General features: G+C 40.3%; 54 protein-coding genes. 29 read left to right on the forward strand and 25 right to left on the reverse strand.

The annotated features are described in order from the left end of the window. Positions 1-310 precede the first annotated feature (310 nt). Positions 311-850: a gamma carbonic anhydrase family protein gene (locus tag AAEY55_RS13320; protein WP_011326765.1), complete on the forward strand. Its 540-nt coding sequence runs from the start codon at positions 311-313 to the stop codon at positions 848-850. Positions 851-854: 4 nt separating this feature from the next. Here the strand turns inward: AAEY55_RS13320 and AAEY55_RS13325 are convergent, their stop codons facing one another. Both AAEY55_RS13325 and aroE read right to left on the reverse strand, forming a co-directional pair. Beyond that, positions 855-1,109 (reverse strand): DUF1488 domain-containing protein, encoded by a 255-nt coding sequence (locus tag AAEY55_RS13325; protein WP_011326764.1) that lies wholly within the window; start codon positions 1,107-1,109, stop codon positions 855-857. Further along, on the reverse strand, positions 1,106-1,930 hold the full coding sequence (gene aroE, locus AAEY55_RS13330; protein ID WP_011326763.1) for a shikimate dehydrogenase: 825 nt from the start codon (positions 1,928-1,930) through the stop codon (positions 1,106-1,108). Before aroE ends, AAEY55_RS13325 begins: the two co-directional genes overlap by 4 nt. A 54-nt stretch (positions 1,931-1,984) precedes the next feature. On the opposite strand from aroE, the gene AAEY55_RS13335 reads away from it, so the two are divergent. Further along, positions 1,985-2,422, forward strand: a complete 438-nt coding sequence (locus AAEY55_RS13335) for a group II truncated hemoglobin (protein WP_011326762.1) — start codon at positions 1,985-1,987, stop codon at positions 2,420-2,422. Positions 2,423-2,482: 60 nt separating this feature from the next. On the opposite strand, the gene hemF is transcribed toward AAEY55_RS13335, so the two are convergent. From hemF to AAEY55_RS13365, 6 genes are all read right to left on the reverse strand, one after another. After that, positions 2,483-3,433, reverse strand: coding sequence for an oxygen-dependent coproporphyrinogen oxidase (gene hemF, locus AAEY55_RS13340; protein ID WP_089368917.1), 951 nt, complete (start codon positions 3,431-3,433; stop codon positions 2,483-2,485). 1 nt (position 3,434) lies between these two features. Then, positions 3,435-3,995, reverse strand: coding sequence for an L-threonylcarbamoyladenylate synthase (locus tag AAEY55_RS13345; protein WP_089367528.1), 561 nt, complete (start codon positions 3,993-3,995; stop codon positions 3,435-3,437). Between the two features lie 24 nt (positions 3,996-4,019). After that, positions 4,020-4,595: a type I DNA topoisomerase gene (locus AAEY55_RS13350; RefSeq protein WP_011326759.1), complete on the reverse strand. Its 576-nt coding sequence runs from the start codon at positions 4,593-4,595 to the stop codon at positions 4,020-4,022. Positions 4,596-4,843: 248 nt separating this feature from the next. Beyond that, on the reverse strand, positions 4,844-5,317 hold the full coding sequence (locus tag AAEY55_RS13355; protein ID WP_011326758.1) for a DUF494 family protein: 474 nt from the start codon (positions 5,315-5,317) through the stop codon (positions 4,844-4,846). A 332-nt stretch (positions 5,318-5,649) separates the two neighbouring features. Further along, the gene (dprA, locus tag AAEY55_RS13360) at positions 5,650-6,738 is read right to left on the reverse strand and encodes a DNA-processing protein DprA (RefSeq protein WP_179807561.1); all 1,089 of its coding nucleotides are present in this window, start codon (positions 6,736-6,738) and stop codon (positions 5,650-5,652) included. Positions 6,739-6,766: 28 nt separating this feature from the next. Beyond that, positions 6,767-7,888, reverse strand: a complete 1,122-nt coding sequence (locus AAEY55_RS13365) for a LysM peptidoglycan-binding domain-containing protein (RefSeq protein ID WP_011326756.1) — start codon at positions 7,886-7,888, stop codon at positions 6,767-6,769. A 118-nt stretch (positions 7,889-8,006) separates the two neighbouring features. Here AAEY55_RS13365 and def point away from each other — a divergent pair, with 118 nt between their 5' ends. From def to trkA, 4 genes are all read left to right on the forward strand, one after another. Continuing rightward, positions 8,007-8,510 (forward strand): peptide deformylase, encoded by a 504-nt coding sequence (gene def / locus AAEY55_RS13370; protein ID WP_011326755.1) that lies wholly within the window; start codon positions 8,007-8,009, stop codon positions 8,508-8,510. 24 nt (positions 8,511-8,534) lie between these two features. Beyond that, positions 8,535-9,500, forward strand: a complete 966-nt coding sequence (fmt, locus tag AAEY55_RS13375; RefSeq protein WP_179807562.1) for a methionyl-tRNA formyltransferase — start codon at positions 8,535-8,537, stop codon at positions 9,498-9,500. Further along, positions 9,493-10,788 carry a 16S rRNA (cytosine(967)-C(5))-methyltransferase RsmB gene (gene rsmB, locus AAEY55_RS13380; RefSeq protein WP_350551761.1) on the forward strand — a complete coding sequence of 432 codons (1,296 nt, stop codon included), beginning with the start codon at positions 9,493-9,495 and terminating at the stop codon, positions 10,786-10,788. Before fmt ends, rsmB begins: the two co-directional genes overlap by 8 nt. Before the next feature lie 87 nt (positions 10,789-10,875). Further along, a complete protein-coding gene (trkA, locus tag AAEY55_RS13385; protein WP_011326752.1) occupies positions 10,876-12,252 on the forward strand; it encodes a Trk system potassium transporter TrkA in 1,377 nt (458 codons plus the stop codon). 75 nt (positions 12,253-12,327) lie between these two features. On the opposite strand, the gene AAEY55_RS13390 is transcribed toward trkA, so the two are convergent. The 8 genes from AAEY55_RS13390 to AAEY55_RS13425 all read right to left on the reverse strand — a co-directional run bounded on the left by AAEY55_RS13390 (position 12,328) and on the right by AAEY55_RS13425 (position 19,885). Beyond that, positions 12,328-12,543, reverse strand: a complete 216-nt coding sequence (locus tag AAEY55_RS13390) for an EF-hand domain-containing protein (protein ID WP_086996434.1) — start codon at positions 12,541-12,543, stop codon at positions 12,328-12,330. Between the two features lie 67 nt (positions 12,544-12,610). After that, positions 12,611-12,823 (reverse strand): calmodulin, encoded by a 213-nt coding sequence (locus AAEY55_RS13395; protein WP_011326750.1) that lies wholly within the window; start codon positions 12,821-12,823, stop codon positions 12,611-12,613. Positions 12,824-12,972: 149 nt separating this feature from the next. Then, a complete protein-coding gene (locus AAEY55_RS13400; RefSeq protein WP_058372236.1) occupies positions 12,973-13,185 on the reverse strand; it encodes an EF-hand domain-containing protein in 213 nt (70 codons plus the stop codon). Between the two features lie 467 nt (positions 13,186-13,652). Continuing rightward, positions 13,653-14,324 (reverse strand): flagellar brake protein, encoded by a 672-nt coding sequence (locus AAEY55_RS13405; protein WP_011326748.1) that lies wholly within the window; start codon positions 14,322-14,324, stop codon positions 13,653-13,655. Positions 14,325-14,363: 39 nt separating this feature from the next. Beyond that, positions 14,364-15,815 carry a TrkH family potassium uptake protein gene (locus AAEY55_RS13410; protein ID WP_011326747.1) on the reverse strand — a complete coding sequence of 484 codons (1,452 nt, stop codon included), beginning with the start codon at positions 15,813-15,815 and terminating at the stop codon, positions 14,364-14,366. Positions 15,816-15,864: 49 nt separating this feature from the next. Beyond that, the gene (locus AAEY55_RS13415) at positions 15,865-16,479 is read right to left on the reverse strand and encodes a YigZ family protein (RefSeq protein ID WP_179807564.1); all 615 of its coding nucleotides are present in this window, start codon (positions 16,477-16,479) and stop codon (positions 15,865-15,867) included. A gap of 78 nt (positions 16,480-16,557) precedes the next feature. Then, positions 16,558-17,880 (reverse strand): Xaa-Pro dipeptidase, encoded by a 1,323-nt coding sequence (pepQ, locus tag AAEY55_RS13420; RefSeq protein ID WP_011326745.1) that lies wholly within the window; start codon positions 17,878-17,880, stop codon positions 16,558-16,560. A gap of 118 nt (positions 17,881-17,998) precedes the next feature. Further along, a complete protein-coding gene (locus tag AAEY55_RS13425) occupies positions 17,999-19,885 on the reverse strand; it encodes a transglycosylase SLT domain-containing protein (protein WP_011326744.1) in 1,887 nt (628 codons plus the stop codon). 192 nt (positions 19,886-20,077) lie between these two features. Here AAEY55_RS13425 and fadB point away from each other — a divergent pair, with 192 nt between their 5' ends. The 3 genes from fadB (at position 20,078) to tusA (ending at position 23,958) form a co-directional block, all read left to right on the forward strand. Further along, positions 20,078-22,237, forward strand: coding sequence for a fatty acid oxidation complex subunit alpha FadB (fadB, locus tag AAEY55_RS13430; RefSeq protein WP_193038878.1), 2,160 nt, complete (start codon positions 20,078-20,080; stop codon positions 22,235-22,237). Between the two features lie 4 nt (positions 22,238-22,241). Next, a complete protein-coding gene (gene fadA, locus AAEY55_RS13435; protein ID WP_011326742.1) occupies positions 22,242-23,411 on the forward strand; it encodes an acetyl-CoA C-acyltransferase FadA in 1,170 nt (389 codons plus the stop codon). Between the two features lie 307 nt (positions 23,412-23,718). After that, positions 23,719-23,958 carry a sulfurtransferase TusA gene (gene tusA / locus AAEY55_RS13440; RefSeq protein ID WP_011326741.1) on the forward strand — a complete coding sequence of 80 codons (240 nt, stop codon included), beginning with the start codon at positions 23,719-23,721 and terminating at the stop codon, positions 23,956-23,958. Between the two features lie 12 nt (positions 23,959-23,970). Here tusA and AAEY55_RS13445 read toward each other — a convergent pair whose 3' ends face one another. The 9 genes from AAEY55_RS13445 to dnaA form a co-directional block, all read right to left on the reverse strand. Next, positions 23,971-24,459 carry a hypothetical protein gene (locus AAEY55_RS13445; RefSeq protein ID WP_350551768.1) on the reverse strand — a complete coding sequence of 163 codons (489 nt, stop codon included), beginning with the start codon at positions 24,457-24,459 and terminating at the stop codon, positions 23,971-23,973. Positions 24,460-24,525: 66 nt separating this feature from the next. Continuing rightward, positions 24,526-24,924 carry a hypothetical protein gene (locus AAEY55_RS13450; RefSeq protein ID WP_350551771.1) on the reverse strand — a complete coding sequence of 133 codons (399 nt, stop codon included), beginning with the start codon at positions 24,922-24,924 and terminating at the stop codon, positions 24,526-24,528. An 89-nt stretch (positions 24,925-25,013) separates the two neighbouring features. Then, the gene (locus AAEY55_RS13455; RefSeq protein ID WP_011326739.1) at positions 25,014-25,466 is read right to left on the reverse strand and encodes a hypothetical protein; all 453 of its coding nucleotides are present in this window, start codon (positions 25,464-25,466) and stop codon (positions 25,014-25,016) included. Positions 25,467-25,561: 95 nt separating this feature from the next. Further along, complete coding sequence (glyS, locus tag AAEY55_RS13460) at positions 25,562-27,631, reverse strand: glycine--tRNA ligase subunit beta (RefSeq protein WP_011326738.1); 2,070 nt, start codon at positions 27,629-27,631, stop codon at positions 25,562-25,564. A 2-nt stretch (positions 27,632-27,633) separates the two neighbouring features. Further along, on the reverse strand, positions 27,634-28,536 hold the full coding sequence (gene glyQ / locus AAEY55_RS13465) for a glycine--tRNA ligase subunit alpha (RefSeq protein WP_011326737.1): 903 nt from the start codon (positions 28,534-28,536) through the stop codon (positions 27,634-27,636). A 140-nt stretch (positions 28,537-28,676) separates the two neighbouring features. Continuing rightward, positions 28,677-31,103 carry a DNA topoisomerase (ATP-hydrolyzing) subunit B gene (gyrB, locus tag AAEY55_RS13470; RefSeq protein ID WP_011326736.1) on the reverse strand — a complete coding sequence of 809 codons (2,427 nt, stop codon included), beginning with the start codon at positions 31,101-31,103 and terminating at the stop codon, positions 28,677-28,679. Positions 31,104-31,115: 12 nt separating this feature from the next. Beyond that, a complete protein-coding gene (recF, locus tag AAEY55_RS13475) occupies positions 31,116-32,210 on the reverse strand; it encodes a DNA replication/repair protein RecF (RefSeq protein ID WP_011326735.1) in 1,095 nt (364 codons plus the stop codon). Between the two features lie 15 nt (positions 32,211-32,225). Next, complete coding sequence (dnaN, locus tag AAEY55_RS13480) at positions 32,226-33,329, reverse strand: DNA polymerase III subunit beta (protein WP_011326734.1); 1,104 nt, start codon at positions 33,327-33,329, stop codon at positions 32,226-32,228. A 13-nt stretch (positions 33,330-33,342) separates the two neighbouring features. After that, positions 33,343-34,725 carry a chromosomal replication initiator protein DnaA gene (dnaA, locus tag AAEY55_RS13485; RefSeq protein WP_041454303.1) on the reverse strand — a complete coding sequence of 461 codons (1,383 nt, stop codon included), beginning with the start codon at positions 34,723-34,725 and terminating at the stop codon, positions 33,343-33,345. A 517-nt stretch (positions 34,726-35,242) separates the two neighbouring features. Here dnaA and rpmH point away from each other — a divergent pair. From rpmH to glmU, 20 genes are all read left to right on the forward strand, one after another. After that, positions 35,243-35,377 (forward strand): 50S ribosomal protein L34, encoded by a 135-nt coding sequence (gene rpmH, locus AAEY55_RS13490; RefSeq protein WP_004335215.1) that lies wholly within the window; start codon positions 35,243-35,245, stop codon positions 35,375-35,377. Between the two features lie 7 nt (positions 35,378-35,384). Beyond that, positions 35,385-35,807, forward strand: coding sequence for a ribonuclease P protein component (gene rnpA / locus AAEY55_RS13495; protein WP_011329643.1), 423 nt, complete (start codon positions 35,385-35,387; stop codon positions 35,805-35,807). A 128-nt stretch (positions 35,808-35,935) separates the two neighbouring features. Further along, positions 35,936-36,211 carry a membrane protein insertion efficiency factor YidD gene (yidD, locus tag AAEY55_RS13500; RefSeq protein ID WP_350551774.1) on the forward strand — a complete coding sequence of 92 codons (276 nt, stop codon included), beginning with the start codon at positions 35,936-35,938 and terminating at the stop codon, positions 36,209-36,211. 8 nt (positions 36,212-36,219) lie between these two features. Continuing rightward, on the forward strand, positions 36,220-37,854 hold the full coding sequence (gene yidC / locus AAEY55_RS13505; protein ID WP_011329640.1) for a membrane protein insertase YidC: 1,635 nt from the start codon (positions 36,220-36,222) through the stop codon (positions 37,852-37,854). A 135-nt stretch (positions 37,855-37,989) separates the two neighbouring features. Beyond that, on the forward strand, positions 37,990-39,354 hold the full coding sequence (gene mnmE / locus AAEY55_RS13510; protein WP_086996465.1) for a tRNA uridine-5-carboxymethylaminomethyl(34) synthesis GTPase MnmE: 1,365 nt from the start codon (positions 37,990-37,992) through the stop codon (positions 39,352-39,354). A gap of 1,034 nt (positions 39,355-40,388) precedes the next feature. Further along, on the forward strand, positions 40,389-40,838 hold the full coding sequence (gene mioC / locus AAEY55_RS13515; protein WP_011329638.1) for an FMN-binding protein MioC: 450 nt from the start codon (positions 40,389-40,391) through the stop codon (positions 40,836-40,838). Between the two features lie 426 nt (positions 40,839-41,264). Next, positions 41,265-43,154, forward strand: a complete 1,890-nt coding sequence (gene mnmG, locus AAEY55_RS13520; protein ID WP_011329637.1) for a tRNA uridine-5-carboxymethylaminomethyl(34) synthesis enzyme MnmG — start codon at positions 41,265-41,267, stop codon at positions 43,152-43,154. 15 nt (positions 43,155-43,169) lie between these two features. After that, entirely contained in the window at positions 43,170-43,790 is a 621-nt protein-coding gene (gene rsmG / locus AAEY55_RS13525; RefSeq protein WP_011329636.1) for a 16S rRNA (guanine(527)-N(7))-methyltransferase RsmG, read from the forward strand. 14 nt (positions 43,791-43,804) lie between these two features. Further along, positions 43,805-44,590: a ParA family protein gene (locus AAEY55_RS13530; protein WP_011329635.1), complete on the forward strand. Its 786-nt coding sequence runs from the start codon at positions 43,805-43,807 to the stop codon at positions 44,588-44,590. 20 nt (positions 44,591-44,610) lie between these two features. Next, positions 44,611-45,537, forward strand: a complete 927-nt coding sequence (locus tag AAEY55_RS13535) for a ParB/RepB/Spo0J family partition protein (RefSeq protein WP_086996472.1) — start codon at positions 44,611-44,613, stop codon at positions 45,535-45,537. A gap of 142 nt (positions 45,538-45,679) precedes the next feature. Further along, on the forward strand, positions 45,680-46,060 hold the full coding sequence (locus AAEY55_RS13540; RefSeq protein ID WP_011329633.1) for an ATP synthase subunit I: 381 nt from the start codon (positions 45,680-45,682) through the stop codon (positions 46,058-46,060). A 14-nt stretch (positions 46,061-46,074) separates the two neighbouring features. After that, on the forward strand, positions 46,075-46,932 hold the full coding sequence (gene atpB, locus AAEY55_RS13545; protein WP_011329632.1) for a F0F1 ATP synthase subunit A: 858 nt from the start codon (positions 46,075-46,077) through the stop codon (positions 46,930-46,932). Positions 46,933-46,991: 59 nt separating this feature from the next. Then, positions 46,992-47,225, forward strand: a complete 234-nt coding sequence (atpE, locus tag AAEY55_RS13550) for a F0F1 ATP synthase subunit C (RefSeq protein WP_011329631.1) — start codon at positions 46,992-46,994, stop codon at positions 47,223-47,225. Positions 47,226-47,266: 41 nt separating this feature from the next. Next, positions 47,267-47,737 (forward strand): F0F1 ATP synthase subunit B, encoded by a 471-nt coding sequence (gene atpF / locus AAEY55_RS13555; protein WP_011329630.1) that lies wholly within the window; start codon positions 47,267-47,269, stop codon positions 47,735-47,737. 16 nt (positions 47,738-47,753) lie between these two features. Next, positions 47,754-48,287, forward strand: a complete 534-nt coding sequence (gene atpH, locus AAEY55_RS13560) for a F0F1 ATP synthase subunit delta (protein WP_011329629.1) — start codon at positions 47,754-47,756, stop codon at positions 48,285-48,287. A gap of 14 nt (positions 48,288-48,301) precedes the next feature. Continuing rightward, positions 48,302-49,843, forward strand: coding sequence for a F0F1 ATP synthase subunit alpha (gene atpA, locus AAEY55_RS13565; protein ID WP_011329628.1), 1,542 nt, complete (start codon positions 48,302-48,304; stop codon positions 49,841-49,843). A gap of 60 nt (positions 49,844-49,903) precedes the next feature. After that, complete coding sequence (gene atpG / locus AAEY55_RS13570; RefSeq protein ID WP_011329627.1) at positions 49,904-50,764, forward strand: F0F1 ATP synthase subunit gamma; 861 nt, start codon at positions 49,904-49,906, stop codon at positions 50,762-50,764. Between the two features lie 33 nt (positions 50,765-50,797). Continuing rightward, a complete protein-coding gene (atpD, locus tag AAEY55_RS13575) occupies positions 50,798-52,183 on the forward strand; it encodes a F0F1 ATP synthase subunit beta (protein ID WP_011329626.1) in 1,386 nt (461 codons plus the stop codon). A gap of 14 nt (positions 52,184-52,197) precedes the next feature. Continuing rightward, positions 52,198-52,620 (forward strand): F0F1 ATP synthase subunit epsilon, encoded by a 423-nt coding sequence (locus tag AAEY55_RS13580; protein ID WP_011329625.1) that lies wholly within the window; start codon positions 52,198-52,200, stop codon positions 52,618-52,620. A gap of 297 nt (positions 52,621-52,917) precedes the next feature. Beyond that, on the forward strand, positions 52,918-54,276 hold the full coding sequence (gene glmU / locus AAEY55_RS13585) for a bifunctional UDP-N-acetylglucosamine diphosphorylase/glucosamine-1-phosphate N-acetyltransferase GlmU (protein WP_089368914.1): 1,359 nt from the start codon (positions 52,918-52,920) through the stop codon (positions 54,274-54,276). Positions 54,277-54,864: the final 588 nt, after the last annotated feature.

The following is a 54,864-nucleotide window of genomic DNA, read 5'->3' on the forward strand; positions in this document are numbered from 1 at the left end:
TTCGAGTCAATACTTTGTTTTAAACTTTCTTTCGACAATTTAAAACCGAAGTTTTATTTAACTCTCTGAGTAGTTCGTGTCTCGCTAGGCGTTGACGTTTCCCGTCTCAGTGGGGTCGCATTATAGGGAGATCCGAAAACAGATCAAGCATTTTTTACTGAAAAACTAAAAAAAAACGACGTTCGCTCAGTAACTGAGCTAAAGCGCCTAAAACTGATAGTTTTATAAACAATTACTGCTTTTGTGGCACTTAAATAAGCTCTGCTGTTACACTCTTAATTTAATATAACTGTTAGTTAAAGGTGCAGATATGACAATCCGTTCTTATAAAGGTGTTATCCCTTCATTTAATGCGTCTGTTTATATAGATGAATCATCGGTATTGGTTGGCGATATTACTTTGGGTGATGATAGCAGCGTGTGGCCGTTAGTTGCTGCCCGTGGTGATGTAAACTATATACGCATTGGTGAGCGTACTAATATACAAGATGGTAGCGTGCTGCATTTATCGCGAGCAACCAAAAGTAACCCCGAAGGTTATCCGCTTATAATTGGTGATGATGTAACGGTTGGGCACAAAGTTATGTTACATGGTTGTCAGTTAGGTAATCGTATATTGGTGGGAATGGGCGCAATTATTATGGACAATGCCATTGTTGAAGATAATGTGATTATTGGCGGGGGTTCATTGGTGCCACCAAATAAGCGTTTGGAGTCTGGTTACTTATATGTAGGCAGTCCAGTTAAGCAAGCTCGAGCGCTTACCGAGCAAGAGCTTACATTTTTAAAAGTATCTGCGGATAACTATGTACTGCTTAAAAATGAGTACTTAAGTGACGACGTTATATAAGCACTTAGCTAATTAAGCTGACTTCTATTTGGCCTGCCGAGTTGTAACTTTCATCTTCGATAAGTTGCTCGGCGCGCTCTTCGTAATCAAAACGATTTTTTTCAAAATAACTTGTTGCATGACTTTCATCGGTCAAACCTAAACTACTTACCGCAATAACACATTCCACCAGCATGCCATTTACTTGTGCAAAAAAGACTAATTGGTGCGCTGGCTCTCTAAATTCTAACCTATCTATAAATTGTATTGCTTGGTTCATGTAAGTGCTCCCTGTTTTAGTGCATTAACGACAGGTAGTATTGCAGGCATTTTATTACGCCATACATAATATGCCTGGGCAGCCTGACCAACTAGCATGCCGCTGCCATCCAACAATTTAGTCTTACTATTATACTGCGCTACCCAATTCATAAAAATGGTATTTTGCAGTGAATAAAACATGTCATACGCTACTTCACAGTTAGTAATATGTTTTTGATCAAGTGCTGGAAGCTCGTCATTCATACTGCTAGAGGTAGAGTTTATGATAAGCGCATAATCGTTTTCTGGTAGATTGTTAAAACCATAACCCGATACATTCCCATGTTGAGCAAACAACTTTGCTAAATTTTGTGCTTTTTCGGCGGTACGATTAACAATAACAACTTCCTGTGGCTGATGATCCAGCAAGGGTAAAACAACCCCCCTTGCAGCCCCGCCTGCGCCTATTATTAAAATACGTTTACCGGTAATACTGACATTATTAGCCAGCAGATCGCTTACAAAGCCGATGCCGTCGGTGTTATCGCCTAGTAACGTGCCGTCTGCTTGCTTTTTTAAGGTATTTACTGCACCGACAATTTTAGCTAATGGTGTGAGCTCATCTGCCATTGCAAAAGCCTGCTCTTTAAAGGGCATAGTTACATTAGCTCCCTTACCGCCTTGAGCAAAAAAATTCGATACTGTTTTTTCAAAGTTATCGATAGGTGCTAAGATTGCGCGATAGTCGATTTGCTCACCTAAAGAGATAGCAAATTGTTTATGTATCGCGGGGGATTTTGAATGTTTTATTGGATTTCCAAAAACCGCATATTTGTCCATTTTAAAGCAACCTCTTTGCAGTAGTAATACTGCCTATTAACGATGATAAATAATATGATTAAACGACTTTTTTCAAAATCTAAGCCCGCCACAATAGAGCAAACACCCACACCTGAAAAAACACCTTATGAAATACTAGGTGGAGAAGCAGGCGCACTTGCTATTGCAAATAGATTCTACGATATTATGGCTACAGATGAATACGCTAAACCATTATATGATATGCATCCTCTGCCATTAGATAGAATTCGCCAAGTGTTTTTTGAATTTTTATCTGGCTGGTTAGGCGGCCCAGACCTATTTGTAGCAAAACATGGCCATCCTATGCTGCGTAAACGCCATATGCCTTTTACCATTGATCAAGACTTGCGCGACCAATGGATGTACTGCATGAATAAAACATTAGACCTTGAAGTAGATAATCCATTACTACGAGAAGGCCTTAAGCAATCGTTTGGACAGCTAGCGAGCCATATGATTAACCAGCATTAACGCATAACGCTAAATACAAAAAGGCGCTATGTAGCGCCTTTTATATTTACACGAGAAGCCTTAAAGCTGGCACTCTCTAGCAATTAAATCATTTGGTTGTGTACTCAACCATTGCTGAGGGCGTAAGTAATACTGGTATAACTTAGCCTCAGCACTCTCTGCGTCTGGAGTGTAGTTATACTCCCAACGCGCTAACGGTGGCATAGACATTAATATAGATTCGGTGCGACCACCCGTTTGCAAACCAAACAGAGTGCCTCTATCCCAGACTAAATTAAACTCTACGTAGCGGCCACGACGATAAAGCTGGAAGTCGCGTTGCTGCGCTGTGTATTCATCTTTTTTACGACGCTCTATAATAGGTAAGTAAGCCTCTAAAAAGCCATTACCTACTGCTTGCGTAAAGGCAAAGCTTTGCTCAAAACCCAGTTCATTTAGGTCGTCAAAAAATAACCCACCTACACCGCGTGTTTCATCGCGATGCTTTAAATAAAAATATTCATCGCACCAGGTTTTGTACTTTGGATACAACTCATCGCCAAATGGTGCACATAAGTCATGTGCTACTTGATGCCAATGTACTACATCATCAAGTACAGGATAAAAAGGGGTTAAGTCAAAGCCACCACCAAACCACCATATTGGTTGTTCGCCTTCTTTTTCGGCAATAAAAAAACGCACATTGGCATGACTGGTTGGTATATGTGGATTTTTTGGATGAATAACCAATGACACACCGCAAGCATGAAAGCTTCGCCCTGCAAGTTCGGGTCTGTGTGCGGTTGCAGATGCGGGCATAGAGGCACCAAATACATGCGAGTAGTTAACACCGCCTTGCTCAATAATATTACCATTAGTGATAACGCGTGTACGTCCGCCGCCGCCTTCGCTACGCTGCCAGTTATCTTCTATAAACTTAGCTTTACCATCGGCTGCTTCAAGGCCTTGGCTAATAGTGTCTTGCAAAGCCATAAAGTAGGCTTTTACTTGCTCTAATAATTCACTTTGCATATTAACCTCTAAATACTTTGCCATTCATGGCATCTTTAATTGTACTTGGTTGCGTATTACCACCGAGTGGCTCATCAACATAATAACCTACCTGCTCAGTAAACTGGCTTTTAGCCTCGGCAATGCTTAATACTGTATTTTGACCGCTTAAATTAGCGCTAGTTGATACCAGTGGCTTACCAAACTCTTGGCATAAGCGCTTTACGGTTGGATGGTTAGTCACCCTAACTGCAATAGTGTCATACTGCCCAGTTAACCACTTTGGGGTGTTTTTAGCTGCGGGCATAACCCAAGTAATCGCATTTGGCCAACTTGAAAAAATGTCGGCGCGTTTATCCATTGGGATTTTGGCATCATCTACATATTTTAATAACTGCCCGTAGTTATCGGCAATTAAAATAAGGCCTTTTTCGACCGGGCGCTGTTTAATAGCCAGTAGTCGCTCAACTGCTTGTTGATTATCTGGATCGCAACCTAAGCCATATACAGCTTCTGTAGGGTATAAAATCACTTCGCCTTGCGCTAAACATGTTATAGCAGCTATAGTAGATTGATCTGACAAAATCGTCTCCAGGAGTTTTAAACGTTATTCAGTGGCTGCAAGTTTATGCATACAACTTTTTTGCGGGCATTGTAACACAGTGCTATTAGCCATTTTTCTCTCAATCAACAGTGGCCAGTTACATTCTGGGCACGATTGCTCAACCGGTTTATTATTCAGCGTATATTTACAGCTTGGGTAGCAATCGCATGAATAAAATATTTTACCAAATTTATTACTACGTGAAACTAAACGGCCTTTTTTACATTTAGGGCAACTAGGTAATGGCTCTTCATTTTGCTTTGCCTCGTTTTCATTGGCAATGTAATGACACTCTGGATACCCTGTACAACCAATAAACATACCGTAGCGGCCATTTTTTACCACCAGCTGCTTACTACATTGTGGACATGCGGAATCTTCTAGCACTTTTATTTCACTGCTATCGTGATGCGCCAACGGGCGAATAAAATCGCACTTGGGGTAGCTGGCACAACCTAAAAATGGGCCTGATTTACTATTGCGGATCACTAACTCTGAACCACATTGTGGGCATATCTCATATTCTTTTTCTAGGGCGTGCTTATTCGCCGAGAAAAGCGAATGGTCGATTTTACTCATGGTGATCCTAAAGGTTGGTGAATTTTCGCCTAATATACCCAAAACACTTAAAGATACAATAGCTATACCCATTACATTAAATTAGCGGCCAATTATAGCGTAAAAAGTACGGTGCAATAATAAGGCAAAGATTATGGCATATACTTGCTATATAAATTACTTTTTCGAAAGTACTTAAGCAATTTAATTTACTCGTATGCTCATATTTTGTATTAAATAGGTATTAATAGGTATCTTGAATTTAGGTATTAGTGAAGTAAGTCGCCGGGCTGGTCAAATATAAGATCTTCCATTTGCTCACAAGCCACTTCTGCTCCGGGTATATTAAATAGCACCATTAACACCACCCACTTTAAATCGTCTAACCCTATAAAAGATTTATCTAGCGCTGCTAAGCGGTCCATTACCATTTCACGGGTAATACCATTAGTAACGCCAATGCGTTCAACAAACATTAAAAAATTACGGCACTGCACATCCAGCATTTTGCATTCGTGGTCGGTAAATATTCTCATTGTTTGTGGCGAGTCAGTGATTAAATATGGTGATGTGTCACTATGCTGTAATTCGGCTAGCTGCTCTAGCCAATCTAGTGCTTTAAATATTTCGGCTTGATTAAAACCAGCTCGTAATAATTCATCGGTCAATTCGTTAGGTTCAATGAAGAGCCCAGCGTCGTTGTGAATATAGTTTTCAAAAAGATACATAAGCACTTCAAACATATCACCACCTCGCATTTAGCTTAAGTACTTAGTTTAGGGTCTGTTAATCTTTCAAGGTTAAATTTGCAGCAGCCTGTTTGGTATTTAGGCAAGGCAGAGCCTATGTGGTGTATTCCCCATAAATTGGCGATAACGCAGCATTAATGCCACACAGGCGCTACCCGAAGGGTTCTGCCTAGGGGCAATTAACTCTTTGTTGCCTACATGGATGTAGGTAAGGGGCGTGAGCAGGACGCGGAAGCTTTGCTCGGTTTTTACTTAGCCCACTAGGTTACAAACCTCGCGCCGCGATTAAATTGCCTCTAGTTTGAACAAATATTAACCCGCAAAGGTCAACAGACCCTGATGTAACCATCTAAAACTCGCTCTATTTGATCATCTAGCTCCAAGTCCAGCAATCTGGCTTGCACTTTATCAATTGGCCACTGAGCACGGCGAACAATGTCATCAACACTGGTTACCTCAAAGCCAATACTATTTAACACCTCACACTGGGAGTCTTTATTGGTTTGGGTTGACTGCTCTGGAGTTAAAAAACCACTTTGATAAGCAAAGCTCACCTCATCAAGAATATCACTTACATTCTCCACGAGCTTAGCACCTTGCTTAATTAAAAAATGACTCGCTTGGGCAAGTGGGTTTTTAATCGATCCGGGAACAGCAAATACTTCTTTATTTTGCTCCAGCGCATAGCGTACAGTAATAAGCGAACCGCTTTTAATTTCAGCTTCAACAATAAGTACCCCCAGCGACAACCCCGATATAATACGATTACGACGCGGAAAATTATGCGCATTCGCGGCAGTACCAGGTAAAAACTCACTTACAAGCAAGCCCTGCTCTAATACTTGATTTGTAAGTAGCTTATGCTGCTTAGGGTAGTAAATATCAACACCGGTACCCAGCACGGCAATGGTTTTTCCGCTGCCAGCTAAGGCCCCTTTATGCGCAGCTCCGTCTATACCGCGGGCCATGCCTGAAGTAATAGTGATTCCAGCTAAGGTAAGTTGATATGCAAACTCAGCAGCTATTTCCAGCCCGGTGGGAGTGGCGTTACGGCTCCCAACTATGGCTATTTGTGGGCTAGTTAATAACGACACATCGCCTTTGCAAAAAAGCAATAAAGGCGCACTGGCTATTTGTTTTAAATCTTCGGGGTAAGCGGCATCAAAAATACTAATAACCGTTATATTATTGTGTAGGATTAACTGTTCATAATGCGTAATTTGCTGCCAATTAGTGTGCAACAAATTAGTAGCTTGATTAGCACTTAGTCCTAATTGCAGTAATTGCTGATGAGATAAGCCAAACAATGACTCAAGGGAATGGTTTTTAGATAGTGCTAAAAGGGTTTTAATACCCAACCCTTTACATATATAAAAGGCAAGCCAGTGGGCTAGCTTGCCAGATGACTGATCCATGCTCTCTCCTAGAGCACCGACTCGCTACTTAATGAATAACTGCAATATCTCCAACGCGAATTGGGTGCTGATTTTTAGTTATTAGCGCATAACTTACGTTGTCATACACCTTAAATACAATTAACTCACCTACTTTTTCTTTCGGCATTTTCCAAACCGTACTTCCATCATCGGGTTCAGCACCAAAAAACTCGTTAGCATTTGAAATTAACTTCTCAAAGCGACTTGAGTCCTCGGTGTAGCGAGGACCACGAGGACCATCTATAACGCTTGGTGATTGGCGTTCAATATCAAGTACATGACCCACTTCTACTTGCTGCTCTGACCCTAAGTTTAGCACCACTACATCCATAGTGCTAAATTCTCTAGAATCGCTTGGCGAAGCAATAACATAACCCAATACAGCCTGGGTAGGACGATGCATATTAAAATACGCTGGTAGCATTTGCCCTTCCATTGCTGGAAGTAAAAAGTCGCCTTGTTTTATTTCGCGCTTCACCGACTCAACTCTGACCGATGCAGGCTCGCCATTAGCGGCATCGCCTTTTCTAAAGGCGCGAGCCATACCAACATAAGCAGCACGATTAGCAAGTACCCTTCCAGTTTCTGGGTCTAAATATGGCTTACCTTTATGATAAATTGCATAAGCTTGGTGTAACTTTAAATCGCCTTTAACGTATAAAATATGCCCTAACGTTTGTGTTTTCGTGTTCTCGTTTGCCCCTAAAATATAAGGTTTAGCTTTTATATCGTCGCTATTTATAGCTTGCTCATAAGTTATATAAGGTCTGATCATTTCTAGTGGCAAGGTGGTAATTGCATTTTTGCCTTTAGGGGTAATTCGCCCCTGAGGAGACAGCTTTCGGTACGCTTTATTTATCACTAAACGTGGATTTCCCTGCGCATCGTAGATTAATGCTAAGGCATCGCCGGGATAAATAAGGTGAGGGTTATTAATTTGCGGGTTCAATTGCCACAACTCAGGCCATAGCCAAGGTTCGTTTAAATAAACCCCAGAAATATCCCAAAGTGTATCGCCTTTTTTCACAACATACTGTTTAGGTGCATCTTTTTTTATTTTTAGCACATCAGCATAAGTAGAAAATGCAGCACCTAATGCAACGATAATTGCAATTAATGGAGATTTCATTGGGCTTCCTTGTATTGTTTTTTCATTATTATTGACCAAAACCTGTTAAAGGGGAACGCGAATGGCTAAAATAAGAGCATACAATACCCTAAATTAAGCATAAGTGTAAAAGGTAACTATGGCTACGTTAGAAGTTTTAAGATTCCCAGATGAACGTTTACGTACAATAGCACAAGAAGTTGCACATGTTGACGACCAAGTCCGTGTGATTATAAAAGACATGCTAGAAACTATGTATGATGAAAATGGCATTGGTCTTGCTGCCACACAAGTTAATATTCATCAACGCATTGTAGTGATTGACGTATCAGAAGAGCGCAACGAACCACTGGTATTAATTAATCCACAAATCATTAAAAAAGACGGTACAACCGTAAGCGAAGAAGGCTGCCTTTCTGTGCCTAACTCTTACGCAAAAGTTGATCGCGCAGAAACGGTTACTGTTGCCGCGCTTAACGAGCAAGGCGAAGAATTTGTACTAGATGCAGATGAACTACTAGCTATTTGTATTCAACACGAACTAGATCACCTTCAAGGTAAGCTTTTCATTGATTACTTATCGCCATTAAAGCGCCAACGTATTCGTAAAAAGCTTGAAAAAGAAGCCAAATTTGCAGAATAGTAATAAGCACCTTAGGAAAACTCAGTGACTCAACCATTACGCATTATATTTGCCGGTACGCCGGACTTTGCCGCACGTCATTTACAAGCGCTGATACAAAGCGAACACCAAATATTGGGTGTGTATAGCCAGCCAGACCGCCCGGCAGGTCGTGGTAAAAAATTAAAAGCCAGTGAAGTCAAAGAGCTCGCACTTGAGCACAACTTACCGGTTTTTCAGCCACAATCACTAAAAACAGAAGACGCCTTAAATGAGCTTACTAGCCTTAATGCCGACATCATGATTGTAGTGGCTTATGGCTTAATTTTACCTAAAGCCATTTTAGATGCGCCGCGATTAGGCTGTTTAAATGTGCATGGTTCTATTTTACCACGCTGGCGTGGTGCTGCCCCGATTCAACGTGCTATTTGGGCAGGTGATGAACAAACCGGCGTCACCATAATGCAAATGGATGAAGGGCTAGATACTGGCGACATGTTACATATAAGCCGCTGCCCTATTAGTGCCACCGAAACCAGTGCCAGTTTATATACTAAATTAGCTGATCTTGGCCCTGGTGCACTTATTGACACTATTAACAACTTAGCGAATGGTAAAATAACCCCTGAGCCACAAAATGATGCCGCGGCTAATTACGCTAAAAAGCTCTCAAAAGACGAAGCCAATATTGACTGGTCTATGAGCGCGGCGCAAATTGAGCGCAACATTCGCGCGTTTAATCCGTGGCCGGTATGCTTCACCCAAATGGGAGGGCAGCCAGTAAAAATTTATCAAGCACATGTTGTAGAGCAATCAAGCAACCAGCCTGATAATAACGGGCGCGTTTTGTCGAGCGACAAACATGGCGTTATTGTAGGTTGTGGCGAACATGCTTTATGTATTACGCAATTACAACCGCAAGGTAAAAAACCAATGGCAATTAACGACTTTTTAAATGGTCGTAGTGACTGGGTTACTCCTGGCACAATATTAGGCGAAAATAATGAGTAATGTTCCAAACGTACGAGCGCTTGCCGCTGAAACTTTATATAACGTAGTTGATAAAGGCGCTTCGCTTAATCAAGAACTACCATTTGCCAGCCAAGGCTTGCCACCTAAAGATAAAGCCCTGCTACAGCAAATTTGCTATGGCGTTTTACGCTATTTACCAAGCCTTGAAAACTACTGCCAACATTTAGTTGAGGAGCCGTTAAAAGGTAAGCGTAGAATATTTCAGTTTTTATTGTATGTGGGCATTTACCAACTACAACACATGCGTGTTCCGCCACATGCGGCAATTTCAGAAACTGTAAATGCACTACAACAATTGCGTGCTTTGGGTTTAAAAGGACTTATTAACGCTATTCTACGTAGTTTTCAGCGCCAACAACTTGAGCTTGAAGAAAAAGCCAAACTTATTCCGGTGTGTTTATACAATCATCCAAACTGGTTTATCAAACAAGTTAAAGAAGCTTATCCTGATAGTTGGGAAGATCTGCTTGCAGAAAACCAACAGCAAGCGCCTATGTGGCTGCGTGTAAATCAAGCGCAATACAGCACGCAAGAATACAGCGATATACTAACAGCTAACGATATTGAGCATACACTTAACCCTGATTTTATAGATGGGATAAAGTTAGCTAAACCACGAGATGTATTTTCATTACCTGAGTTTGATACCGGTGCTTGTTCTGTACAAGATGCTGCTGCACAGTTAGCTGCGCGCTTTTTAGAGCCTAAAGATGACGACACTATTTTAGATGCCTGCGCCGCGCCGGGTGGCAAAACCTGTCATATTTTAGAGTTGGCCGATGCTGAGGTACTTGCCCTTGATAGCGATGCAACTCGCCTAGAGCGTGTTAAGCAAAACTTAACTCGTATAGGCTTAGGTGCCGACCTACAATGTGGTGATGCATCACAACCACACACTTGGTGGGATGAAAAACAGTTTGATCGTATTTTACTCGACGTACCTTGCTCGGCTACCGGTGTTATTCGCCGCCACCCCGATATAAAGTGGTTGCGTCGTGCATCAGACATTGCCGATTTAGCAGCATTACAAGGCGATATACTCGATAGTATTTGGCCGCTTCTAAAGCCAGGTGGCACCTTGGTATACGCTACTTGTTCAGTACTCCCTCAAGAAAACCAACAACAAGTTGCTAAGTTTTTAGCTAATAACAATGATGTTGAGCATATTCCTCTACATGATAAAGACACGCCCACCACACCTGGTTTACAGTTACTTCCTGGTGAAAGCGATGGCTTTTATTACGCTAAACTAGTTAAAAAAATATAACCTATACAGCACACAACAATTAGCTATCTATCTTATTTTAGATAGCTAATACTTCATAGCAATAGGTACTTATAACACTGGTAAATAATGAAAATAATCATACTCGGAGCTGGCCAAGTAGGCGGCACACTAGCTGAAAATTTAGTTGGTGAACAAAACGAAATAACGGTCGTTGATATTGACGGCAACCGCTTACGCGAGCTTCAAGATAAGTATGACCTACAAGGCGTTGCTGGTCACGGCGCTCACCCAGATGTACTTCGCAGAGCCGGTGCGGAAGACGCCGATATGATTATCGCGGTAACCAGTTCAGATGAAGTAAACATGGTTGCCTGCCAAGTTGCGTATAGTATTTTTAATACCCCGACTAAAATAGCCCGAATTCGTTCTGAGCAATATTTAAAGTATCGTGAAAAGCTGTTTCATAACGATGACTTGCCGGTCGATCACTATATTGCTCCTGAGGCATTAGTAACTAAGTACATTCGCCGCTTAATAGACTACCCAGGCGCGTTGCAAGTGCTGCAGTTTGCCGATGGCATGCTCTCTTTGGTTGCTGTAAAAGCTTACTATGGCGGTTTATTAGTAGGTTATGCGCTATCTACGCTTAAACAGCATATTCCCAATGTGGAAACTCGTGTAGCCGCTATTTATCGCCAAGGAAAAGCGATAAAACCTCTAGGCACAACAATTATTGAAGCCGATGATGAAGTGTTTTTTATAGCAGCCACTAAACACATCCGCGCCGTTATGAACGAACTCCAAAGGTTAGAGCGTTCATATAAAAACATTATGATTGCTGGTGGCGGTAATATAGGCGCAGGCCTAGCGCGCTCACTGGAAAAAAATCACAGTGTAAAATTAATTGAGCGCAGCAAAGAGCGCGCCGAGCAACTCTCTGAAATGCTCGACAACACGATTGTTTTTTGCGGAGATGCGTCAGACCAAGAGCTATTGTCAGAAGAGCATATAGATCAGGTTGATGTGTTTATTGCGGTAACCAACGATGATGAAGTAAATATAATGTCGGCCATGCTAGCAAAACGTATGGGCGCACAAAAAACCATGGTACTTATTCAACGCAGTGCATACGTTGACTTAGTACAAGGCGGCGATATTGATATTGCAATTTCACCACAAGAAGCCACTATTTCGGCATTACTTACTCATGTTCGCCGCGGCGATATTGTTAACGTATATTCACTACGCAAAGGTGCAGCTGAAGCTATTGAAGCTGTTGCCCATGGTGATGAAAATACATCTAAAGTAGTTGGCCGAACTGTAAGGGATATAAAACTCCCAGCAGGTACTACTATTGGTGCTGTAGTACGTAACGACGACGTGCTTATTGCCCACGACGATACCATTATTATGTCGGGCGACCATGTCATCATGTTCTTAATTGATAAAAAGCACATTAATATTGTAGAAAAACTATTTCAGGTGAGCGCTATATTTTTATAGCAGTACATTGTTGGTACTTTAAACACAAAAAAGCAGCTTAGTTAAGCTGCTTTTTTAATATAGGGTACTAAAGCTTTATTGTACTTTGGCAAACTCTTCTTTAGAAAGTTCGCCATTACCGTCAGTATCTAGCTGATCAAATATTTTTACTAACTGTGTATTTGCCGCAGCTTCTTGCTGAGAAATAACACCATCGCCGTTGGTATCAAAAGAGGCAAAATCCACTGCTGCATAGGCTGCTGCTGAAGACGCTAAAACTAAAATCGCAAGTGATGTATTTAATACTTTCATAATAATCTCCTAAAATGAGAGGTCCTTCTCAGAAATCCCTGGCTGTGAAAAATAACCGAAAAAGTAATTAGTAGTTAGCAAACTCTGCTTTAGAAAGCTCACCGTTACCATCTGTATCTAACTCTGCAAATTGTGCGATTAAATCGGAATCTACCGACGCTTCACTTTGGCTAATTGCGCCATTACCATCTACATCAAGGGTATCAAAATCACTTGCTGCAAAAGCGGCTGATGACGATGCTAGAGCGATAAGTGCGAGTGCTTTATTTAACTGTTTCATAATTTAATCCTTTACTATGTTATTCAATGCTTTATCAAAAAATTAGATATACTAAGGTTTATACTTTCCTTGTTATTCTTTTTCATAAGCTCCCTTGCTTACTTAGGTTGTCTTTGGCAACACAGAATTTTATCAACCTTGCATTTTGCTTATGCTTTAGAAAATTCTTCTTTTGATAACTCACCGTTTTGGTCAGTATCAAGCTCTGAGAAAATACTCATTAACTCTGCATCAACAGCAGCTTCGCTTTGACTAATTGCGCCATTACCATCTACATCAAGGGTATCAAAATCACTTGCTGCAAAAGCGGCTGATGACGATGCTAGAGCGATAAGTGCTAACGTTTTATTTAATGTTTTCATAATCAATCTTCCTTCAAAGTTTATGTTAACTGCGATTAAGTGCTTCACTTTAAATCACGTTTAATGCAATACAGCTTAACTATTACAACTTCGATGCCAACATTTAAAACATCAATAACTTCAATTAGTTAAAGGTAACATACACTTAAAGGTGATAATTAACTGTCTATTTTTGTTGCCTTTTTGCAACACACTTTAAGCCCAAAAAATAAGTTCGAACAAATTCAATGCCTTACAAAAAGCAAAAAACGCCACAGATTATAAATACACACTGTAAGGAGACTGTTTAGCTGGGGTATTCAACTCGGTTACAGCTGAATAATTTTTGAAATGAAAATAACCAATAGCTTTTACTTTTATAAATTATTGTTTTTATAGATTATTTTATTTTTATCAATGCAGGTATGCGTTATTTAAAATTAAATTTAATAAATCGCTATTTTGTTGCAAAATAGCGAAATGTACAGTTACTCGGTTTCTGATTGGAGTATTGAAGGGTCAATAAAGTGATCCCCCATAAAGCTTTTCATTTCTTCTTCGCTGGCTAATAGCTTTATTCCACAGTAAGCACCTTGAACGTGTTCTTTCACGCTACAAATTTCTCCCTGAAAGTCTTTAACTTGCTTATTACTACTATCGAGGATGATTGAGCATTGCATCCCTTTAATATTTTCAGCCTGGGTTTTGTCTTTAAGATCAAACTTTACGCCCGTTAGCGAAATATCTTTAATTACCCCGTCGAGTATCCTGTCATCACTAAGTTTTAGCTTGGCCGATAATAAGGTAGGTATACGAGTTTGCGAGCGTAAATCGAATAACTGCACTTGCTTTGGGTAATTAATAAAAAGTAAGCGTGCGGGATGAGATGCAACTGACATTATTTGCTGACGAAAAGCGATAACCTGCCCACCACTTCCCTCTATTAGTGCTCTTACTACCACCATTACCCCATCGTGCAGGTAGTCGCTTGCTGTAGGCAGGCGCTTTGAGCTCGGATAGTTTAAAATAATAAATCGATTTTCGAGCAAACCTATAAACTCTGTTTTTACACGCTTGCTGGCTGTTGGTGTTAAAATTTCAAGATCAACCATGGCACCAGACATTATTTGGTGTAACTTTTCTAGGTTAGTTGTTGGCATATCCTTTTCCCTAATACTCTTTATAAACTAACAATTAAATTATCCGCGCCAAAATGTAGGCGTAAACAGCACTAATAAAGTAAATATTTCTAAACGGCCAAATACCATAGCAATAGTAAGCAACCATTTAGCACCATCACTAATAGACCCATAGTGCGATGCAACATCTCCTAAGCCCGGGCCAAGGTTATTTAAACACGCTGCAGTAGCAGAAAATGCTGTAATGTTATCCATACCGGTTCCCATCAGCGCTAGCATAATAATTATAAACACCAATGCGTACGCTGAGAAAAACCCCCATACAGCTTCTACTACTTTGTCTGGCAACGCTTTGCTGCCTAACTTGATAGAATATATAGCCCGAGGATGCACTAGCCTATTAAGCTCTCGCACGCCTTGTAAGTATAGTAAGAATACGCGCACCACTTTCATACCGCCACCGGTAGAGCCCGCACAGCCACCTATAAAGCTCGAAAATATAAGCAGTATTGGTAAAAATAATGGCCAAGCCGAAAAGTTATCGGTGGCAAATCCTGCCGTACTGCTAATTGAAACAGCATGAAATAGCGCTTGGTCGAGTGTTTCATCGCCATTGGCATACACTTCATGAGACGAAAGCACGGTAAAGCAAATCACCACCAGCGCTAACTGAATACATAAAAACACTTTAAACTCAGGGTCGCGAATATAAACACTGATATTTCTACTTGCTACCGCAGCGTAATGCAGTGAAAAGTTAATGGCTGCAATAATTAAAAAGAACACACAAATAAAGTTAATTACTGGGCTATCAAAATGCCCCATAGAGGCATCATAAGTAGAAAACCCACCAATGGCGACCGTTGAGAACGCATGGCTTATTGCGTCAAACCAATCCATGCCTGCAATCCAATATGCCAAGGTACACGCAAGTGTAATTGACACATATATATACCAAAGGTGCTTTGCGGTGTCGGCAATTCGCGGGGTCATTTTAGAGTCTTTTACTGGCCCTGGTATTTCGGCGCGATATAGCTGCATACCACCAACCCCTAGCATAGGTAAAATAGCAACCGCCAATACAATGATCCCCATACCGCCAAACCACTGTAGTTGTTGGCGATAAAATAATACCGATTTAGGCAAGTACTCTATACCGGTTAGTACCGTTGCTCCGGTGGTGGTTAACCCCGAAAACGCTTCAAATACCGCATCAGCCAGTGATAGGTTTGGCTCTTGTAAAAATATCAGCGGTAAGGATGCAAACGCGCCAAGTACCAACCAAAATAACACAACAATTAAAAACCCTTCCCGCGCTTTTAAATCTCCATCTTCGTGGCGGTTAGGGTAATAAGCCATTAAGCCAATAGTGACACTAAAAATAAAAGCCAAAACAAAAGGAACACCACCACCGTCTTTATAAATTAAAGACACGATTGCCGGAGGCACCATGGTAATACTAAACAGTGCAACAAGTTGCCCAAGGATTTTTATAATGGTACGAAATTGCATTTAGCGTATCGCTTTTATTATTAGTAAGTTTAACGAGTAAGATATTGTCTTACTCTTTAATGGTTAACTCAACCGCGCCGTGGCTTAAATCAAAAATATCTTGAATTGCTTGCGTCGCTTGGCGGCTATCAATAGTAATAACCCATTCAATATTAGCAGTAAATTGCTTATCGATGTTAAGCACTTGATACTTCGTTTTTAATAGTTGCTCAATAACGCCTTGCATACTGTATTCACTACTACCAATTAGCTCAATACTTGGCACTTTATTTATCGTTGATAAGTTAGCTAATGCATTATTTAATGTGCCTCCATAAGCACGTACTAAACCGCCTGTACCTAGCTTTATACCACCAAAATAACGCGTAACCACAGCGGTAACTTCACCAAGCCCTGAGCCCATAAGCACATTTAACATGGGTTTACCGGCGGTGCCATTTGGCTCACCATCATCTGAAAACCCATACACATGGCTTCCTCCTGGTTTACCCGCTACGTGAGCCCAGCAATTATGCCGTGCATCGGCATACTTAGTTTCAATACTTTTTATAAACGCTTTAGCTGAACTTAAATCTGGGGTATGTGCAATATGCACAATAAAGGTGCTTTTTTTAATCTCTTCTTGATGAAAAACATCTGCTGCTGGGTATTTATATTCTGACATTCGTTGATGAACCAAGTTATAAACCAAAAAATGGGGCCAACAGGCCCCTCTTTATAATACAGCTAGTCTAACGCGTGATTAATCTAGCGCTAAATTTCGTGTCATATTCTCAAGGCTATCTTCGTGTACTATGATGTTATCTTCAATACGAATACCACCATAAGGCTTAAACGACTCTACCTTTTGCCAATTAATAAACTGTTTATTATCGGTTTGTGCTAAATCGCCTAGCAAAGAGTCGATAAAGTATAGCCCAGGCTCAATAGTAAACACTTGGTTTTTTTCAATTATGCGAGTACAACGCAAAAATGGATGTCCCTCTGGAGCTGCTTGTTGTGCGCCCATTTCATCAGCCATAAAACCACCCATGTCGTGCACTTGTAAACCTAGGTGATGCCCTAAACCATGTGGGAAGAAGGTAGAGGTAATTTTACGTTCAACTATTTCCTCAGCCGGTAGCTTAACAATATCAAAGTCGCTAAGTATTTGTGCAACTCTATTGTGACACTCAACATGTAAATCACCATAAAGCATGCCGGGTTTTAACCCCGTACCTAACTCTATTTGCGCTGCAGTCATTGCTTGCACTAGCTCTGCAAATTCGCCTTGTTTTTTAAAGTCATACGTACGGGTAATATCTGCCGCATAGCCATTAAAATTAGCGCCTGCATCTATTAAAAATGAGTTGTGTTGCTGCGGTGCTTTTGCCTCAAAGTGCGTGTAGTGCAAAATGGCGCAGTTTTCGTTTAGCGCCACAATGTTGCCATAAGGCATTTCGTTTTCACTTTGGCGAGTTGCCATTAAGTAAGCTTGCTGAATATCAAACTCACTGCCACCATTAAAAAAGGTATCGCGGGCAGCTTTGTGGCCATCTACTGCAATACGGTTGGCGTTACGTAAACATTCAAGCTCATATTGGGTTTTATAAGCGCGGTGGTAATGAAAGTAATTTAGTACCGGCTCAGGATTCATAACACTAAAGCCTAGTGCTTGTGCTACTTCTAAGTATTCGCCCACATAAGCGTAGTTAGCTTTGTCGTAGGGCAATAGCTTTTCAACCTGATCGGGCTGTAATAACAATTCAATGTCAAAATACTCAGCCCAAAAATCGCGCGGCTCATCTGGCACTTTATGCCAAAAATCAACCGGACGATAAAAAATAAGTTTAGGCTTGTCGCTACCATTTACCACAATCCAGCAATGTGGATTGTCTAGTACTGGTAACCAAGCTTTAAAGTGTGGATTAACTTTAAATGGATAATACATATCATCTAAAAACTGACGCTTAGCTTGGCCCGAGTGAATAACTAATCCCTCTAACCCTTCACGTTCACAAATTGTACGAGTACGTTGTTGCAGTGTTGCAATATGTTCGGCGTATAAAACGGCTAATTTATCCATAATAAACCCATCTGTTGTATTTAACTTGCTTTGAGTCTACCACACACATAATCCATACCCAAAGCGCTCAAAATAAGGGGAACATCTAACCTTATTAGCATCCCCTTACCTTTATTAATTATCCGCCCATTTTCATTTCGAGTAGCGGCGCCAGTATATTTCCCTCGCGGTGTAAACGCGTATGATAAACCTGCCTGTAGGCAAATACGTTTTTAACATAATCGCGAGTTTCTCTATACGGGATCAATTCAATCCATAGCTCTGCTGGAATAGCTTCATCTGGTAACCAGCGTTTAATACGATGATACCCTGCGTTATATGAAGCCGTTGCCAATATTTCATTGCCGTGGTTTTTCTTTTTTAAATACTGCAAATAGCGCGTACCTAATCTTATATTTGTTTGTGGTTGATATAAGCGGCGGCTCGACACACTGCCTTTATTTACGTAATCGGCAGTACTGGGCAATAACTGCATTAACCCTCGCGCATTTGCTGATGAACGTGCATCGGGGGCAAATGAGCTTTCACGGCGCGCAATGGCAATACTCCACGCCACGTCTATTTTACTGCGCTTACTGTAGCGCTCAAATACATCTTGAAACGCAAACGGAAAACGCTGCTCTACGTTATCCCACGCTTTTATTTTTGCCAGTGTAAAAATAGTGCTGTCATGCCAACCCAGCTCTGTGGAGAGTATTGAAGCAGCTAACTTTTCTTCGTCACTCGAGGTGTTTGTTAGGTAATTCCATTCGCGACGTGCCGAGGTAAAGCGCTCAAGCTCATAAAAAGCTTTTGCACGCTTGTAGCCCGGGGCATTTTTTACTTTATTAACAAGCGCCTGATCAACAACTAAAGGTTGGTTATTTAAATCAACCGGTAACCCTAATCGTGCCGCGGCTAAAAAACCATAATAATCGCGATTAGCTGCTACTGTTTTCCAAATAGCGTCTGCTTTTTGTTGCTCACCACGTTTTGCGTAGCTGTACGCTAACCAGTATTGCTGGCCAAGACTTAAGTTATCTTTACCAGTAAAAAAGGCTGCAATACCCTCCCAGTCTTGGGTTTTAAGCATATTACCGAGTTGCCACTGAATTAGTTTGCTGTCTTGGCGATCTTTTGGCACTTTGTTTAGCCAAAAGCTTGCTTGTTTATGTCCGCTGGAAGCAAGCGACAGTGCAAAGGTATAATACACATCTGCTTTAGCTGCATCGCTGTAAGTAAATATTTGCTCTAGCTTTTCCCATGCTTTTAAAGCAAGCTCTTTATCGCGCCAAATTAAACGCTTTACACCATAAAGAGCAATTTGCCCTTCTTTAACCGACTTATTTTTGTATCTGTATAATCCGGCTGCAGCACTTGGATCGCGGCGTACTTTTAAGTATAAATCAGCTAAGTAACCTTCATTACTGGGTAGTAATGTTTTTAAATAAGGTAATAGGCTTTGAGTACCGCCTTCTGCCGCCATAGTCACCCGCTGCCAAACAGCCTCTTTACTCATATAGCCTTTTTTACGCCATAACGAAAAAAGCCCATCGCACGCTTTAGGTTGCGACTTGCCTACCGTCCATAAATCAGTTACTTGGTTAAATATCGCTTTTTCTGGCGCACCTAAATCAAGTTGATAATCTAAATATGTACAAGTCAGTTCAGTATCAGAGGTTTTACGGTAATTGCGAATATACGCTGCTTTTTTATTATGCTTTTCTAAATAGCTTAACCATGCTTTACGCACTGGCCACTCTAGCGGCGTATGCTGATAAATAGTGAGGTAATCCTCTATTTCTGCTTGGTGTTTTATATCTGGATGTCGTTGCCAATATACTTTTTCAACATAAGGCTTTAATGGATGATCAAGATTACTTATAGCCATTTTAAAGTCTTGGTAATCACCATAGCGAACTTTTTTTTCAGCGTCTAAAAATGCATCGTTATCGATGTTTGCCTCAACGCAGTGAAGAGGGAAAATAAAAACCGCTGCCATAGCATTTAATAAATATTTTTTCATAATGCCTTCATAATAAAATTAAAATAATAAGCAAAAACTTTTGTTCCACCATAGCACCAAACAAGCTATATTTTAACCAACTGTTTTGTAACCAAGTTAAATTTTTCGTTGCATTTTTAATTCAAAGCAAGCACACTGATTAAATCGCAACTCATCGTACCAGTCTTAGTTCGTCAACTAGGGAGAATAATAATGTTATATAAAAGCGATTCCTTTGAAGTTAGCTTCATAAAGGAAAACATCGCCGAGTTTAAGTTTTGTGCTACAGGTTCTGTAAACACACTATCTCAGCAAACCCTTTCAGATTGCGCAACAGCATTAAAACAATTAGCTGCAAATACTGATATAAAAGGCATGATTTTTACCAGTGATAAAGAACACTTTATTATTGGTGCCGACGTATTCGAATTTTTACCTATATTTACTAGATCTGAAGCAGAACTAGTAACTTGGATAAAAGAAGCCACTGACGTTTTTGACGCTATCGAAGACTTACCATTCCCAACTCTAAGCGCTGTAAATGGCTTAGCACTTGGCGGTGGCTGTGAGTGGGTACTTGCTACCGATTATCGTGTAGCAAGCGAAACTGCACAAATGGGTCTTCCAGAAGTAACCCTTGGCATAATGCCTGGTTTTGGTGGCACAGTACGCTTACCGCGCATTATTGGTGCCGATAACGCCATGATGTGGATTACCTCAGGTTCTACTAACCGCGCAGCAGATGCCCTTAAAGTAGGTGCTTTTGACGCAGTAGTTAGTGCTGACAAACTTATAGAGTCAAGTGTATCAACACTTGAATTAGCAATTGCTGGCAAGCTCGATTGGCAAGCAAAACGCAATGTAAAGCTACAACCACTTAAATTAAACCGTGTTGAGCAAGGCATGAGCTTTGCAATGGCTGAAGGCATGGTAATGGCTAAAACTAAAGGCCACTATCCTGCACCTGTAATGGCTGTAAAAACCATTAAAGCAGCTGCTAACTGTACTCGTGATGAAGCAATGGCAATCGAAAATGCCAACTTTGCTAAATTAGCAGGCACGCCAGAAGTTGCCGCGCAAATTGGTATATTTCTAGCCGACCAGTACATTAAAGGTAAATCACGTAAACTTGCTAAACAAAGCGATGTAGAAATTAAACAAGCTGCAGTGTTAGGTGCTGGCATTATGGGCGGCGGTATTGCATACCAGTCTGCTTATAAAGGTACACCTATTATAATGAAAGATATCCAACAGGATGCACTTGACTTAGGTATGGGCGAAGCCTCTAAGTTACTTGGCCAAAAAGTTAAACGTGGCCATATGTCGATGGAAAAAATGCTTGGTACGCTAAGCAAAATTAAACCGACCCTTAATGATTCTGATCTACAAAGTGCCGATATTATTGTTGAAGCCGTAGTAGAGAACCCTAAAGTTAAGCAAGCAGTACTTGCAGAGCTTGAGAAAACCATGCCAGAGGGCACGGTACTTACCTCAAACACTTCAACTATTTGTATTGATTTACTTGCAGAAGCGTTAGATAAACCAGAAAACTTCTGTGGTATGCACTTTTTTAACCCAGTACCGAAAATGCCGTTAGTAGAAATTATCCGTGGTGCAAAAACCTCTGATAAAACCATTAACGCCGTAGTTGATTACGCGCTTAAATTAGGCAAGTCTCCTATTGTTGTTAACGATTGCCCTGGCTTTTTTGTAAACCGTGTTTTATTCCCTTACTTTGCAGGTTTTAGCAAATTAGTAGTTGAAGGTGCTAACTTTGCAAAAGTAGATAAAGTAATGGAAAACGTATTTGGCTGGCCTATGGGTCCGGCTTACTTACTTGATGTTGTAGGTATTGATACCGCTTTTCATTGTACTGGCGTAATGGCCGATGGCTTCCCTGAGCGCATGGCGCGTGCAGATAAAGACCCAGTGACTATTTTTGCTAACGAAAAGCGTTTTGGCCAAAAGAACAAAGCTGGTTTTTATAAGTACGAAACAGATCGTCGCGGTCGTCTTAAAAAATCGCATGACGAAACTGCAATTGAGCTACTTAAGCCAATTACTGAAGCAGAAAAAGCATTCGATAAACAAGAAATCATTGACCGTTGTATGATCCCAATGCTTAACGAAGTGCTACTTTGTTTACAAGAAGGCATTGTTGCATCACCACAAGAAGCTGATATGGCACTTGTTTACGGTGTTGGTTTCCCTCCATTTAGAGGCGGCGCGTTCCGTTACTTAGATCAAACCGGTTTAGCTAACTTTGTGGCAACTGCCGACAAATATGCTCACTTAGGTGCGATTTATCAAGTATCAGAGCAAACTCGTCAATGGGCCGAAGAAGGTCGTGTTTTCTATAAGGTGGAAGGTTAATATCATGAATAATCCAGTAATTGTAGATTGTATCCGCACACCTATGGGTCGTTCTAAAGGTGGCGTATTCAAAAATAAACGTGCCGAAGACTTAAGCGCACATTTAATGAAAGGCTTACTCGATCGCAACCCAGCAGTTGATCCAGCATCAATTGACGATATTTATTGGGGTTGTGTACAGCAAACATTAGAGCAAGGCTTTAACGTTGCACGTAACGCTGCATTACTTGCCGGTATTCCACATAGCGTACCAGCAGTAACAGTTAACCGTTTATGTGGCTCGTCAATGCAAGCATTGCATGACGCAGCACGCGCAATAATGACTGGCGCTGGCGACACTTACCTAATTGGTGGTGTTGAGCACATGGGCCACGTACCTATGACTCACGGTAACGACTTTCACCCAGGTTTAGCAACAAGCATTGCGCAAGCTGCTGGCTCTATGGGCTTAACAGCTGAATACCTAGCAACACTGCATGGTATTAGCCGTGAGCAGCAAGATGAATTTGCGTACCGCTCACATCAACGTGCTCAAGCTGCAACTGTTGAGGGACGTTTTCGCCGCGAAATTTTAGCAATGGAAGGTCACGCAGCAGATGGTTCTCTTATCTTAGTTGAAGACGACGAAGTAATTCGTCCAGAAACAACGGTAGAAGGCCTGTCAAAGCTGCGCCCAGTGTTTAATCCTGCATCGGGTACGGTAACAGCCGGAACTTCTTCTGCACTTTCTGACGGCGCATCTGCAATGTTAGTAATGAGCGAAGCAAAAGCAAAAGAACTTGGCTTACCAATTCGCGCACGCATTAAAGCAATGGCAGTAGCGGGTTGCGATCCATCAATCATGGGTTACGGCCCAGTACCAGCAAGCAAAAAAGCACTTGCACAAGCCGGTATTACAATTGATGACTTAGGCGTAGTTGAGCTTAACGAAGCCTTTGCAGCACAATCATTACCTGTAATGAAAGATTTAGGGTTAATGGATGTAGTTGACGAAAAAGTGAATTTAAACGGCGGCGCAATCGCACTTGGACACCCACTAGGCTGTTCGGGTTCGCGTATTAGCACATCGCTTATTCACTTAATGGAAGACAAAAATGTACGATACGGTTTAGCAACTATGTGTATTGGTTTAGGCCAAGGCATTGCCACTGTATTTGAACGTGTTCAAGACTAATTAGTTTAAACATGTAAAACCATCTTGGTGATTAAAAAGGCGAACTGATTTTATGCAGTTCGCCTTTTTTATTGGTTTATTTTTAGTTATTTTATATGGTTATATTGAAAAACTGGAATACTGTGATCGGGTGTATTATCTGTTATTGCCACGCTCTATTGATTAAACCCTTTGATTAAATAAGGTGTGTAATTTAGATATGAGTAAAATAGTTAAATAACGCTTTAAATTGCGCTAAACTCTACAACTTATAAAATGTAAAACCCTAATGTGCAGCAATCGCTTTAACTAAACAGGCAAATTTATTATGAGCTTTAATAACCCCGATCACCAATTAGATGCCATAGGCCTTCGCTGCCCAGAGCCAGTGATGATGGTACGCGCTGCTATTCGTAAAATGAATGATGGTGAAACGTTATTAATCATTGCCGACGACCCATCAACCACGCGTGACATTCCCAGCTTTTGTACCTTTATGGATCACACGCTGGTGGCCAAAGATGCCGAACAAGCACCGTATCGCTATGTAGTGAAGAAAGGGTTGTAGGACTAGGTGCTGCTAGGTGCTGCTAGGTGCTTCAATGTATTGTGTTCTGATTAAGTTTGCACTCTTAAAATATAAATTATTTTTTTCTTCTAAATAGTGAGCGACTCGGAACCACTCAAAATCCAAGTGAAATTCCTTTTCATTGTTAACTACTAATGCTGGCGGCCCCAAGAGTCGCTTCATGTTTAAGTTTATATTTTGATCAAGTAACTTACTAAAATAATCTTCAGTCTCAGTAACTGATTTATTTACCAGGGTGCGTAATTTAATCATTAAATCAAAAATTCCTTCAAAATAACCATCTATCGCTCTATTGAGGTCAACTAAATCAGACTTTAAGAGCTCATCTATAAATGCAGAGTTTAGTCCCCTTAACAACTTTATCCTTTCTGCCTCTTCCATTGCCGATAATACGAGTGGAATCTGAAATTTTGTTATTACGCCGTTTCCATATGTACTTTTAGATGGATATTTTAAAGTTAGCCTATTTACTGGCAACATTTTATGTTGGCATAAATTTCTCAAATTACAGCATAGAACATAATACTGATTCTCTTTAAAGATCCTCTATCTTTCTATTAATAGTTCAGGTAATAAAGATTGATCAATATCATTAATTATCGAAAAATTATCACGTTTATTGTACAACCGATCTAAAACTAATTTTCCAGTATTCAAAATACTTAGATAGGAGATATTTAATTTAGTACGGGCTTTTTGATTTTCTATATAAGCATGTACCTCAGAGAAATGTGAAAACTCTTGTGAAAGTTGAGCCATAGTAAGCAATGATTTGAATGTTTTAAACTCCTCTATCAAAACGTCAAATAAATTTTCTATCTCAAGTTTTCGTGAGAATACTCTATATTTATTTATGCACTCAGATAAGTCGGATTCAGTTAACTTAATTCGTTCATAGCTAGGCTTATCATTTTCTAGATAGCAGTACTCTATATAATTATTCAATGCCTCACCCCTTAATCCAAAGGTTCAATTTCATATTAACGTCCTTGTCATAAATCTTTAAGCTCACTCGGGCAACTAAAAGCTGACAGCTATTTCTTCGTTATCGTCACTTGTGGCTTGTCGTAATTACTGTAATCAATACTTACTATGTAGGTGCCTTTTATTGCGGGCGTATAGCTAAAGTAATTATAAATAGTATTACAGTCGGCAACTGCAGGTTGGCCTAGTGTTAGTTTTTGCCCTGCTGGCTGAGTATCGCTGTAGCCACAGTTGTAACCTTCACTAAAGTCGGCATCGGCAATTTTAAATTCGTATACTTTACCAGGCGTTGAAAATTTAACTTCTGCTTGATACAGCGATCGCGCTACTTGGGTAAATTGGTACTGTGGCTCTGCATCCCATAAGGTAAAGTCGCCCCTTAAATACACGGTACGATCTAATTTTTGTTGTGGCAATACATCATCAAGCGTTATTTGCGTAGAACAAGCAGTTAAAAAACTAACAAGTGCTAAGGTTAAAATACGTTTTATTGGGCTTTTCATTCGAGATCCTTACTTTATATATGCAGGTTAATAATACACCAAAATTAAAACTAAAAAGCCAGCAAAACGCTGGCTTTTTACATTATCGAATAATGTTATTTTTGTAGTACAGAAATGTCTGCAATACCTAAAAACAATCCGCTTAACTGACTTAAAAGCGCCAGACGATTTTGCTTAACTGCTTCGTCGTCGGCCATAACCATCACGTTATCAAAAAAGCTATCAACACTTTGACGAATACCAGCCAATTGGCTTAATGCTTCTTGGTAATTACCACTGGCGTAAAGTGGTGCAAGTTCAGTAGCAAATTTTGCTACTTGTGCCGCAAGTACTTTTTCAGCGTCGTCGGTTAGTAAACTTTCATCTACATTACCTTCGCTGGTAATGTCATTTTTAGCAAGTATATTACTTACGCGCTTATTAGCGGCTGCAAGCGCTTCTGCTGCGTCTAATGTGCGAAAATGGCTTACGGCTTTAACACGGCGATCAAAATCAACAGGTTTAGTCGGACGACGTGCAAGCACAGCTTGAATCACATCTACTTCTATTCCTTCGTCTTGATACCAAGCACGGAAACGCCCTAGCATAAACTCAAACACATCGGTTGATACATTAAGATTAGTTAGCTTATCGCCAAACAAGGTTTGCGATTTAGCAACTAGGTCTAAAATATCAAGCGGTAGCTCTTTTTCTACCATGATGCGCAATGCGCCAATAGCAGCACGGCGTAAAGCAAACGGGTCTTTGTCGCCTTTTGGCGCTTGGCCTATGCCAAAGATACCCACTAAGGTATCAAACTTATCGGCAATCGCTACTGCGCAACTAATTAAGTTGGTAGGTAAGCTGTCGCCTGCAAAGCGTGGCATATATTGCTCATTCTGCGCTAGTGCTACATCTTCAGCTTCGCCGTCAAAACGTGCGTAATGCATTCCCATAACACCTTGGATGTCGGTAAATTCCATCACCATTTCGGTCATTAAGTCAGTTTTACTCAATAAACCAGCACGTTGTGCTAGCTCTTTATCTGCACCAAGTTGCTGGGCAATATAACCGGCAAGCTCGCTAATACGCGCAGACTTGTCTTTAAGTGTACCTAACTGTTTTTGGAACAATACGCTATCGAGAGATTCTAAACGGCTTTCTAGTGTTTTCTTTTTATCGCTTTCAAAAAAGAATTGCGCATCGGCTAATCGAGGACGCACTACTTTTTCGTTACCCGAAATCACTACGCTAGGATCTTTACTTTCTATGTTAGACACAAACAAAAACTTATTTAAAAGTTTGCCGTTTTGATCTAAAAGCGGAAAGTATTTTTGATCGTCTTTCATCGTGTAAATAAGCGCTTCGGCCGGTACTGCCAAAAACTCTTCTTCAAATGTAGCCGTTAATGTTACTGGCCATTCTACCAGTGATGTTACTTCTTCAAGTAAATCTTCATCCATGGCTACAACCGCATTTATTGCTTTTGCTGCAGCTTCTATTTGCGCTCGAATTTGCGCTTTACGCTGCTCGTAATCGGCAATAACGTAGGCTGATTTTAAAACATCAAAAATATCATCAGCATGGTTAATGGTAATTTTTTCAGGATGATGAAAGCGATGTCCTTGAAGCTGATTACTTACCTGCTTACCCAGCACTTCACCTGTTACTAACTCATCACCCAATAAAATAGTTACCGTATGCACTGGACGAATAAATTGTGTTTTATTCGCGCCCCAACGCATTGGCTTAGGAATAGGTAATTTAGCCAGCGCTTTATTAATAACGTCAACCATCAGCGTTTTAGTTTCTTGCCCTGCTACTTTAGCAAGGTGCAGCAACCACGCGCCTTTGTCGGTTTCAAGTGTTTGCGCATCTTTTACTTCAATACCACAACCACGTGCCCAACCCATTGCAGCTTTAGTAGGATTGCCGTCTGCATCAAACGCTGCCTTAATTGCTGGGCCGCGTTTTTCTACTTCTTTATCTTGTTGTTTTGCATCAAGCGCTATTACGCGAAGGCCTAAACGACGTGGTGATGCATACCAGCTTACGCCTTGATGCGCTAATTCTAATGTCTCTAGTTCTGCAGTTAAGTTTGCAGCAAATGCTTCTGCTAATTTACGCAGCGCTTTTGGTGGCAACTCTTCGGTGCCAATTTCTACTAATAAGTTTTGTGCTGACATGCCTACTTATCCTTACACAGCGGGAAACCAAGCGCTTCACGTTTATCATAATAACTTTGTGCACACGCTTTTGATAAAGCACGAACGCGTAGTATGTAACGTTGGCGTTCGGTTACCGAAATTGCGTGGCGCGCGTCTAATAAGTTAAATGCATGCGATGCCTTCATTACTTGCTCATAAGCCGGTAACGGTAAGTTTGCTTCAATTAACTTTTGGCTCTCTGCTTCACATTTATCAAACTGAGCAAATAGATCTTCTACGTTGGCGTGCTCAAAGTTATAAGTAGATTGTTCTACTTCATTTTGATGAAACACATCGCCGTAAGTTACTCGCCCAAGCGGACCATCAGCCCAAACTAGGTCGTAAATACTGTCTACGCCCTGAATATACATGGCTAAACGCTCTAGGCCGTAAGTGATTTCGCCAGTTACCGGTGAGCACTCAATGCCGCCCACTTGTTGAAAGTAGGTAAACTGGGTTACTTCCATGCCGTTTAACCAAATTTCCCAACCTAGGCCCCACGCACCTAAGGTAGGTGATTCCCAGTTGTCTTCAACAAAGCGCACTTCGTCTGTTAAGGTATCTATGCCTACGGCCGCTAAAGAGCCTAAATAAAGCTCTTGAATATTATCTGGCGAAGGCTTTAGCACAACCTGAAACTGGTAATAATGCTGTAAGCGGTTTGGGTTTTCGCCGTAACGGCCATCGGTAGGTCGTCGACACGGTTGTACGTATGCACTCGACATTGGCTCTGGGCCAATCGATTTTAAAAATGTTTGCGGGTGGAATGTCCCAGCGCCCACTTCCATATCAAGTGGTTGAATAATAACGCAGCCTTGCTGCGCCCAATAATCCTGTAAAGCCAGGATCAAACCTTGAAAGGTTTTAACGTCATATTTTTGCATATTTGGCTTTTTACTATCTGAGAAGTAGCGTGAAAATTACCCTCAGTATACCTTGTGCACACGCAGGTTTTAAGCAGTTTGTGCAATTGAAAAAATAAAAAAGGAGCCATTGGCTCCTTTTTTGTGAGTAGTATTACTAATTATACGTCTAGGTTAACTACGCGTAGCGCGTTCTGTTCTATAAACTCGCGACGAGGTTCTACTTGGTCACCCATTAGCGTTGCAAATAACTGATCAGCAGCTACTGCATCTTCAACGGTTACTTGTAGCATACGACGTGCATCGGGATCCATTGTAGTTTCCCACAGCTGACTTGGGTTCATTTCGCCCAACCCTTTATAGCGCTGTATATAGAGGCCACGCTTAGATTCAGCAATTAGCCATTCTAAAGCATCCACAAAGTTATCAACAGGTTGTGTTTTCTCACCGCGTTGAATATAAGCGCCTTCGGTAATGATATTTGCAATGTTTACACCAGTAACAGCAATGCGCTGATAATCGCGTGAAGCTATAAAATCATAATGAAGTACGTGCGCTTTATCTACACCGTGCTGACGAATTTTCACTACTGGGTAGTATAAATTGCGCTCAGTATCGTGCTCTGTTGCAGCTTGGAAAATAGTAGCATCTTCATCACGATCAATTAAGTCATCAACTAATTCTTTAGTCCATGCTATTACTTTAGCTTCATCTGAAAGATCTTCTTTTTTCAGTTCACTTTGGTAAATAAGACGGTTCATTACAGTATTAGGAAACTTACGTTTTAGACGCTCAATTACCTTAACGGTATTTTGATAATCGTGAACAATTTTTTCTAGTGCTTCGCCTTCAATACCGCTTGCATCTGTACTGGTGTACAAAGTTGCATTATTTAAAGCAAGTGTTGTTAGGTATTCAACTAGTGCTGGATCATCTTTAATATAACGCTCTTGCTTACCTTTTTTCACTTTATAAAGTGGTGGTTGTGCAATATAAATATATCCGCGCTCAACAATTTCAGGCATTTGGCGATAAAAGAACGTAAGTAATAAGGTACGAATGTGCGAACCATCCACGTCAGCATCCGTCATGATAATGATACGGTGATAGCGCAGTTTTTCAGGATTATATTCATCACGACCAATACCACAACCTAATGCCGTAATGAGTGTTGCTACTTCTTGTGATGAAAGCATTTTATCAAAACGTGCTTTTTCTACGTTTAATATTTTACCTTTAAGCGGAAGAATAGCTTGGTTTTTACGGTTACGTCCCTGCTTGGCTGATCCGCCAGCAGAGTCTCCTTCCACTATGTATAGTTCTGATTGTGCTGGATCTTTTTCTTGGCAATCGGCTAACTTACCAGGTAAACCGGCTAAGTCCATTGCACCTTTACGACGTGTCATTTCACGTGCTTTACGTGCAGCTTCACGCGCACGTGACGCATCTATTATCTTACCTACAACAATTTTGGCATCTGTTGGGTGTTCTAATAAAAACTCAGTGAATTTTTCAGCCATTGCTTGTTCAACCGCAGACTTAACTTCGCTCGAAACTAGCTTGTCTTTAGTTTGTGATGAAAACTTAGGATCTGGTACTTTAACACTTACAACAGCAGTTAAGCCTTCACGAGCGTCATCACCCGTTGCATTACTGGTTGTTTTAGCTTTTTTGTTAAAGCCTTCTTTTTCCATATAGTTGTTAAGTGTACGTGTTAGCGCAGATCTAAAACCGGCTAAGTGAGTACCACCATCACGTTGTGGGATGTTATTTGTAAAACAGTATATGTTTTCTTGATAAGCATCATTCCACTGCATTGACACTTCAACAACAATACCATCTTCTTCACGCGTATGTGTAAAGTGGAATACACCTTTATGTATAGGTGTTTTATTACGGTTTAAATACTCTACAAACGCTCTGATGCCGCCTTCGTATTTAAAGTGATCACTTTTATTCTCTTCACGCTCATCATTTAAAATAATGCTTACGCCAGAGTTTAAAAATGAAAGCTCGCGCAAGCGCTTAGCTAAAATGTCGTAATGAAAATCTAAGTTAGTAAATGTTTGATCACTTGGCCAAAAACGTAACTCTGTACCAGTTGTGTCTGCGTCGCCAATTACGGCTAATGGCGCATCTGGTACACCATGAGAGTATGTTTGCTCATGAAGTTTACCTTCACGGCGAATTGTTAATTTAAGCTTTTCTGATAATGCGTTAACAACCGATACACCAACACCGTGTAAGCCACCTGAAACTTTATAAGAGTTATCATCAAACTTACCACCGGCATGCAGTACCGTCATGATTACTTCGGCTGCAGATACACCTTCTTCTTCATGAATTGAAGTTGGGATACCACGGCCGTTATCTCGTACAGATACCGAACCATCTAAGTGAATCGTTACAAAAATATCATCACAATGACCTGCTAAGGCTTCATCTATAGAGTTATCGACGACCTCAAACACCATATGGTGTAAGCCCGTGCCATCATCGGTGTCCCCTATATACATTCCAGGACGCTTTCTTACTGCGTCTAATCCTTTAAGTACTTTTATACTCGACGAGTCATAATTCTCAGACATGGTTAATCCCACTTATCTTGTTATTAGGTTGCCATGTTTCACGTGGAACATTTGCAGTTCTCGTTGCATGGGTTCCACCACAGCAGAAATACTTTCAGACAAAATTGAAGATATAAAAATTTGAGAACTGCAGTGAGCTAATAGTTGCCCCACTTTCTCTTTTGTATCTTCGCTTAACTCTGAAGGTAAATCATCTATTAGCAATATAGATTGCTTATCTGTCTCTGACTCAATTAAGCTATTTTGCGTTACTTTTAACGCATAAAGTAATAGCTTTAATTGTCCACGAGAGAAAATATTCTCAACGCTACTGCCAGCGACACTAAAACTAAAATCAGCCTTATGAGGCCCTTTACTAGTAAAGCCTTGGCGAGCATCTCGCTCAAAGTTTAACTCTAATGCATCGCTAAGAGATTCGCTCTCTTTCCAGCCGGCATTAAAGCTTATTTCTAAATCGCGTATTAGCGTTAATTCTGCACACATTTTATCAAAAAACTGCTGCTTAAACCTACTTATATACGCCATTCTTAATTTATTTATTTGCTCAGCCAGTCTAACAAATTCTTTGTCCCAAAACTTAATTTGGTCAAAATAATTCTTTGGCTTACTTTTTAGTAGCGCATTTCGTTGTTTTAACACTTTATTGAACGATTGCCATAAAAAGAAAAACTCATGTTCCACGTGGAACAAACCTAAATCTAAAAACTTTCTGCGCTCTTTAGGCCCACCAAAAAATAACGAGTAACTCTCTGGAGTAATTATTTGTACCGGCATAAGCTGTGCAAGTTCTGATATTTTTCGGCTCGCCTTACCTTGAATTTTTAAATTCGTTTCGCCCGCTTGGGTTTTACTAATACCAATAGGAATAGATAAGTCGTGTATAGCTTTGCGGCCATGAATTACAAACTGCTCTTGCTGATGCGCAATAATACTTTTATGCTTTGATGTTCTAAAAGATTTGCCGTGTGAAAGGTAATAAATAGCTTCTAAAAGGCTGGTTTTTCCGCTGCCGTTTTCACCATAAATTATATTAACGCCGTTAACTGGTTCTAGCGTCAGCGCCTCAATATTACGAAAATATTTGAGGCTCAAATGACTTAAGCTCATTGGGTACTTATAGTCTTATAAACGCATAGGCATAACTACGTACATTGCTTCTTCATCGCCTGCACCTTCAATTAGTGCGCTGCTGTTTGAATCGGCCAATGTAAACAGTACATCTTCTGTTTTTAATGTGTTTAATACATCAAGTACATAAGAAACGTTAAAGCCTATTTCTAGGTCGGCGCCTTCGTAACCAACCTCTACTACTTCCTCAGCTTGTTCTTGCTCAGGGTTATTAGCAGTGATTTTTAACAAACCATTGGATAAGTTTAAACGCACACCTCTAAACTTTTCGTTAGATAAAATAGAGACTCGCTGAAACGCACTACGTAACCATTCGCGATTAGCAGTAATGACTTTATCGCCACCACGAGGTAACACACGGCGGTAATCAGGAAAGCGTCCATCAACTAACTTACTAGTAAAGGTAAACTCTATATCGATAATACGAATATGATTAGCACCAAACTGAATCGTGACTAGTTCTTCGTCGGCTACCATAAGGCGCATAATTTCTTGCACCCCTTTACGAGGTATAATTAGCTGACGCTGCGTATTAAGCGATTGCTTTAATTGCTTTTGTGCAATAGCTAAGCGATGTCCATCAGTGGCCACTGTTTTAATGTCAGTATTGTCTACTTCAAACGACATACCATTTAAATAGTAACGTACGTCTTGATTCGCCATCGAAAAATGCGTGCTTTCTAGTAATTTTCGCAGCTCTAAACGCGTTAGTTGAAACTCAACTTCGCCATCCCACTGTTCTAAATTAGGAAAGTCTTCGGCGGCTAAGGTCGTTAACGAAAAACGACTTTTACCGCTGGTTAGTAATAACTGATGCTCTTGTAAGCTTAACGTTAGGTCTGAACCATCTGGTAGGCTTTTACAAATATCGAGTAATTTTTTAGCCGGTAATGTTAACTTAGTATCGGCAATATCATCACCTACAAACACGCTTGCAACGAGTTCAATTTCAAGGTCGGTACCTGTCATTGAAAGTTGCCCGTTTTCTACTGCTAACAATACGTTAGATAAAATTGGCAATGTATGCTTACGCTCAATAGCGCCCGATACTTGCACTAATGGCTTTAAAAACTGTTGTCTTGATATTGTTATTTGCATAATAAAGTCAGCCTTAAGATGACAATGTTCTTATTAAATTTTGGTAATCTTCTTTAATTTCGTGGCTTTCATCACGTAGTGATTTAACCTTACGACACGCATGCAATACAGTTGTATGATCGCGGCCACCAAAGGCGTCTCCAATCTCAGGTAAACTGTGATTGGTTAACTCTTTAGATAATGCCATAGCAACTTGTCGAGGCCTTGCTATAGAGCGACTACGGCGTTTAGACAGCAGATCAGAAATACGAATTCTGTAATACTCTGCCACAGTGCGCTGTATGTTATCTATGGTAACTAGCTTATCTTGTAAGGCAAGTAAATCGCGTAGCGCTTCTTTTACAAAGTCGATAGATATAGGACGACCGGTAAAGTTAGCATTGGCAATAACACGATTAAGCGCACCTTCTAGTTCGCGTACATTAGATCGTAATTTTTTAGCAATAAAAAAGGCGACTTCGTGCGGTAAATTAATTTTACTCTGCTGCGCTTTTTTCATCAATATAGCAACGCGTGTTTCAAGCTCAGGAGGCTCAATTGCAATAGTTAAACCCCAACCAAAACGCGATTTAAGTCTGTCTTCAACGCCTTCTATCTCTTTTGGATAACGGTCAGAGGTTAAAATTATTTGCTGATTGCCTTCTAATAACGCATTAAAGGTATGAAAAAACTCTTCTTGTGAGCGCTCTTTGTTAGCAAAAAATTGAATGTCATCAATCATTAGCGCATCAACACTACGATAGTAACGCTTAAATTCTTCAATCGCGTTATTTTGCAGTGCTTTTACCATATCTTGTACAAAGCGCTCTGAATGCATATAAACTATTTTTGCATCTGGCTTATTAGCCAAAATACCATTACCTACAGCATGCAATAAATGCGTTTTACCTAAACCTGTACCACCGTATATAAATACAGGGTTAAAAGCGGCACCTGGATTATCTGCAACTTGTGTTGCTGCTGCTTTTGCTAACTGGTTTGATTTACCTTCAACAAAACTGTCAAAGGTATAATTTTCTTTTATATTCGATTTATATTCAGATTTTGGCGCTGGCTCTACAACAGGTTTTGGTTGTCGTGATTGTTGTTTGGCTTGTGTAGTTGGCGCCGATTGCGTTCCAGCAACAGATACAGGCTGTGCATTTAATAAAGGCTTACTGCCTACATCAAAACGTAGCTCTGGAGCTTCAACACCACAAATCTCTACTAATAATTCATTAATTCTATTTAGGTATTTTTCTCTTACCCAATCTAGTACAAAGCGATTAGGTGCATAAATCGTCAAGGTATCTTCGGTACTTTCTGCTTGTAGTGGTCGCACCCACATACTGAACTGCTGCGAAGGCAATTCATCTTGCAATACATATAAACAACTTTGCCAAACCGACAGATACACAGTCAAACTCCCAGAGATATAATTTTTATTCCCGCACATCATTAATGATTAAAAATCACCTCTGTAATGCGTTTAAATGGCCCAATAAGCGACCCAAGACCGGCTATTATGAAGACACTTTATCCACAAGTAAAAGACTGATTTTTATAAAATTGTTGATATCACGGTATAAAACACTTAACACAATGATTTAATACAAGTTTAATTTTAAAGCCTGAGCATAGATCATAACAAAATTAGCTCTGGATCGCGAAACAAATCTGCGATCTAATTTAGTTTTCCCCTGCTTTTATTCACTTTTTATACAGGGGCTGTGGAAAACTTCTTATTAATGATGATCCTAATAGATCACTCTTTATGATCTACATTAAATAGCTGGTATACTCTAAGGGTAGTGCGTAATTATAATTGACTTTAATACACTTCATCTATAATATCTCGCGCTCGCAATGGCACCTGTGCCAGGATCGCGACCTGCATAGGATGTTTTAACTTTAACCGATCGGAAGAGATTGTTATGAAAAGAACTTTTCAACCAAGCGTTTTAAAACGCAAACGTGCTCACGGTTTCCGTGCTCGCATGGCAACTGTAAATGGCCGTAAAGTATTAGCTCGTCGCCGCGCTAAAGGCCGTAAAGTTCTTTCTGCTTAATTTATAAGTGGAAGACTTTAACTTTGGCAGGGAGTTACGTCTGTTAACTCCCTCGCATTACTCTCGCATATTTAATGAACCCGCCCGGGCTGCAACTCCTTTCTTTACTCTTTTAGCTAAACCTAATGACCAAGATCAACCTCGGTTAGGACTTACTGTTGCTAAAAAACGAGTTAAAAAGGCATGTCAACGTAACCGTATTAAACGTTTAGCTCGCGAATGCTTTCGTTTAAATAAACACAACATCGACAATATAGATATTGTGCTTATGGTTAAAAGTGGTATTGATGAGCAGTCTAATGAAGAATTAACCAAACAACTGACCAAGTTGTGGCGTAAAATTAATGAGCGCTGCAAACCGGGTGCGCCCAAACCACCACCTTTTAAAAAGCGCCCTAATAAATCAGTTAAATCAAATAAACAGACCTAATAGCAATAGAATTACAGGGTTAATTAAGGTATCTTTAGCTCACCTTTTAATCATGCATTTGAAATCTCATATTGAGTCTTTAAATACATGGTATCTATTTACTAAACTTACGTAGGAGCATATATATCATGAGGTTACTTAAACCACTTGTTGTTTTGCCAACGTATTGTTTAGTTTTATTTATCCGCGGTTATCAAAAGTGGATTAGCCCGCTATTAGGTCCGCATTGTCGTTTTAATCCAACGTGCTCTAGTTACGCTATTCAAGCAATTAATTTGCATGGATCAGTAAAAGGCAGTTGGTTAGCAGTTAAACGCATATTAAAATGCCATCCTTTACATTCAGGTGGGAACGACCCCGTTCCTGAAAAATTAACCCATATTAACCACCAACACGAGAAATAAGAGCTGTTATGGAATCGCAACGCACGTTTTTATTCATTGGCCTGATGCTGGTGTCGTTTTTATTATTTCAAGAATGGAATACTGATTACAACACGCCAAAAGCCGATCCGAGTGCCACCACACAAACATTAAACCCAACATCATCAGAATCAGAAGATTATGTACCAACTTCATCTGACTCTGCGTTACCTGCCTCAGCAACTTTAGCAAAACGCTCTGTAATTGAAATTACAACAGATGTTTTCAAAGTTAAAATTGATACCCGAGGCGGTGATATTGTTGAAACTTACTTACTTCAATATGAAGAAACTAAAGGCAGTGAAACACCTTATATGCTGCTTGGTGAGTTTGATGGTAAACAATACTTTTCACAAAGTGGTTTAATTGGCTTAAATGGTCCTGATGCTTCTGCACAAGGTCGCCCAACTTACCACGTAGAGCAAAAGTCATACACTTTAACGGGTGATGAGCTTAGAGTGCCGCTACAGTTTACTGATAGTAATGGTGTTAACTTTACAAAAACCTATGTATTCAAAAAAGGTCAATATGATGTTGCTTTAGAATACACAATTAACAACACCACTAGCACGCCACTTCAAGTACAGCTTTACACACAAGTTAAGCGCACTGTACAAGACAAAGGCAGCATGGTTGATCAAAACTATTTAGGTGCAGCATACGGTACTGATGATGACCCGTACGAAAAGTACAGTTTTTCAGATATGGCTGACAAAAACCTAAATAAAATTACACTTGGTGGCTATGTTGCGTTTATTCAACATTACTTTGTAAGTGCTTGGGTTCCAATGCAGGATCAGTCAAATACACTTTATAGTTTAATTACTAAGAGTAATGCTGCCATCATTGGTGTTAAAGACGAAGCGGTTAATATTCAAGCTGGTAGTGAGCAAACACTTACTGCAACTTATTATATGGGCCCTAAAGAGTCTGATGTACTTGAAGCTATTCACCCAGATTTAGATTTAACCGTAGATTACGGTTGGTTATGGTTTATCTCACAACCTTTATTTGTATTGTTAAAGTGGTTACACAGTATTTTAGGTAACTGGGGTGTGGCTATTATTGCCATTACTATTATCGTTAAGTCGTTAATGTACCCACTGACTAAAGCGCAATATACTTCAATGGCTAAAATGCGTGCCCTTCAGCCTAAAATGGCAGCGCTTAAAGAAAAATTTGGTGACGACCGCCAAAAATTCGGCCAAGCCACAATGGAAATGTACAAAAAAGAAAAAGTGAACCCTATGGGTGGCTGTTTCCCTATTTTGCTACAAATGCCTATTTTCTTAGCCTTGTTCTACGTGTTCTTAGAATCAACAGAACTTCGCCACGCTGAATTTATTTTTTGGCTAACTGACCTTTCTGCGAAAGACCCATACTACGTGTTACCAATCTTATTTGGCGCCAGTATGTTTATTACGCAAAAATTACAGCCTATGACGGTTACCGATCCAATGCAGCAAAAAATGATGACCTTTATGCCGGTTATCTTCTCTGTGTTCTTCTTATGGTTCCCATCTGGTTTAGTTCTTTACTGGTTAGTGTCTAACCTTATTTCTATTGTCCAGATGCTCATCATCTACCGCGGCATGGAAAAGAAAGGTATTAAAGTAAGAGGCTAATTAAGCTCCTACTTATATAAAGGCGACTTCGGTCGCCTTTTTTATTACCTGTTTTTCACCACAGCTATTCGCTACAAATAAATCCATAGGTTACAATACCGCCATAAAGTTACTCATTGTTGGCAAATTAATAGCATGATCAATCAAGACACAATTGCAGCACAAGCAACAGCCCCCGGACGTGGTGGTGTTGGTATTATTCGCGTTTCAGGCAGCCTTGCTAAAAGTGTTGCCGAAAAAGTAGTAGGTAAAATACCTAAAGTTCGCTACGCCGATTATGTGCCATTTAAAAGCCTTGCTGGCGAGCAACTTGATCAAGGTATTGCCATTTACTTTGCCGGCCCTAACTCATTCACTGGTGAAGATGTACTTGAACTACAAGGCCACGGCGGTCCTGTAGTACTGGATATGTTACTTAAAGAAATTAGTAAAATAGAGGGCGTTCGTTTAGCAAAGCCTGGGGAGTTTTCTGAACGTGCATTTATGAATGACAAGCTTGATTTAACACAAGCAGAAGCCATCGCCGATTTAATTAATGCTACAAGCGAGCAAGCCGCTAAAAGCGCCCTACAGTCTCTCCAAGGTGAATTTTCTAAGCACATAGAAACACTTGTAGAAAAAGTAATTCACTTGCGTATGTACGTAGAAGCCGCAATTGATTTTCCCGATGAAGAAATCGATTTTTTATCTGACGGTAAAGTTTCTGGCGATTTAGATGCCATTATTGCCCAGCTCAATACGGTAACCGATCAAGCTAAGCAAGGCAGCATAATGCGCGAAGGTATGCGGGTTGTTATTGCCGGTCGCCCTAATGCGGGTAAATCAAGCTTATTAAATGCCCTTGCTGGGCGCGAAGCCGCTATTGTAACCGAAATTGCCGGCACTACACGTGACGTACTACGTGAACATATACATATAGATGGCATGCCACTGCATATTATAGACACAGCAGGTCTGCGTGAAAGCCCTGACTTAGTAGAACAAATAGGTATTGAGCGCGCATGGGATGAAATAAATCAAGCCGACCGAGTGCTGTTTATGCTTGATGGAACCGACACTATTGATACTGATCCCCATAAAATTTGGCCAGAATTTATGGCTAAATTACCCGTTGGATTAGGGGTTACAGTGATTAGAAATAAAGCCGATTTATCGGGCGATGTTGTTGGTATGGAGCAAAATCAGCAATACCCGGTCATCAGTTTAAGTGCTAAAAATGCCGACGGTATTGAGCTGGTTCGCGAGCATTTAAAAGCCTGTATTGGTTTTGATGGTGCAACAGAAGGCGGCTTTATGGCACGTCGTCGCCACCTTGATGCGCTTGAGCATGCAGCGTACCACTTAGATACAGGTAAAGCTCAGTTAGAAATGCATATAGCGGGCGAAATACTCGCCGAAGAATTGCGTTTAACCCAGCAATATCTAAACGAAATTACCGGTGAATTCACCTCAGATGACCTACTTGGAAAAATATTTAGCTCGTTTTGTATTGGTAAATAAGTTGCCAAATATATTTTAAAGAGCCCTAGAGGCTCTTTTTTATTGTCAAAATCCCCTGCTTTCACTACCTATTTCCTCCCTAAAAACAGCTTTATTGCGCTAATATTAATGCCTGATAAGAGCTGGCCAGTCTTTATTTGTTAGAGTAATGTCGTTTTAACTAAAAATAATGCCACTTTAATAGCTATAAAACGGCTAATTTATAGCATTAATGCAGTCTGTTTTTTACAAAACAGACTGCTATTTTAACTGCAGTGGATCAATTTTACGGTGGCTATTATGGTAATACTTCCTATTAAAATAGCCTTAATTAAGCTTAAGAGCTGCAATATATGTTTATAATTCATTCAATATAGGAGCCTATTTTAGGCTTTTATTGACTCTAAATTACGCATATTTATAAAATTGAGTAGAGCAACACAACACCAAGTAAGCGTGAATTATATTTTTGGTCGGCCAAGTTAGCTAAAATTAATGATGATCTGCGCTGAAAAAATAAATAATCTCAGATCAGTTATCCACAATTAGCCTTTATTACCTTTTATAGAGACTTAAATTTCCGTATTTAACTAAGTAAATATCCTAGATCCGCCATTAAAACTAACTATTTACTGTTAATTGACTCATTTAATAAAAAGATCAGCTTTATTTGATCTCATTTAAATTTATTTTATGATCTAAATAGCACTTATCAACAGGCATTCTATCCACATTATGATCAGGGTATATATTATTGCTTAATAAGCTCTATTTAAGCATTTTCATATTCTTTAAATCAATAACTTAGCGATCAATCATAAATAAAAAAGTGGCTTTAAACAGAGCTTTCCCCACTGTTATCAACAACTTGATCAGAAGATTACATTTAAAGATTATTTGTTAAACCCTATTTAATCAACAACTTGAGTCGTTATAAATAACCAAGGCTAAAATTACAGCTAAAATAGTTATACAAAAAAGCACTCTTAACTTTACTGTTATACAAACTCAGTTATTATGAGCGGTAATTAAAAGCTATGTGATCACAAAAATTAATGAGTGCAGTAAATATTATTATTGGCAGCCAAATGGGATCCGCTGAATATGTTGCAGAACAATTAGCTGATCAACTTAATGCTCAAGGTATTAGTACGCAACTACATGAACAGCCTGTATTTAACGATATAGATCAGCAAAATACTATTTGGTTAATATGTACATCCACTTATGGTGCAGGGGATTACCCTGAAAATCTGATTAGCTTTATTGACGATTTAACACAAGCTGATGATTTATCTAATATAAAATACTCAGTCATTGGTTTAGGCGATACCAGTTACGATACTTATAACCTTGCTGGGCGCAATATAGATGAGTTATTAGCACAAAAAGGTGCACTTAGAGTAGCCGAACGCTTAGAGCTTAATATTCTTGATGAAGCGCTACCAGAGGATACTGCACTGGCCTGGCTTGACTCTTGGCTAGCTAAAACAGGCTTAAATTAATAGATCAAGCTAAAAAACCAAATTAAAGTTACCCACAATTTACTAATAATTTAATAGTTTTTGTGGATAAACACTGATTAAACTGCGTTTATAGCTATGCTTATCCATTGGATAAGATCCGGTTGATATTGCCCTGTGCATAAAGTGCCTTTTTGATCAGAGCTTATTCGCTGGATGATCCGATCATGTTCACAACTTTAGATCTGATCTAATCGCATGTTTTAAATAAAGATCTAAACCTTATCAACAGAAAAGTGCTTCAGTAGTAGTAATAGTAATAAAAGATCTCTTTAAAAGATCCTTTATATTATTAGAGATCACACACTTAGATCTTGACCGCTGTTAATCATTTATCTTCTGCTAAATTCTAGGTAGAATACGCTCCCTTTTGAAGTTTACTGGTTTGATTTAAGTAGGATCCCATTAATGATTTTTCACGAAAATTTTGACGTTATCGTAGTAGGTGGTGGACATGCTGGCACTGAAGCCGCATTGGCAGCCGCACGTATGGGGATGAATACCCTGCTGCTAACTCACAATATGGATACCCTTGGTCAAATGTCATGTAACCCAGCAATTGGTGGCATTGGCAAAGGTCACTTAGTTAAAGAAATTGACGCTCTAGGTGGTGCAATGGCACAGGCCATTGACAAAGGCGGGATCCAATTTCGCACACTTAATTCTTCAAAAGGCCCAGCCGTTCGTGCAACCCGAGCACAGGCTGATCGTGCTTTGTACAAAGCGGCAATTCAAACAACATTGCAAAACCAAGATAACTTAAAGATTTTTCAACAATCGTGTGATGATCTTATTGTTGAAAACGATCGTGTTACTGGTGTGGTTACCCAAATGGGTTTACGTTTTAGTGCTCCAAGTGTTGTGCTAACCGTAGGTACTTTTTTAGGTGGCCAAATACATATAGGTTTAGAAAACTTTAAAGGTGGTCGTGCAGGCGATCCTCCTTCAATTGCATTGGCTGATCGTTTACGTGAATTACCTTTTAGAGTGGATCGTTTAAAAACCGGTACTCCACCACGTATTGATGCCCGTACTGTTGATTTTAGTAAAATGCAAGAACAAGCAGGTGATACGCCTATACCGGTATTTTCATTTATGGGTAAACCAAGTGATCACCCACAACAAATACCGTGTTACATCACCTTTACTAATGAAAAGACCCATGATGTTATTCGTAAAAACTTACATCGCTCGCCAATGTATGGTGGTGTTATTGAAGGCATAGGCCCGCGCTACTGCCCTTCTATTGAAGATAAAATTGTTCGTTTTGCTGATAAAGACAAACATCAAATTTTTGTTGAGCCAGAAGGTTTAACATCATATGAGTTATACCCAAATGGTATTTCGACCAGTTTACCGTTTGATGTGCAAATTGAAATTGTGCAATCTATTACTGGCTTTGAAAACGCTCATATTTGTCGTCCTGGTTATGCTATTGAATATGACTTTTTTGATCCGCGCGATTTAAAACGTTCATTAGAAACTAAATTTATTGATGGCTTATTTTTTGCGGGCCAAATAAATGGTACTACCGGTTATGAAGAAGCGGGTGCTCAAGGTTTAATTGCAGGTATGAATGCTGCTTTAAAAGTTCAGGGTAAAGAGTCTTGGACTCCACGTCGTGACGAAGCTTATGTGGGTGTACTTATTGACGACTTAACTACTTTGGGAACGAAAGAACCTTATCGTATGTTTACTAGCCGTGCTGAATACCGTTTATTATTACGTGAAGATAATGCCGATATTCGTTTAACTGAAAAAGGCCGCGAATTAGGCTTAGTGAATGACGAACGTTGGCAGGCATATAACGAAAAAATGGAAGTGATCGCTAAAGAGAAACAGCGTATTAAAGATACCTGGATCCACAAAGATCATACTATGATAGATCAAGTTAATGCATTGCTAAAAACGCCATTAACGCGTGAAGCTAGTTTAGAGGAATTATTACGTCGTCCTGAAATTCGTTATAACGATCTAATGGCAATTGACGGCTTAGGATCTGAATTTACTAACCAAGCCGCGCTTGAACAAGTTGAGATCCATACAAAGTACGCAGGTTATATTGTGCGCCAGCAAGATGAGATCAATAAACAGTTACGCCATGAGCAAACAATTTTACCAAAAGAGTTTGATTATAAAACCGTATCGGGTTTATCAAATGAGGTTGTTGCTAAGCTGATTGATGCTCGTCCAGACACTATTGGTCAAGCTTCGCGTATTTCTGGTATCACCCCAGCGGCGATTTCGTTATTATTGGTGTATCTGAAGAAGCAAGGCTTGTTACGCAAATCTGCATAACGGCGAGGGTACCTAGTGTTACAGCAACAATTAACTACATTGTTAGCGCAAACTAATATTGCGCTAACCGAAAAACAACAGCAACAGCTGGTTCGTTACGTTGAGTTATTAACTAAATGGAACAAAGCTTATAATTTAACCTCAGTACGCTTACCTGAAGAAATGATGGTTAAGCACATAATGGACAGCTTAGTTGTTGCACCTCATTTACCCGGTCATCATTATATTGATGTAGGAACTGGCCCTGGCTTACCTGGTATTGTATTAGCGATTGCATTACCTAACACTCATTTTGTGTTACTTGATAGTTTAGGTAAACGTGTACGTTTTTTAATGCATGTTAAACATGAGCTAGGACTTGATAACGTCACTCCGGTGCAGTCAAGAGTTGAAGAATATCAGCCAAGTGTTAAATTAGATGGTGTACTCAGTCGCGCATTTGCTTCATTGCAAGATATGGTTGACTGGTGTGGACACTTAATTGATCATTCAGGAAAATTTATTGCCCTTAAAGGTGTGTTCCCTAGCGAAGAGCTAGAGTCATTACCGACTGGCGTTAAGTTTGAGCAAAAAATTGCATTAGAAGTACCTAATTTAGATGCACAACGACATTTAATTATTCTTTCTAAAGACTAGGGATCAGAGACACTGTGGCAAAAGTCATCGCATTAGCAAATCAAAAAGGTGGTGTAGGTAAAACTACAACCGCTGTTAACCTAGCTGCATCTATGGCTGCAACAAAACGAAAAGTGTTGTTAATTGATCTCGATCCGCAAGGTAATGCCACTATGGGTAGTGGCGTAGATAAGTATGGCGACGTGCCAACTATTTACGATTTGCTGATAGAAAACAAGCCAATTGAAGAGGTTATAATTAAAGAAACCTCTGGTGAATATCATATGATTGCTGCAAATGGTGATGTAACCGCTGCAGAAGTAAAATTAATGGAATTATTTGCCCGCGAAGTACGTTTGCGTAATGCGCTGGAAAAAATTCAAGACCAATATGAATTCATTTTTATCGACTGCCCTCCTTCTTTAAATATGTTAACAGTAAATGCCATGGCTGCAGCCGACTCTATTTTAGTCCCTATGCAATGTGAATATTATGCGTTAGAAGGTTTAACCGCATTAATGGACACCATTACGCAACTTGCCAAGTTAGTTAATCCTAAGCTACAAATTGAAGGCATACTTCGTACTATGTACGATCCGCGTAATCGATTAGCTAATGATGTATCAGAACAATTAAAACAACATTTTGGCGATAAAGTTTACCGCACAGTGATCCCGCGTAATGTTCGCTTAGCCGAGGCACCAAGTTTTGGTGCACCAGCGATGTATTATGACCGGGCATCAAGTGGTGCTAAAGCATATTTAGCACTGGCTGGTGAAATGTTACGCAGAAAAGAAAAAACAACGCCAGTTGTCGCCTAACTTTGAGGTAAAAAAATAATATGTCTGCTAAAAAAAGAGGTTTAGGCCGAGGACTCGATGCGCTGTTAAGTTCATCAAAACCTGCACCAACAAGTAGCAATGAGCAAAATTCGTCAAATACAACTGACATTATGCACAATGTAACGCAATCTCAACAAAGCGAATTACAAAAATTACCGATCGAATTTTTACACTCGGGTAAATATCAACCGCGTAAAGATATGTCGGAAGAAGCATTAGAAGAGTTAGCAAGTTCAATTCGTGCGCAAGGCATTATTCAGCCAATTGTAGTGCGCCCTATTGCTCAAAATAGCTATGAAATTATTGCCGGTGAACGTCGTTGGCGTGCAGCACAAATAGCTAAGCTTGATACTGTACCTTGTATTATTAAAGATGTACCCGATGAAGCTGCGGTTGCTATTGCTTTAATAGAAAATATTCAGCGTGAAGATTTAAATGCCATGGAAGAAGCGGTTGCTTTAAACCGTTTACTAAATGAGTTTGAATTAACCCATCAACAAGTAGCCGATGCCGTTGGTAAATCTCGTACTACAGTGACTAATTTATTGCGTTTAAATAATTTAAATAATGACGTAAAAACATTGTTAGAACACGGCGATATTGAAATGGGCCACGCTCGTTGTTTATTAGCGCTTGAGGGAGATACGCAATCTGATGCGGCGCGTTTAGCTGTGGCTAAAGCACTTACAGTGCGAGAAACCGAAAAGCTTGTACGTTCAATTTTAGAGCCTGTAGCCGCTAAAGAAGCAACAGAAAAAGATCCAGATGTTAAACAGTTAGAGCAACAACTCGCTGAAAACATAGGTGCCAAAGTAGAAATAAACTATAACAAAAAAGGCAAAGGTAAGTTGGTTATTTCTTACACAAACCTTGATGAATTGGATGGCATTTTAAACCGTATCAACCAAGACTATTCCCAGCATTAATAAATAACATGTCTAAAATGAGACAATTGTCGTTATTTTACACCACAATACAGCTACTCAAGTTGCAAAACTGGCAGGATTAAGTATAATTTCGCCAGTTTTCATACCCTGACAATTAGAACGCCATTAAGGTTAACTAAACGTGACGAATAAGTTAGCAAGACCGTATAGGCTTGCCGCATTGAAATTAATTCTTCTGCAGGGAGTAGTAGCGTTAGTTACTACAGTAATTATTTTTTTAGGTTGGGGAATAAATGCCGGGCTATCAGCATTTGCTGGAGGCACCGTAGCAGTACTCCCCCACTTAGTATTTGCCCTTTACGCATTCAGATATATGGGTGCGAGTAAAGCAAATCAAGCGTATGCCTCGTTAAAACGCGGCAACGGACTAAAATTTATGCTAACAATCATATTGTTCGCGCTAATACTAAAACTTTACCCGGTAGTGTTACTGCCTTTTTTTAGTGCTTATGTGTTGGTGTTGTTTACTGGATTGTTTGCACCCGTTTTTTTTAAACATTAACTTTGGGATATAACATGGCTGCAGAAGAAGTTACTCTATCTAGCCATATTCAGCACCACTTGACCAATGCGAAGATGTGTTCGACCGATGCCGGTTTAGCCTTCAATAAAGCATGTGCGGATAGTGGATTCTGGACATGGCATGTGGATACCCTCGCATGGTCTATCGGATTAGGTCTAATATTTTTATGGATCTTCCGTAGTGCCGCAAAAAAATCAACACTTGGTGTACCAGGAAAATTTCAGTGTTTTATTGAAATTATCGTTGAGTTCGTTGGCGACAACGTACGCGATACCTTCCACGGTAAAAGTAAGCTTATTGCGCCATTAGCCCTAACGATATTCGTTTGGGTGTTCTTAATGAACTTAATGGACTTAATCCCGGTTGACTTTTTACCATCATTTGCAGGTTTCGTTGGTGAAACAGCATTCGGTATGGACTCACACGACGTGTACATGAAAATTGTACCGACTACCGATATTAATATGACCTCTGCACTTGCGCTGGGTGTATTTATTTTAATGGTTGGTTTTGCAATAAAAATCAAAGGCATTGGCGGCTTTATTAAAGAACTAACGCTTCACCCGTTTAGCTCTAATAACGTGTTTGTGCAAATTTTATTGATTCCTTTCAACTTGTTACTTGAGCTTATCGCATTGGTTTCTAAGCCATTTTCGTTAGCACTACGTTTATTTGGTAACTTGTATGCAGGTGAATTGATTTTCATCTTGATTGGCGCAATTGGTTTTATGCAGTTACCACTGCACTTTGTATGGGCAGTATTCCATATCTTAGTTATTACACTGCAAGCATTCTTATTTATGATGCTGACCATTGTTTACCTAAGCATGGCAAGTTCAGATAATCACTAATTTATAATCTTTACCTTTAATATTTAACTTTAATTACAATTGAAACTTTGGAGAAAAAAATGGAACTAGTATTAGGTCTTAAGTACATCGCAGTAGCTTTACTAATTGGCTTCGGTGCAATCGGTACAGCAGTAGGTTTTGGTAACATGGGCGGTAAATTCCTTGAAGCATGTGCGCGTCAACCTGAGCTTGCACCTTCGCTACAAGTTAAAATGTTTATCCTTGCTGGTCTAATCGATGCTGTAGCAATGATTGGTGTTGGTATCGCTATGGTATTGTTGTTCGTACTTTAATTTTATTTTTTGAACAGCTTACTATTTAAGGAGGAGCGGTTGTGAATTTAAACGCCACTCTTATCGGTGAATTGATTGCGTTTACGGTGTTCGTACTTTTTTGTATGAAGTTCGTATGGCCACCACTAAACGGTGCAATTGAAGCTCGCCAGAAAAAAATCGAAGATGGTTTAGCTGCCTCTGATAGAGCCGAAAAAGACTTAGAACTAGCGCAAAAGAAAGCTGCAGAACAGCTTAAAGATGCCAAAGTTCAAGCGGCTGATATCATAGACCAAGCTAAAAAGCGTGCTGTGCTAATTGTTGACGAAGAGACAGTTCGTGGTCAACAAGAGCGTGAAAAAATCATTGCTCAAGGGCACTCTGAAATTGAATCAGAGCGTAACCGTGTGACAGAAGAGCTACGTAAGCAAGTAGCAACTCTGGCAGTGGTTGGCGCACAGAGAATTTTAGAGCGTGAAATTAATCAAGCTGCACATAGTGACATCGTTGAAAAACTTGTCGCTGAGCTGTAACTAGGAGGGTATGAGCATGTCTGAATTGACTACTATCGCTCGCCCATACGCTAAAGCGGCTTTTGAACTTGCCGTTGAAAAAGGCACTATTGAAAGTTGGAACGAGATGTTATTTTTTGCTGGCCACGTTGCTAGCAATGAAAAAGCATCTGCGCTTCTAGCGGGTATGCCTACTGCTACTACACAAGCTGAATTATTTATTCAAATTTGTGCTGAGCAGCTCAACGAACAAGGTCAGAACCTAGTTAAGGTGATGGCTGAAAATGGACGTTTGATCGCACTACCAGCAGTTGCACAGTTATTTGCTAAATTTAAAGCAGAATACGACAAAGAAATCGACGTTGATGTGATTTCGGCAACCCCTCTTGTTGCAGCGCAACAAGAGTCATTGGTAGCGGCACTTGAAAAACGTTTCGCACGCAAAGTTAAGCTGAATTGTAGTGAAGACGCAGCAGTAGTTGGAGGCCTTATTATTAAGGCGGGTGACACTGTAATCGACGGCTCTATTCGCGGTAAATTAAACCGCTTAGCCACAACACTACAATCGTAATTGGGAAAAAGAGCATGCAACTTAATTCCACTGAAATTTCAGATCTGATCAAACAACGTATTGAGCAGTTCGAAGTTGTAAGTGAAGCTCGTAACGAAGGTACTATTGTATCTGTTACAGACGGTATCATCCGCATCCACGGTCTAGCTGACTGTATGCAAGGTGAGATGATTGAGCTTCCAGGCAACCGTTATGCTATCGCACTAAACCTTGAGCGCGACTCAATTGGTGCAGTAGTAATGGGTCCGTACGCGGATCTTACTGAAGGCGTAAAAGTATATACAACTGGTCGTATTTTAGAAGTGCCTGTTGGTCCTGGTCTACTTGGTCGTGTTGTTAACACACTAGGTGCTCCGATCGATGGTAAAGGCGCGCTAGATAATGACGGGTTTGAACCTGTAGAAAAAATTGCACCAGGTGTAATCGAGCGTAAATCTGTAGATGAGCCAGTACAAACTGGTTATAAATCTATCGATGCGATGATTCCAGTTGGTCGTGGTCAACGTGAACTTATCATTGGTGACCGCCAAACAGGTAAAACTGCACTAGCAATCGATGCAATCATCAATCAAAAAGGCACAGGCGTTAAGTGTGTGTACGTTGCGATTGGTCAAAAAGCATCTACTATTGCTAACGTAGTTCGCAAATTAGAAGAGCACGGTGCATTAGCAAATACTATCGTAGTTGTTGCATCTGCTTCTGAATCAGCGGCACTTCAGTACTTAGCACCGTTCGCGGGCTGTACTATGGGTGAATACTTCCGTGACCGCGGTGAAAACGCTTTAATCGTATATGATGATTTGTCTAAGCAAGCAGTTGCTTATCGTCAAATTTCATTACTACTTAAGCGCCCACCAGGTCGTGAAGCATACCCAGGTGACGTATTCTATCTTCACTCTCGTCTTTTAGAACGTGCTTCGCGTGTAAACGCTGAATACGTTGAAAAGTTCACTAATGGTGAAGTGAAAGGTACAACTGGTTCATTGACGGCATTGCCAATCATTGAAACTCAAGGCGGCGACGTTTCTGCGTTCGTACCGACTAACGTTATCTCTATCACCGATGGTCAAATTTTCTTAGAAACTGACCTATTCAACTCAGGTATCCGTCCGGCAGTAAACGCTGGTATTTCGGTATCGCGTGTTGGTGGTGCTGCACAAACTAAAATCGTTAAGAAACTAGGTGGCGGTATTCGTCTAGCCCTAGCTCAGTACCGTGAATTAGCTGCGTTCTCGCAGTTCGCGTCTGACCTTGATGATGCAACTCGTGCTCAACTTGAGCATGGTGAGCGTGTAACAGAGCTAATGAAGCAGAAACAGTACGCGCCAATGTCTGTTGCTGAAATGTCTTTGTCGTTATTTGCTGCTGAAAAAGGTTTCCTTCAAGATATCGAGATCGCTAAGATCATGGATTTTGAAGCGGCTTTACTTTCGTATGCAAATAGCACATACGCAGAGCTTGTGGCTCAAATCAATGAAACTGGTAACTACAACGCCGAGATCGAAGCGCAACTTAAAGAACTTCTAACGAAGTTCAAGTCTACGCAAACTTGGTAATATAGTTATTAATGGTGCGCTTTAGGAAACTAAAGCACACCTTGATTCGGAGAGAGAGTCATGGCCAGCGGAAAAGAGATTAAAAGCAAGATCGGTAGTATTAAAAATACTCAAAAGATCACTAGCGCAATGGAAATGGTTGCTGCGTCTAAAATGAAAAGGGCGCAAGAACGCGTTGCTACAAGCCGTCCATACGCTGCAAAATTACGCACAGTGATTGGTCGTGTTGCTCAGGCAAATCTTGATTTTACCCACCCTTTTTTAGAAGAGCGTGAAGTAAAACGAGTTGGTTATATTGTTATCTCTACAGACCGTGGTCTGTGTGGCGGTTTAAACTCAAATGAGTTTAAAAAAGTTGCACTAGATATTAAAGCATGGAAAGAAAAAGGTGTAAGCGCAGAGTTTGCAACTTTAGGCAGTAAAGCTGCTGGTTTCTTCCAACGCTTTGGTGGTCAAGTCCTTGCTAAAAAAGCAGGCTTAGGAGATAAACCTTCAATTCAGGATATAATTGGTCCTGTAAAAGTAATGCTTGATGCATTCTCTGAAGGTAAAATTGACCGTTTATTCTTGGTATACAACAAGTTTGTAAATACCATGAAGCAAGAGCCAACAGTAGATCAGTTACTCCCTTTGCCAAAAGCTGAAGAAGAAGTATCTGCCCACACATGGGATTACTTGTATGAGCCAAACCCAGACGCTATTTTAGAAGCGTTGTTAGTACGGTTTGTTGAGTCTCAAGTATACCAAGGTGTAGTTGAAAATGCTGCATCTGAGCAGGCTGCCCGCATGGTTGCAATGAAAGCTGCAACAGACAATGCCGGCGACCTTATGGATGAGTTACAGCTTATTTATAACAAAGCTCGCCAAGCAGCAATCACACAAGAAATTAGTGAGATTTGTTCTGGTTCAGCAGCAGTTTAATGCTTCAGGCAAAGATTAACGAGAGGAATAGACATGAGTTTAGGTAAGGTCGTCCAAATTATCGGTGCCGTTGTGGATATTGAATTTCCACAAAACAACGTGCCAGCCGTATATGACGCGCTAAGAGTAACAGATGGCGATTTAACTGGGTTGACTCTAGAAGTTCAACAACAGTTAGGTGGCGGTGTGGTACGTACTATCGCTATGGGTACTACAGACGGTTTGCGTCGTGGTGCTTCGGTAATGAATACAGGTGAGTCGATTCAAGTTCCAGTTGGTAAAGCAACACTTGGTCGTATCATGAACGTACTTGGTGAGCCAATCGATGAAGCTGGCCCAATCGGCGAAGAAGACCGTATGTCTATTCACCGTGCAGCGCCTACTTACGAAGAGCAATCAAGTTCAGTTGAGCTTTTAGAAACTGGTATCAAGGTTATCGACCTTGTATGTCCATTCGCTAAAGGTGGTAAAGTTGGTTTATTCGGTGGTGCCGGTGTTGGTAAAACCGTAAACATGATGGAACTTATCCGTAACATCGCAATCGAGCACAGCGGCTACTCAGTATTCGCCGGTGTTGGTGAGCGTACACGTGAAGGTAACGATTTCTACCATGAGATGAACGATTCAAACGTACTTGATAAAGTATCGCTTGTATACGGTCAGATGAACGAGCCTCCAGGTAACCGTTTACGCGTAGCGTTAACAGGTCTTACTATGGCTGAAAAGTTCCGTGACGAAGGTCGCGATGTACTTTTCTTCGTAGATAACATCTACCGTTACACACTTGCTGGTACAGAAGTATCTGCACTTCTTGGTCGTATGCCATCAGCGGTAGGCTACCAGCCTACACTTGCTGAAGAAATGGGTGTGTTACAAGAGCGTATTGCTTCTACTAAGACGGGTTCAATCACTTCAATCCAAGCGGTATACGTACCTGCGGATGATTTAACGGATCCATCTCCAGCAACTACCTTTGCTCACTTAGACGCAACTGTAGTACTTTCGCGTGATATCGCGTCACTTGGTATCTACCCAGCGGTAGACCCACTTGATTCATCTTCACGTCAACTTGACCCACAAGTAATTGGTCAAGAGCACTACGATACAGCACGTGGCGTTCAAACAGTTCTTCAGCGTTATAAAGAACTTAAAGACATCATTGCAATCCTAGGTATGGACGAGCTTTCTGACGAAGATAAGCAACTTGTATCTCGTGCACGTAAAATCCAACGTTTCCTATCTCAGCCATTCTTCGTGGCAGAGGTGTTTACAGGCGCGTCTGGTAAATACGTATCACTAAAAGATACAATTTCTGGCTTTAAAGGCATCTTAAACGGTGAATTTGATGACATGCCAGAGCAAGCGTTCTACATGGTTGGCTCTATCGAAGAAGCTCAAGAAAAAGCCAAAAGCATGTAACTTAGGAGGGGAGTATGGCAGCTATGACTGTACATCTTGATGTAGTAAGCGCAGAGCAGAGTTTGTTCTCTGGCCGTGTTGAATCGATTCAAGTTACTGGTAGTGAAGGTGAGTTAGGCGTTAATGCTGGTCACGCTCCACTACTTACTGCCCTTAAACCTGGTATGGTACGTTTAGTTAAGCAATTTGGTGAAGAAGAGTTCATCTACATTGCTGGCGGTACATTAGAAGTACAACCTAATCTAGTGACTGTTCTTGCTGATACAGCTGTTCGTGGTGAAGACCTTGACGAGCAAGCTGCAGAAGCTGCTAAACGTGACGCTGAAGCTCAAATGGCGAAAGGTGCATCTGCTGAACTTGATTATAATCAAGCCGCAGTGCAACTAGCTGAAGCAATTGCTCAGCTACGCATTATTCAGCAATTACGTAAAAAGTAAGCCTATCTGGTTTTTAAAAGCCCACATAACGTGGGCTTTTTTGTGCCTGTAATATAAATCAGCAATGTTATAAAAATTATAAATTTACTTTTTGTGCTCACTATTTATCCCTTGTTACTTATATCCATCACTAATCCCCGTTACAATAACGCCATTGAAGTGTCTGAGTGTTTCAGCCAAGATTCAGTAGTCAGTAATTAAGCTACTGAGTATTTGCACATGATGTGATTTACATAATCTACTGTGCACCAGTACGCGCTTATTTAGCTAAAACAACGAAAAAAGGAAATTGTTTTAATGTCTCTAACAACGGTTATTCTTGCAGCGGGTAAAGGTACTCGCATGCGCTCAGCGCTACCTAAAGTTCTTCATAAAGTGGCTGGCAAACCTATGGTGCAGCACGTTATTGATAACGCAAAAGCACTAGGTGCAACTACTACTAACTTAGTTTACGGTCATGGTGGCGAACTATTACAACAACAACTGGCCAACAACAACGTAAATTGGGTACTCCAAGCTGAGCAGTTAGGTACGGGTCATGCAGTAGCGCAAGCCAACTCTCATGTTAATGACGATGATACAGTGCTGATTTTATACGGTGACGTGCCTTTAACTAAGCAATCAACGCTTGAACGTTTATTAGCTGCGACACCTAAACATGGTTTAGCGGTATTAACCGTAAATTTAGCCAATCCAAATGGTTACGGACGTATGCTACGTGTTGATGGCAAGTTAGTGGGTATTGTTGAGCAAAAAGATGCCAGCCCAGAGCAATTACTTATTAGCGAAGTAAATACCGGTATTATGGCCGTTAATGGTCGATTGCTAAAAAGCTGGTTAGGCAACTTATCTAACAATAATGCACAAGGCGAATATTACCTAACCGACATAGTGGCAATGGCGCATAGCGAAGGTGTCGAAATTACATCAGCTCAGCCAGATCACCCAATGGAAGTAGAAGGCGCTAATAATCGTATACAACTAGCTGGTCTTGAACGTGCGTACCAAGCATGGCAAGCAGAAGAGTTAATGCTTAATGGGGCAACACTTGCCGATCCTGCCCGTATAGATGTTCGCGGAACAGTCACCACCGGTGAAGATGTACTAATAGATATAAACGTGATTTTTGAAGGCAAAGTGACTATAGGTCATAACGTTGAAATTGGACCAAACTGTGTGCTCAAAAACTGCAGCATTGGCGATAACGTTATAATAAAAGCTAATACACTCATAGAAGATGCAACAGTTGCTGCTAAATGTACGCTTGGTCCCTATGCCCGCCTTCGCCCAGGTGCCATTATGGAAGAAGACTCACATGTTGGTAACTTCGTCGAAATGAAAAAAACCCGTTTAGGTAAAGGCTCTAAAGCTAATCACTTAAGTTACCTAGGTGATGCTGAAATTGGCGAAAAGGTTAATATTGGCGCGGGTACTATTACCTGTAACTATGACGGCGTTAATAAAGCAAAAACCATTATTGGCAACAATGCCTTTATTGGTTCTAACTCATCGCTTGTTGCACCCGTAAATATTGGTGCAATGGCAACAATTGGTGCAGGCTCTGTTATTACGAATACAGTAGCAGATGAGCAACTAGCTATTGCTCGAGGCAAACAGCGTAATTTAGATGGCTGGAAACGCCCAGTTAAAAAATAACGACTTATATTTAGTTAAAAAGTATAAGTAGATAGAAGCGAGTTATTAACTCGCTTTTTTATTGTCTGAACAATATGAGCCCCCTACTCTACATCAGATATTTAACTGAGTATTTTGCTAAACCTTAAAAGGTGTAAAGTACCGGCTTTTAACTTATTTAGAGCTACCCAGTAAAGTACTATAACTAAGCCGCATTTAATTATTTAAACATAACATTTAAACTAAACAACCTACCTTCTACCTAGCGTAACTATAACTTCCCTATTACTGCCATTTATTTGGTGCTTTTTTAAGCTTAAACTTCATTGCAAGCCTTTGTTTGTATGCCTTTTATACAATATTCATTTAATTGTCATAAAGCGGAAATAAAGTGTTGACCCTCACTCGTTTATCCCTATAATGCGACCCCACTGAGACGGGAAACGTCAACGCTTAGCGAGACACGAATTACTCAGAGAGTTAAATAAAACTTCGGTTTTAAATCTTCCAAAAGAAAGTTTAAAACAAAGTGTTGACTCGAAAAATAAAGGATGTATTATACGCATCCCTTGAGGCGCTAAAGCGACTCAAAACGTTCTTTAACAATAT

The sequence above is a fragment of the Pseudoalteromonas sp. 120-MNA-CIBAN-0494 genome (genome assembly GCF_040308885.1).
In the GTDB taxonomy this organism is placed as follows: Bacteria; Pseudomonadota; Gammaproteobacteria; order Enterobacterales; family Alteromonadaceae; genus Pseudoalteromonas; species Pseudoalteromonas nigrifaciens.

Bases quoted from the DNA above. Each gene is read 5' to 3' on its own strand.
- AAEY55_RS13320 (WP_011326765.1), top strand. From the start codon at position 311: ATGACAATCCGTTCTTATAAAGGTGTTATCCCTTCATTTAATGCGTCT.
- AAEY55_RS13325 (WP_011326764.1), bottom strand. From the start codon at position 1,109: ATGAACCAAGCAATACAATTTATAGATAGGTTAGAATTTAGAGAGCCA.
- aroE (WP_011326763.1), bottom strand. From the start codon at position 1,930: ATGGACAAATATGCGGTTTTTGGAAATCCAATAAAACATTCAAAATCC.
- AAEY55_RS13335 (WP_011326762.1), top strand. From the start codon at position 1,985: ATGATTAAACGACTTTTTTCAAAATCTAAGCCCGCCACAATAGAGCAA.
- hemF (WP_089368917.1), bottom strand. From the start codon at position 3,433: ATGCAAAGTGAATTATTAGAGCAAGTAAAAGCCTACTTTATGGCTTTG.
- AAEY55_RS13350 (WP_011326759.1), bottom strand. From the start codon at position 4,595: ATGAGTAAAATCGACCATTCGCTTTTCTCGGCGAATAAGCACGCCCTA.
- AAEY55_RS13355 (WP_011326758.1), bottom strand. From the start codon at position 5,317: ATGTTTGAAGTGCTTATGTATCTTTTTGAAAACTATATTCACAACGAC.
- dprA (WP_179807561.1), bottom strand. From the start codon at position 6,738: ATGGATCAGTCATCTGGCAAGCTAGCCCACTGGCTTGCCTTTTATATA.
- AAEY55_RS13365 (WP_011326756.1), bottom strand. From the start codon at position 7,888: ATGAAATCTCCATTAATTGCAATTATCGTTGCATTAGGTGCTGCATTT.
- def (WP_011326755.1), top strand. From the start codon at position 8,007: ATGGCTACGTTAGAAGTTTTAAGATTCCCAGATGAACGTTTACGTACA.
- rsmB (WP_350551761.1), top strand. From the start codon at position 9,493: ATGAGTAATGTTCCAAACGTACGAGCGCTTGCCGCTGAAACTTTATAT.
- trkA (WP_011326752.1), top strand. From the start codon at position 10,876: ATGAAAATAATCATACTCGGAGCTGGCCAAGTAGGCGGCACACTAGCT.
- AAEY55_RS13390 (WP_086996434.1), bottom strand. From the start codon at position 12,543: ATGAAAGTATTAAATACATCACTTGCGATTTTAGTTTTAGCGTCTTCA.
- AAEY55_RS13395 (WP_011326750.1), bottom strand. From the start codon at position 12,823: ATGAAACAGTTAAATAAAGCACTCGCACTTATCGCTCTAGCATCGTCA.
- AAEY55_RS13400 (WP_058372236.1), bottom strand. From the start codon at position 13,185: ATGAAAACATTAAATAAAACGTTAGCACTTATCGCTCTAGCATCGTCA.
- AAEY55_RS13405 (WP_011326748.1), bottom strand. From the start codon at position 14,324: ATGCCAACAACTAACCTAGAAAAGTTACACCAAATAATGTCTGGTGCC.
- AAEY55_RS13410 (WP_011326747.1), bottom strand. From the start codon at position 15,815: ATGCAATTTCGTACCATTATAAAAATCCTTGGGCAACTTGTTGCACTG.
- AAEY55_RS13415 (WP_179807564.1), bottom strand. From the start codon at position 16,479: ATGTCAGAATATAAATACCCAGCAGCAGATGTTTTTCATCAAGAAGAG.
- pepQ (WP_011326745.1), bottom strand. From the start codon at position 17,880: ATGGATAAATTAGCCGTTTTATACGCCGAACATATTGCAACACTGCAA.
- AAEY55_RS13425 (WP_011326744.1), bottom strand. From the start codon at position 19,885: ATGAAAAAATATTTATTAAATGCTATGGCAGCGGTTTTTATTTTCCCT.
- fadB (WP_193038878.1), top strand. From the start codon at position 20,078: ATGTTATATAAAAGCGATTCCTTTGAAGTTAGCTTCATAAAGGAAAAC.
- fadA (WP_011326742.1), top strand. From the start codon at position 22,242: ATGAATAATCCAGTAATTGTAGATTGTATCCGCACACCTATGGGTCGT.
- tusA (WP_011326741.1), top strand. From the start codon at position 23,719: ATGAGCTTTAATAACCCCGATCACCAATTAGATGCCATAGGCCTTCGC.
- AAEY55_RS13445 (WP_350551768.1), bottom strand. From the start codon at position 24,459: ATGTTGCCAGTAAATAGGCTAACTTTAAAATATCCATCTAAAAGTACA.
- AAEY55_RS13455 (WP_011326739.1), bottom strand. From the start codon at position 25,466: ATGAAAAGCCCAATAAAACGTATTTTAACCTTAGCACTTGTTAGTTTT.
- glyS (WP_011326738.1), bottom strand. From the start codon at position 27,631: ATGTCAGCACAAAACTTATTAGTAGAAATTGGCACCGAAGAGTTGCCA.
- glyQ (WP_011326737.1), bottom strand. From the start codon at position 28,536: ATGCAAAAATATGACGTTAAAACCTTTCAAGGTTTGATCCTGGCTTTA.
- gyrB (WP_011326736.1), bottom strand. From the start codon at position 31,103: ATGTCTGAGAATTATGACTCGTCGAGTATAAAAGTACTTAAAGGATTA.
- recF (WP_011326735.1), bottom strand. From the start codon at position 32,210: ATGAGCTTAAGTCATTTGAGCCTCAAATATTTTCGTAATATTGAGGCG.
- dnaN (WP_011326734.1), bottom strand. From the start codon at position 33,329: ATGCAAATAACAATATCAAGACAACAGTTTTTAAAGCCATTAGTGCAA.
- rpmH (WP_004335215.1), top strand. From the start codon at position 35,243: ATGAAAAGAACTTTTCAACCAAGCGTTTTAAAACGCAAACGTGCTCAC.
- yidD (WP_350551774.1), top strand. From the start codon at position 35,936: ATGAGGTTACTTAAACCACTTGTTGTTTTGCCAACGTATTGTTTAGTT.
- yidC (WP_011329640.1), top strand. From the start codon at position 36,220: ATGGAATCGCAACGCACGTTTTTATTCATTGGCCTGATGCTGGTGTCG.
- mnmE (WP_086996465.1), top strand. From the start codon at position 37,990: ATGATCAATCAAGACACAATTGCAGCACAAGCAACAGCCCCCGGACGT.
- mioC (WP_011329638.1), top strand. From the start codon at position 40,389: ATGAGTGCAGTAAATATTATTATTGGCAGCCAAATGGGATCCGCTGAA.
- mnmG (WP_011329637.1), top strand. From the start codon at position 41,265: ATGATTTTTCACGAAAATTTTGACGTTATCGTAGTAGGTGGTGGACAT.
- AAEY55_RS13535 (WP_086996472.1), top strand. From the start codon at position 44,611: ATGTCTGCTAAAAAAAGAGGTTTAGGCCGAGGACTCGATGCGCTGTTA.
- atpB (WP_011329632.1), top strand. From the start codon at position 46,075: ATGGCTGCAGAAGAAGTTACTCTATCTAGCCATATTCAGCACCACTTG.
- atpE (WP_011329631.1), top strand. From the start codon at position 46,992: ATGGAACTAGTATTAGGTCTTAAGTACATCGCAGTAGCTTTACTAATT.
- atpH (WP_011329629.1), top strand. From the start codon at position 47,754: ATGTCTGAATTGACTACTATCGCTCGCCCATACGCTAAAGCGGCTTTT.
- atpA (WP_011329628.1), top strand. From the start codon at position 48,302: ATGCAACTTAATTCCACTGAAATTTCAGATCTGATCAAACAACGTATT.
- atpG (WP_011329627.1), top strand. From the start codon at position 49,904: ATGGCCAGCGGAAAAGAGATTAAAAGCAAGATCGGTAGTATTAAAAAT.
- atpD (WP_011329626.1), top strand. From the start codon at position 50,798: ATGAGTTTAGGTAAGGTCGTCCAAATTATCGGTGCCGTTGTGGATATT.
- AAEY55_RS13580 (WP_011329625.1), top strand. From the start codon at position 52,198: ATGGCAGCTATGACTGTACATCTTGATGTAGTAAGCGCAGAGCAGAGT.
- glmU (WP_089368914.1), top strand. From the start codon at position 52,918: ATGTCTCTAACAACGGTTATTCTTGCAGCGGGTAAAGGTACTCGCATG.